Raw genomic sequence first — 57,252 nt, forward strand, 5'->3', positions numbered from 1 at the left:
AAACGATTTCAGCTGCCTGCAACACATCATTCTTGATGACCAAATCTTGGTCACGTCGTGATGGCACTTTGAGCAGTCCATCACCTATCGTGAACATCTGAATAATCAACTGGTTATTGGAAAGAGCATCAACCTGCTTGACCAAAATCGCTCGTTTTTCCATCACGATTGATGACCGTGCTCAGCCACTTCCGCAAACACCAAGAAGCTCCAAAAACCCGCCAGGACGTCCCAAGAAATCCGGCAGCAAGAGCTTTCCTTTTCTTACGAAGAACGCTGGGGATCGTAAATCGCCGCGCAGGATTAATGAAAACATCGGCTTGTCTCGCCAAGACGACGTTTCGCGCCCAGTCACCAACGGGCGCCGTGCAGATTGAGGCAAGGACCAGGGCGTCAGACGCGCCAGCAATGGCCGCGCGTTCTAACCGAAGACGGCGTCGCCGCAATGACGAAGACCATGACCGTCATTCTGGCCGGAGAACACTCTCGATCGACTAACCGAATGCTTGGCCACTCCCCGCAGCGTCGCTACGGTGATCAGGACGGTGTGGCGGGCCCGAATCGAGCCAGGCACCGCTCAAATCCACTTCTTCCGTTTGAACAGCACATACTGAACCAGCGCAAAGACGACAAGAATGATGCTGACGAAGGTGAAGCCCAATTGACTTTCGGTTCCGGGGATACCGCCGACATTGATTCCCAACAAGCCGGTGATCAGACCCAGCGGAAGGAAGATCGCAGCGACGATCGACAGCACGTACATGGTCTTGTTCATTTGCTCCGACAGATGACTGTTGAGTTCCTCCTGAGTAATCGCGGCGCGATCGCGTGCCGAGTCCAGGTCATCGACAAAACGCGCCGTGCGTTCGCCGATTTCCCGGATGCGCACCCGATCGAGTTCAGTCAGCCACGCCACTCGTTCGTTCTGCAAGCGCGCCAGCACGTCGCGTTGCGGTGAGATATAGCGCCGCATGCTGATCGTCTGTCGGCGCAAGTCGGCAAGCCTGGCGCGCAGTTCGTAGCTCTCTTCGGTCAGAACCATATCCTCGAGTTCGTCCACGCCATCGTCGATGTCACTGACGACGTCGCCCATGCGGTCGGTCAGTTTGCTGGCGGCCATGACCAGAAAATCACTGCTGGAAAGCGGCCCTTTGCCTGCGGCGATACTCCTGCTGATATCGTCCATGGCCATTACTCGACGATGCCGCATGCTGATGATGCGATATTCGTCGAACCACATGCGAATCGCCACCATGTCCTCCAGGTCGGCTCCGGGATTGAAATTGATGCCACGCAGGATCAGCAGCAGGGAGTCAGCGCACGCCAGGACCCTCGGTCGCGTTTCTTCGGCCATCAACGCGGCGCATGAGACGTCATCGATACCACTCTCTTCGACCAGCCATTTCCTGGCGCCTTCGTCTGCATAATCCAGATGAACCCACAAGATTCCTTGCTCTGGTTCCCAGATCTTGATTTGTTCCCAGCCGATGGCCTGTCCGCACCGACCCTTCAGAATGTAGGCAAAAACCAGGCCGTTCTCTGTGCTCATGATCGCAGCTCAATCCTTTCCGTGATCGCTTGCAGCGACGCGAAGGACACACTCGCTCGCCCGATTCCCGATGGTCGACGACCGGAAATGCTGTCCACGTTTCGGGTGGCCTGATGCCCTGCAGCGCTGCCAGCACGATCGTCCGGCGCGTCCGGGCCGATGATTTCCCGGCTTAGCGGCCCGGAATTCCTGGCCTCTGGCAACGTGCATCCTGATACGGCCCGCCTGCTTTCTCCCAGCCATCACCCGGGAGCGTTTGCGCGCAGAAGGCCTTGCCGTCCAGCTTGCTCCGCCACATGAACCACGGCGCCGGTGCGGCAAGAACCGTAACACAGAATACCGCCGCTGGCAGGGCGATGGCAAACCTGGACTTCATGGCCAATCCTTCCGATCAACAGTGAGTTGCCTGCCTCGCAGGCTGGGTAGATTGGAAAACCACAAGGAAGTTTCGCAAGGCGCGGCAGGACTACGTTCCCAATGACCCGCATTGCCAACGCCAGACTCGCTCCCGAGCGAAGCCCGCGAGCGAACAGGCGAACGCCTTCAGCCTACTTGGAACGTGCCCGAGGCCGTCTCGCCTGGAACGTCGAAACACACGGCGATACAGTCATCCCAAGAGAGGTGCAGCCAACGTTGCCCCTCAGTGCTCGTGCCGATGGTGAATGTCCGGGAAGTGCCGATGGCTGTGCGACATCGGCAAATGCCGATGCGGATGACTGTGCGACGCGTCTCCCTCGCCGCCCGCAGCATGTTCGTGCTGGTGGTGTGCGTCGTGGCGGTGGCGGTGCGCATGCTGCAACTCGTGATGAAGATGGTGATGACCATGCTGCTCGGTCAGATGCAGATAGACCCCCAGGCCCATCAATGCGGCGGCGGCCCAGAACGCGGGCGACGTCGACTCGCCGAGAAGAAGCAGCGCAACGGCGGCTCCGATGAACGGTGCGGTCGAGAAATAAGCGCCGGTGCGGGCCGCACCGAGGCCACGCAAGGCCAGGACGAACATCACCAGGCTGACGCCATAGCCGAGCAGGCCGAGGCTCATGGCTTGCAGCAGCGTCCACGCGCCAGGCAGGGTCATGCCCAGAACGAGCGCGAGAATAGTGTTTACGCCGCCAGCAACGAGTCCCTTGCTGCCGGCGATGAACAAGGCATCGGAGGCGGACACCCGGCGCGTCAGGTTATTGTCGATGGCCCAGCACAGACACGCTGCACCGATCGCCAGCGGACCGACCCAGGTCGCCTGGCTAGCCTCGCCCGCAGGCCAGGACAGCAGCACACCGCCAGCGACGATGGCCAGCATGCCAAGGACAATCCGCCGGTCGGCGTTCTCCTTGAAGACCACCCAGGCGAGCACGGCGGTGAGCACTGCTTCCAGGTTCAGCAGCAGCGATGCCGCCGCCGCGCTGCTGTGCTCAAGGCCGTAAAGCAGGGCTACCGGCCCCAGCACGCCGCCGAAGCACATCGCCCCGAGCAAGCACGGCCACTCGCAAGGCGCCAGACCCGAAGCCTGCCAGCCTCGATCCCGAATCACGCGGGCAACGCTTAGGCCGACGCCGCTGCCGAGATAGAGCAGACCGGCGAGCAGGATCGGCGGCACGTCGCCGACCAGGAGTTTGGCGACTGGCGTACTGGCTCCGAACAGGACGGCGGCCAGCAAGGCGTAGAGAACATTGGCATTCATCGGAACAGGCCGCTATGTCGGCAAGAGTCGAGGCGACGATGCTGCCGAGCACCACTCACCCGGCGTCGACCTCCAGCACGTAACCCATGCCACGGACGGTGCGGATCAGCTTCGGCTCGAAGTCATCGTCGATTTTGGCGCGCAGTCGGCGTACCGCGACGTCGATGACGTTGGTGTCGCTGTCGAAATTCATGTCCCAGACCTGCGAAGCGATCAGCGACCGGGCCAGGACCTCGCCACGGCGTCGCAGCAGCAGTTCCAGCAGCGCGAATTCCTTTGCCGTGAGGTCGATGCGCCGACCTCCGCGGCTGACCCGGCGGCGCAACAGGTCGAGTTCCAGGTCGGCGGCCACCATGCGCTCCGGCTCTTTGCTGCGGGTTCCCCGGCGCAGCAGGGTTCGCACCCGGGCCAGCAGCTCGGCGAAGGCAAAGGGCTTTACCAGATAGTCGTCGGCGCCGAGTTCGAGACCTTTCACGCGGTCTTCGACCCGATCGCGGGCGGTCAGGAACAGCACCGGCGTTTCGCATCCCGCACGGCGTATGCCTGCCAGCAGCTGCCAGCCATCCAGGGTCGGCAGCATGACGTCGAGGATGGCCAGGTCGTAGGTACCGGTTTGGCCCAGGTGCAGGCCGTCAGCGCCATCGCGTGCCAGATCGACGATGAAGCCTGCTTCGCTCAAACCCTGCTTGAGGTAGTCGCCGGTCTTGGGCTCATCTTCGACGAGCAGAATTTTCATGACCTCCTCCGTTGATCCCGATACTGCTTCCGATCGGACGATTGTGCGCCCGAGGAAATGTCACGCGACAAAGGTTACGGAAATGTAATCTCGCCGTCAGCGTGCCGTGCGGACACGGTTTGCAGAATGCACAGCTCCCTCCTGCATACTGAACGAGATCCTGCCATGAAACCCCTTCGCGTCCTGTTTGCCGTCGCCCTGTTTTCTGCCACCAGCGCCTTCGCCGAGAGCGCCCCGCGCGTCGAGGTCTTCAAGAGCGCCAGCTGCAGTTGCTGTGGCGGCTGGGTCGACCACCTCAAGGCGAATGGCTTCGAAGTAAGCACGCACAACATCGACAATGTGCCGGCCAACCGCAAGAAACTGGGCATGCCGGACAGCGTCGGCTCGTGTCACACCGCCAAGGTCGGCGGTTACCTCATCGAAGGCCACGTCCCGGCCGCCGACATCCAGCGCCTGCTCAAGGAGAAACCGAAAGCCCTGGGACTCGCGGTGCCCTCGATGCCAGCCGGTTCGCCGGGGATGGAAAGCGCCAGGCCAGTTCCTTACGACACCCTGCTGGTCGACCGCAATGGTTCGACGCGCGTCTTCGCCAGCCACTGAACCGCAGAGGTCGGCATGACGACCTTGCGCTGGCGACAGCGGCTGGCCGCTGGCTTCGCCGGCGTGCTGCTGAGCCTGCCCGGACTGGCGGCTCCTCCGGCCGCGCCGGAAGCAAGCCTGACGTTCTGGCTCGAACAGGCGTGGCTGCGGAATCCCCAGGCGAAAGCGCTGGACGCCCGCGAGGCAGAAGCACGCGCCGCCCGGGAACTCGCCTCGGGGCTGACGCCGGAGCCGGGGTCGATCAGTGTTGGCACACTTAACGACCAGCTCAACAGCAATCGCGGCAAACGCGAGGTCGCCGTCGAGCTGAACGCCTACCTGTGGCTGCCGGGACAGAAAGCCGCGCGCGCGGCCGAGGCCGAGAGCCGCTTCGATGAAGTGGAGGCCCGGCGCGCCGCCCTGCGCCTGGAAGTCGCCGGTGAGCTGCGCGAGGCGTGGTGGATGCTGGCCGCGGCACGCAACACCACCAGCCTGGCAGCGCGTCGCCTGAAGACCGCGCGCGCCTTGGCAGAGGAAGTTCAGCGCCGCTACCGGGCCGGCGACCTGTCACGCATCGACGGCAACCTCGCTCAAATGGAGGTGCAGGCCGCCGAAGCCGAGTGGATCGACGCCGACGGCGCGCTGCTGCAGGCCGAGCACGTCTTTCGCGCACTCACCGGTGCTCCCGCGCCGTCGTCAATCAGTGCCGAACGGCCGGTGACGCCGGACGGTGGTAGCGCAAGTCGGTTGCTGCCGACGACGCACCCGCAACTGACCGCCGCCGCAGCCGCCTCGCGCAGCGCCCGCGCCAAGGTAAAGGTCGCCGAGGAGTCGCGCCGCGCCGCGCCGGAACTGAGCTTGCTGGCACTTCGCGAACGCAGCGACTTCAGCGAGTCGTACTCGGACAGCGTCGGCATCCGACTGAAAATTCCCTTTTCCTCGGGTGCTCTGGTGCGCCGCGAAAGCTCGGCGGCGCAGGCCGACGCCGACCACAGCGACGCTGAAATGCAGCGCGTCGAAATGCGCGTCGAGCTCGACGTCGCGCGCTCCCGACAAGCCCTGCAGGCCGCCGAGCGCCAGTACGCGCTCGCCGAGCAGCGCCAAACACTGAGCGCCGACAGCCTGCGTCTGGCCGAAAAGAGCTTTTCCCTCGGCGAATCCGACCTGGCGACGCTGCTGCGCATCCGCGCCGCCGCTTACGACGCCGACGCTTTCCTCGACCGTCAGCGGATCGCCCGCGCGGCGGCCATTTCGCGCCTGAACCAGACCCTGGGAGTGCTGCCGTGAGACAGCTTCTGGCCACTGCACTGCTGGCGGTGGCATTTTCGGCCTTTGGCCACGGCGGCGAAGACCACGGTGCGCCGCCACCGGCGCTCAGCCAGAACGTCGCACCAAGGGCCAGCGCCGCCACCGACGAGTTCGAAATCGTCGCCACCCTCGAAGGCAGGCAACTGCTGGTCCATGTCGATCGCTTCACCAGCAACCAGCCGGTCGCGGATGCCAAGGTCGAGGTCGAGGGTGAGCTGGCCGGCGCACAGGGCCTGGCCAGCGAAACGTCGCCCGGCACCTACGTCATCGAGCTCGCCGCCGACCTTCCGGCGGCCAGGCATCCGCTGACCATCAGCATCGAGACCAGCGACAGCGCCGATCTGCTGTCCGTTGAACTCGACACCTCGCAGCCGGCAAGCGCTACGCCACACAGCCATGACCGAAGCGAGTGGACGGTATGGGCGCTGGCCGCCGTGCTGCTGCTTGCCGGCGCCGCCTTGCTCCTGCTCCGGCGCCGCCGGCAACGCAGATGATCCCGGAAAGGCACGACACCATGAACTTTGGCAGCATCTTTGCTGCAGTCACCCTGGCTTGCCTGGCCAGTACGGCGCTGGCGCATGGCGACGAGGATCACAGCCAGGACAGCAAAGCGGCCAACCCGGCGCCGCTCAGCGCGCCACGAGACGGCGCCACGGCGAGCATCCGTCACGCCGCGGCGCCTCAGCGCCTGCCCGACGGCAGCCTGTTCGTTCCGAAGCGGCTGCAGCGGCAGATCGGCCTGCGCACCCAGCCGGTGCGGATCGGGGCGCTCGCCGCGACGGTCGAACTGAACGGCCAGATCGTCGCCGACCCCGAGACCGGCGGCCGCGTGCAGGCGACCTTCGCCGGCAGCGTCGAACCCGGCCCCAAGGGGATGCCGGTCCCCGGCCGACAGGTCACCAGGGGCGAGGTGCTGGCTTACCTGCGGCCGGTCAGCAGCGCCATCGAGCGCGGCAACCAGAAAGCCCAGCAGGCCGAACTGGCCGGCCAACTGGCAATCGCCGATGCGCGCGTGCGGCGGCTGGAGGAGCTTGAAGGAGCGGTACCGCAAAAGGAAATCGAAGCGGCACGCATCGAGCGCGGCGCACTGCGCAAGCGCCTGGCCGCGACCAGCGCCAGCATCGACCGCGCCGAGCCCCTGCGCGCCCCGGCCGCGGGCGTGATCAGCGCCAGCCGCCTGATCGCCGGCCAGGTCGTCGACGCCAAGGAAGTCCTCTTCGAGATCATTGATCCGTCACGCCTGGCGGTCGAGGCGCTGGCCTACCAGGCGGGCATCGGCGCGACGCTGGTTTCGGCCAGCGCGCTGTCCGAGCAGGGAGCGCTTGAGCTGCGGTTCGTCGGCGGCGGCCGGCAACTGCGCGACCAGGCGTTGCCGCTGTTGTTTCGCATCGTCACGCCAAACTCGATGGTGGCGGTGGGTCAACCGGTCAAAGTGATCGTTCGCACGGCGCACGAAATCAGGGGCGCGGCGGTGCCGCGTTCGGCACTGACCCGGATCGGCAATGGCGAGACGGCGGTCTGGGTGCATACCGAAGCCGAGCGCTTCGTAGCCCGCCGCGTCCGCCCGCAATCGCTGGACGCAAACAACGTCGCGATCGTCGATGGCCTGCACGAGGGCGACCGCGTGGTCACCGAGGGCGCCGGCCTGCTGTCGCAGGTGCGCTGACATGTTCGATTTCATCATCCGCGCCAGCCTCAGGCAGCGGCTGATCGTCCTCGGCGTCTCGCTGCTGCTGATCATCTACGGCGCGATCACGCTGCGACAGATGCCGGTCGATGTTTTCCCCGACCTCAACAAGCCGACGGTGACGCTGATGACCGAAGCTGGCGGCATGGCGCCCGAGGAAGTCGAGCAGCTGGTCACCTTCCCGGTCGAATCCGGGATGAACGGCATGCCGGGGGTGACGCGCGTGCGCTCGGTCTCGGGAATCGGCCTGTCGATCATTTATGTCGAGTTCGAGTGGGGTTCGGACATCTACCGCAACCGGCAGCAGATCGCCGAGCGCCTGAATCTGGTACGCGATCAGTTGCCGCCGGGAATCGTCCCGCAGCTCGGGCCGATCTCGTCGATCATGGGCGAGATCCTGCTGATCGCGATCCCCGCCGACCCCGCCAGGGTCAGTCCGATGACCGTCCGCGAGTACGCCGACTGGGTGATGCGACCACGGCTGCTGACCATCCCGGGCGTCGCGCAGGTGATCCCGATCGGCGGTGAAGTGCGCCAGTACCGGGTCGAGCTGCGTCCGGCACAGCTGCAGGCGCTGGGCGTCGAGCGCGAGAAGCTGGAAGCCGCGCTGCGTGATTTTGGCGCCAATACCAGCGGCGGCTTCCTCGAAGTGCAGGGCCGCGAATACCTGATCCGCCAGATCGGCCGCAGCTCGCGCATCGAGGACTTGCAGAACCTGGTGGTGACGATCCGGAACGGCCAGCCGATCGTCCTCAAGCAGCTGGCCGACGTCAAACTGGCGCCGGCGATCAAACGCGGTGACGGCAGCTTCCAGGGCAAGCCGGCGGTGATCCTGTCGGTGCAGAAGCAGCCGGCCGCCGACAGCGTGGCGCTCACCCGCGAAGTCGAGAAGGCGATCGACGAACTCGCCAGGAGCCTGCCCGAGGGTATCGAGGCGCCGTCATTCCTGTTCAAGCAGGCCGATTTCATCGAGCATTCGGTGAACAACGTCGAGGAGGCCCTGCGCGATGGCGCGATCCTGGTCGCGGTGATCCTCTTCCTGTTCCTGCTCAACGTCCGCACGACGATCATTTCGCTGATGGCCATTCCGGTATCGCTATTGGCGACAGCACTGGTCTTCCGCTACTTCGGCCTGTCGATCAACACCATGACCCTCGGCGGCCTGGCGATTGCCATCGGCGAGCTGGTCGACGACGCGGTGGTCGGCGTCGAGAACGTCCTGCGCCGCCTCAAGCTCAACCGCGCGGCCAGTACGCCGCGCCCGGTGATCGAGGTGATCGCCGCAGCCACTCTGGAAGTCCGTTCGGCGATCGTCTACGCGACGGCGATCATCGTCCTGGTGTTCGTGCCGCTGTTCGTCCTGCCCGGCATCGAGGGACGCTTGTTCACGCCGCTCGGCGTCGCCTACATCGTCTCGATCCTGGCCAGCATGATCGTCTCGGTGACGCTGACGCCGGTGATGGCCTACTACCTGCTGCCGCGGATGAAGCAACTGCACGCCGGCGACAGTCCGCTGGTGATCTGGCTCAAGCGCGCCGACGCGCGTCTGCTGCACTGGTCCTTCGCGCGTGCCCACGGCCTGCTGGTCGGCGCGCTGCTGCTGGTCCTGGTCGTCGCGGCGAGCGTGCCGTTCTTTCCGCGTTCCTTCCTGCCGCCCTTCAACGAGGGCACGCTGACCGTCAATGTGCTGCTCAACCCGGGCACCTCGCTGAGCGAATCGAACCGCATCGGCACGCTCGCCGAGCAGCTGGTCGCCGACGTTCCCGAGGTGACCAAGGTTGGCCGGCGTACCGGGCGCGCCGAACTCGACGAACACGCCGAGGGCGTGCACTACACCGAGATGGACGTCGACCTCAAGGCTTCCGGTCGCAGCCGGGCCGAAATCATCGCCGACATCCGGCAACGTCTCGGCACGCTGCCGGCGGCGTCCAACGTCGGGCAGCCGATCTCGCACCGGCTCGATCACCTGCTCTCGGGGGTGCGCGCGCAGATCGCGCTGAAGATCTACGGCGACGACCTCGACACCCTGCGCGGCCTGGCCGCCGAGCTGCGCGGGCGGCTGGCGCAGATTGCCGGGGTGACCGACCTGCAGATCGAGAAACAGGTGCTGATCCCGCAAGTGAAAATCCGCCTCGACTACGAGCAGGCGGCGCGCTACAGCGTCGCGCCGGGCAATCTGCTGCGCGGCCTCGAACAAATGATCGAGGGCGAAAGGATCACCGAGATCGTCGAGGGCAACCGCCGCTTCGACCTGCTGGTACGCCTGCCGGAAAGCGCGCGCGGCGCGCAGGCGCTGGCCGATCTGCTGATCGAGACACCGACCGGCCATGTGCCGCTTTCGAAAGTCGCCGCCGTCGAGGAGGGCGATGGTCCGAACCAGGTCAGCCGCGAGAATTCACGGCGCCGGATCGTCCTCTCGGCGAATACCGACGGCCGCGACATGTCGCAGGTGATCGCCGACATCCGCAGCGAACTCGCCGCCAGACCGCTGCCCGACGGCTATTTCACCGCGCTCGAAGGCCAGTTCCAGGCGCAGGAGCAGGCCGCGCGGCTGATCAGCCTGCTCGCCACGATTTCGCTGACGATGATCTTTATGGTGCTCTACAGCCGCTACCGTTCGACCGCGCTGACCCTGATCATCATGGGCAACATCCCGCTGGCGCTGGTCGGCAGCGTCGTCGCGCTGTGGATTTCCGGGCAACCGCTGTCGGTCGCGGCACTGGTCGGCTTCATCACCCTGACCGGTATCGCTACCCGCAACGGCATCCTCAAGATCAGCCACTACATCAACCTGTGCGCCTTCGAGGGCGAGCAATTCGGCCAGCACATGATCGTTCGCGGCTCGCTGGAACGTCTGACGCCGGTGCTGATGACCGCGCTGGTCGCGGCTTTCGCGCTGCTGCCGCTGCTCCTCTCGACCGACGCGCCGGGCAAGGAAGTGCTGCACCCGGTGGCGGTGGTGATCTTCGGCGGGCTGATCAGCTCAACGCTGCTCGATAGCCTGCTGACGCCGCTGATGTTCTGGCTGTGGGGCCAGCCGGCGCTGGAGCGCCTGCTCGCCGCGCACGAAAGCGAAAGTTTCTGAACCTGTTTCGACCAACAAGGAGTGTCACATGCCGCAGATCAAGACTCTTATTCTCGCCCTCGCGAGCGCTGCTTTTCTACTGAACAGCCCGACCTTGCTCGCGCACAGCGACGAGGTGCTGGACACCCAGAAGGCGCCCAATGGCGGCCAACTCCGGATGGCCGGGCCTTATCACTTCGAACTGGTAGTGATCAGCGACAGCAAGGAAGTGCGGGAAAACCCGATCGTCGTGCATGTCACCGACCACGCCGGCGCCAGGGTCCCGACTGCCGGCGCCAGCGCTACGGCAACACTCCTGGCGGGCAAGGTCAAGGCCACCTCGACGCTGGCTCCCGACGGCGACAACCGCTTGAAGGGCTTCGCCAAATACGCGTCGACATCCGACATGAAGGTGGTGGTGACCGTCACCCTGGCGGGCAAAGCGGCCGAGCAGGCACGCTTTACGCCGCTGGCGGTGAGCCAGCAAGAGCGCAGATGACAGGAATGTCACCGCCGGGTCAGCTCGCCGTCGGTGTCGACGGTCGATGCTGGCCGGTGTAGTGCCCACGACACCCCTTCGACAAGGAAAGACCATGAAAACGTACTCCGGAAAACTGTTGATGCTTGCCCTGACCGCCTCGCTGGCCGTACCGGTCGCCCTGCTTGCTGCGGAACCGGGAGGCGCCAACGCCGCTGCCGCCAGCAAGACGCAAGCCGCGGCAATGGCTCCTGCAGGTCCAATGCACGACCAGATGCAAGCGCGGCTGCAGACCATGCAGGCACGCATGAAAGCCATGCAGCAGACTGAAGGCGAAGCACGCATGCCGATGATGGCGGCGCAAATGGAAGACATGCAGACGATGATGAAAGACATGGGCGCTGGCTGTCCGATGGCTGGCGGGCAGGGCAGGATGGGCCAGCCCGGAATGCCGATGATGCCCGGAATGCACGGCAGCCAGGCGAAGTAGAGCACGGCGGGACAGATGATTCCCTGGCTGAAGCGACTCCTTGCCGGCTTTCGCGCGTGGCGGGCCGCCAACGCCGAGGCGCACGCCAGGTCGACGCCGCGTTCGTACTGCTCGGCCCCGCCGCCGGGGGCCGTCGGCGATCACGAGTACGGAGAGAAGAGTACGTGAACAAGACTTTCAATCGATCTCTGGCGATCGCCGCAAACCATCGCCACATCCGCCTGCAGCCATGCCTGATCGCGCTGCTGGTGATCACGGCGGCGATCAGCTTGCCCGTGGCAGCGCAAGGCATGCAGGTGCCCAAGCCCAGCCCGGGGCTGATGCCCAACCCTGCGGCGGGCAAGGCCCTGTTCGAGAAGAGCTGCGCGTCCTGCCACGGCGCCAGGTTGCAAGGCAGCGACCAGGGGCCGCCGATGCTGAGCACGATCTACGAGCCCTCGCATCACGGCGACGCGGCTTTCCAGTTGGCGGTGAGGAACGGCTCGCGCGCGCACCACTGGCAGTTCGGCGACATGGCGCCGGTTTCTGGTCTGACCCCGGACGAAGTCGCACAAATCACCGCTTACGTCCGACTTGAGCCGCGCAAGGCAGGCATTCAATAGCGCCGGGCGGCGCCAAGTAGGCGTTCCGCTACCCTCGAGGCTGGTCCGGAAAGCGGAAACCGGCGCGTCTCATGGAACGGCAAATCGCTTCAATCGCTCGCGAACGAAGGGAATCTGAGCCCTGACGAACGAGTCGGTGAGATGATGACTGTCGCGAAAGACGACCACACCCTGGTCGCTGACCGCGCTGCAGATGCCGCCAGGACAGACCAGATCGTTCAAGTCCAGCAGGTGCACATTCGCAAACCGACCGGCCGCCAAGCCGAGAGAACCGGTAATCGACGCGATGTGCTGTAGCCGATGTCGGGCCAGGCAAGGGCCGCGGTCGATGCGACCGTCTGGCGAAAGATGTCGAGCGAGGCAACCAGGGCCATCAAATCCGAGACCCGGTGTTCCGGGAATGACGAAGACCGTTCTTGCCGCCTTGCTCACTCGATCGAAAATTCTCGAACTGCCTTCTACCCACTGGGTTTCGGTGAATCGATAATCCATGGTACTGCCCATGATGAGCACCTCGGGCAGGATTCGGTCAAGTTCATCGAGGACGGCATTACGCCAGTCGGTACATACCTGGTAGGTCTTGCCAAGCGGCTGATAGTAATAATCTTCGTCAACCATTGCGCACGATGATTTTGTCAACACGACAATTCGCCAGGCTGGCTCCGGGAAGATCTCCGGCAAAATCGAGAACCATTGCGTCCCGATGCTATCACCAAGGAGAACGACAGTCTTCGTGGCCGTCTTAGACCCGAGAACGCAGGGTTCGACGTGGGCGTTGGCATACCAGGCATCACACGACATGCCATAGATCACCGGCGAGTCGGTTCGCCATTTGTTGCTGATCTCGCTGGCAGCATCTGCCTGGGGCAGCTGGCGCAATCCCTGATCCAGGGCAATGACCACAGTGGCCATCACCAGCAGACCAGGCAACAGGATCCCGAGAGTCCCCGCATGACTCCAGCGGCCTTTCCAGAAGGGAAGCTCTATCCATCGGAAGCTCAGGATCGCTGCCACCAGCGACACGAGTATCAGGCCCAAGGTCGGAACCAGCTGACCCTGCAATCCGAGGGAAAAACCAAGAACGAAAACTGGCCAATGCCACAGGTACAAGGAATACGATCGATCACCCAGCCAGACCAGAATGGGCCGGGCGAGCAAGCCCTCGTGCCCCTTGGGCAGAGCATGACCGGCGACGATGACCAGCGCCGCACCAAACGACGGCAGCAACGCCCAGAATCCCGGATAGGCAAGGTCCGGGCTGAGCCCGGCGGCGCTGCCAAGGATCATCAACAAGCCGCTACCGAGCAAGAAATGCCGAGGAAACCTGCTCAAGCACCTGCTCGTCCAGCCGGATGAACCCGTCTGGAACGTGAGGCAGACCAGGGCGCCAAGCGAAAGCTGCCAGATTCGCGACGGCATCATGTAAAACGCTGCTTGCGGTCGGTTGTCCGTCCAGTAGAGCGAGAGCGCCAGACTGGCGACGCATGCCGTTCCGAGACCGAAAACCAAGAGTCGACGCCCGTTATCCTGACTGGTCGGCAGCAATTTGCCAATCCGGAACAGGATCAGCAGGAGCACTGGCCAGATGAGATAAAACTGCTCCTCAACGCCCAACGACCAGGTGTGCAGAAATAGATCGCGAGTCGCCAGTTCGTCGAAATAGTCGAGCGTTATGAAGGAAAAATAGAGATTGCTGGTCCATGTGGCTGCAAACGGCGCCGATGCCAATTGCGCGCGAGCCTCTACCCCGGACAACAGCCAGAACGCCACGCCGGAGGTGGCGACCAGCATGCATATCATCGCCGGCAGCAGTCGTTTCAGCCGTCGCGCGTAGAACGACGTAAGGACGATCCGACCGTCTTGGGCGAGTTCGCGGAATAGAAGCCCGGTAATCAAGTACCCGGAGAGCACAAAGAAGACGTCCACGCCGACAAAGCCACCTGGCGCGACCTTGAGGCCCGCGTGCGCGAGTATCACCAGCACGATGGCGACTGCCCGCAGTCCCTGCAAGTCGGGTCTGAAGTTTTCACTGTGTTCAGTCAGGGTGCGTGCCACAAACGTCCATTCTCGAAGAAAATGCAATGACGACTGCCGGGATTGCCTGGTTTTCCCGAATTCTTGCCGGCGCGCAACCGACGGGAAAGCACCTGCCACCAGGCCACGTATTTTACTCGGGACTGCTTGATTCGCTTCCCGAGCACCCGGCGAGCGGCCCACCTTCCACGACCGGCGGAGGGTCATGCCGTTAACACCCATGGCTTTGGCGACACTTTTCGACGTTTGCGGTGCAAGCTGGTGCCACCGGGAAAAACGGCTAAGATGAGGTGAGGCGCTGCCTGTCTGGCCGGACGAACGCCTGCGCCGCAAGGCACGTCCCTCTGCCATCAAGAGGAGCAAACCGAAATGATGACCCGGAAGAAAACACCCACATGGACTGACGTCAAGTTCACCCTCAAGGATTTCGATCGTGCCGACCTGCTCGGACTGGTGCAGGATATGTACGCCGCGAGCAAGGACAATCAGGTCTTCCTGAACACCCGCTTCGGGCTCGGTGGCGACGCCCTGAAGCCCTACAAAACGATCATCGATCGCTGGCTGTGGCCGGACGTGTTCAAGAACCAGAACTATTCGGTCGCCAACGCCAGGAAGCCCATCGCCGATTACCAGAAGGAGGTTGGCGATCCCGAGGGGCTGGCCGATCTGATGATCTTCTACTGCCGCCACGCGATGGGCTTCGCCACCGAAGTCGGCGTGGACGACGAGGGCTACTTCGATAGCCTGATACGAATCTTCGAGCAGGCGCTGAAGGTGGTCATGACCCTGCCCGAAAGCCAGCGAGAGCCCTATCTCAACGAGTTGCACGAGATCCGGGTTACCGGCCGAGCGATCGGCTGGGGTGTCGGCGAAGGCTTCAACGACGCTTGGCAGCTCGCGGGCCTGAAGTTCGACACGTAGAGAAGCATTCCCTGGCTCGCGACGGCCGATGGCCACCGGGTCAAGACCGTATCGTCATCCGGCTACAGGGCGAGGCGTCATTCTAGGCGGCGTGGCAGTGCGGCGTCGACTGGGGCCGGTCAGACCGCCACCGCGCTGCGACCGGGAAGCGTGCCAGGAAGGTCAGTCAGGCGGCAAACTTCCGCTTGAGCAGGCGAATCAGCCAGCCGATTCCCGGAAGCTTGGCGTAGAGTTCTTCGGCTGCGTCCCAGTAGTCTCGATGCCAGATGACCTGGCCGTCGACGTCGAACTTGAGATGTGAGGCCCCGCGAATGATCTGCACCGGGCCCTGCCGGTTCGAGTTTTTTTGCCGGAAACGCATCTCCCAGACCAGCAACGCGCCGTTCTCGCTGACGATCCGATCGAAGACCACGAAGCGCGGATCGTCAAGCTGGCTGAACAGATGGCTGAAGATACGCTGTACGCGGGCGACGCCACGTACCTCGTTGAACGGATCCTTGAAGAAGACGTCGTCGGCGTAGAACTCGCGGAACCGTCCGACGTCCGCCGGGCTGAGGCCTTCGTAGAGGTCGACCAGCGCGTCGACCCTGCCGGCATGGTTCATGGCGGTCACCATCATCGTCCGGCGAAACGGCGGATCAGCGGGAAGTAGACGCGGTACGGAAGATGCGCGAGCACTTTGAGCACCAGGGTGAACCGCTTCGGATAGTGGATCTCGAAAGCACCGCTGGCGAAGCCGGCGATCGTCTGCTGCGCCGCCTGTTCGGGCGTCAGCAGCGCCGGCATGGCGAAGTCGTTTTTTGCGGTGAGCGGCGTGGCGACGAAGCCGGGGTTGATCACCCGCACACCGATCCCTTTCGGCTCCAGGTCGAGATAAAGCGCCTCGGCGAAATTGATCAGCGCGGCCTTGGTCGGACCGTAGATCAACGACTTGGGCAGCCCTCGATAGCCGGCGACGCTGGCGACGAAACCAATCTGGCCGCTGCCCTGCCGCAGCAGTTGCGGTACGACGCAGGCGGCGAAGGACACCGCACCACCGAAGTTGACGGCGATCATCTGCCGCGCTCGCGCGGCGTCAAGCTGCCAGGCACGCATCGGCAGATAGTCGCCGGCGACATACAGCGCGACATCGATGCCGCCCCACGCGGCCAGCAAGCCCTCCCACGCGGCGTGCAGACTCGCTTCGTCGGCCGCATCACAGGGCAGAACCAGGGCGCGTTCGGCGTCCCCCGCCAGTTCAGCGAGGCGGGCCGCGTTGCGCGCCGAGAAAGCGACGCGGGCGCCGCGTGCCAGCAGCAGGGTACCGAGCGCCGCGCCAATCCCACTCGACGCGCCAAGCAGCCAGACGCGCTTGCCTGACCAGTCTTCAATTCGGTCGTTCATCGATTGACCACCTCAACGCTTGCTGAAACTCAGAGTCACTTCGCCGAGAGCGAAGCCGAACTTGCGCATCTGCGAGCGGTTGAGCATCACCTTGTCGTCGATCAGGAACATCCAGTCGTCGAAGTCGACGTTCCACACCCGGCCATCGACCGGCAAGGCCAGCACGTAGCGCCAACGCAGGGCGTTGCCCGCGGCCTCGCCCTGGGCAACGCCGACCACGTCATCGGCGAGGCCCACGTAGCGTGCTGCATCGACCCGGGTGATGGTCCATACCCGGCGCGAGGTCGTCCCGTCCGACCACCAGAAGTGCTCGTCGAGCGTGCCGACATCGACCCCGTCGCGCTTCTGCCAACTGGCGTCGATGACCACGTGAAAACGTTTGATCACCGCGCCCGACCGATCCTGGAACATTCCCCAGCCGTCGATCGTGCCATTGAAGTACGTCGCCAGATCGAGCACCGGCTGTTCGGCATGATAGCGCTCGACCGGTACGCTGGAACAGCCGCCCAGCCCGATTATTCCGCAAGCGAAACACGCCAGCCACAGATTTTTCATGAAACCACCTCCAGAACTTTGCGCCAACGCCAGGCCAGCACTGCCGCGGTCGTCTTGAAGAGCAATGGCAGCAAACAATAGATGGCGGCGAGGCCGCCGCTGGTCCCGACAACTCCCGGCTGGTAGCCGACCAGATCGAGCAGCGGCAGCGACAGGCCGGCAGCCAGCGCCAGGTTGAGTTTGGCGACCAGATTCCACCAGCCGAAGTAGGCGCCAGCCCGTGCCGATTTGCCAACCGCCCGAGCGACGCCGCCGCGGTGCTCCGCGAGGTCGGCGACAAGTGCCGCCGGCAAGGTCAGGTCGGCACCCAGCGCCGCACCCGAAAGCAGGCAAACGACGGCGAAAGGCCAGACGTCGCCGGCACCCAGGCCCCAGGCCCAGGCGAAAGAGACGACCGCGACCAGCATCGAAGCGATCCAGCCCGGTACGCGACCGACGCGCCGAGCGAGGATCACCCACAGCGGCAGGAATGCAACGCCGCTGACGAAGTACAGCGCCAGAAAGGCGCCACTCCAGGCTTCGGCCTGGAGAACGTCGGCGACGTAGAACAGCACCAGCGTCGCCGGCAGGGCCGCGGCAATACCATTGACGACAAAAACCGCCAGCAGTCGGCGAAAGGCGCGATCTTCGAGGACACCGCGCAGATCGCCGAAGAGACTGCCGCTGGCCGGCGTCCGTGCCGCCGACGGCGGCGAACCCGCCAGCGTCCACGCGGCCAGCGCAAAAAGCAGCAGCGGGAAAAGCTGTGCGACCCCGGACAGCCCGCTCGCCAGATCGGGCGAGAGCAGACCGGGAAGCGTCGCCGCCAGCACCACGCCGAGCAGGCCGAAGCCCTCGCGACTGGCCGTCAGCCGCGTTCGCTCGCCGGCATCACGGCCGAGTTCGGCGCCCCACGCCTGATAAGCGACGCTGACAAGCGAGAAGCCGAAGTAGGTCAGCAGCATCGACGCCAACAGCCACCATGGCGCACCGCTGGCTGGCGGCTGCAGCAGGGCGAGCATGCCCAGCGCCAGGCACGGCAGAGCCAGCAGGATCAGTCGCTGCCGGCTTGCTGCGCGGTCACTCCAGCCGCCAAGCAGGGGGTCGATAGCGGCATCGAGCAAGCGCGCCGCCAGCAGCAGCGCGCCCAGCAGGCTCAGGCGCATGTCGGCGGCTTCGGCGTAGAGCCGGGGCACGTGCACGTACACCGGCAGGGCGGCCATCGCCAGCGGCAGACCGAGCGCGCCGTACGCAAAGAGCTGCCGGCGCGGGATGGCGACCGCCTGCGCGATTCTGGAGGATGACACGCTCAGAGCCCCGGTGGCTTGAGGAGAGCGGCGCGCAGAGCCGGGCTGCGGCTGCGCGGATCGAGCCAGATGGCGAAGAACAGGCGGGCAAATTCGGCGTCGCTGATTTCGCCAGTGGGCACACCACGGTAGAAGAAGGCCGCCCCTCGCCCCGGGTAATGGACGCCGACAATGGTCTCACCCTCCCTCACATCCGGGAAGACCCGCTGCAACTCAGCCTGCCAGCGCTGCAACTGCGCCTCGCCGGCGCCGAGTCGGCGCAGTTCGTCTAGCGTGGTCTGGATCAGCCGGTCGCGCGGGATATCGCGGCGATACTCCAGTTGCAGCGCGGTTGGCACATCCGCTGCCGGATTGGCAGTCGGCGGCCCGGCGACCCACAGCGTGGCGCGATAAAGCGCGAAGCCCAGCCAGGTCATTTCACCGCTGCCCCACTGCCGCCAGGCAGTGCCGGTTTCGTGCAGCGCATCGGGCAGAGCGTGGACCAGCGTGCTGCCGGCGAGCAAGAACGCGGCGAACAGCTTCCTCATCGGGCGTGCGCCAGCTCGAACTGCACGACGTCAGTCGCGCCGCTGTTGAAGCCCGCCTGACAGTACGCCAGGTAGAAGCGCCAGAGACGACGGAAGCGTTCGTCAAAACCTTGTGCTTCGATGGCCGGCCAGTGCCGCTCGAAGTTTGCCGACCATTCGGCCAGGGTCCGCGAGTAGTCGCGTCCGAAGGCAAAGGCGTCGCGCACCACCAGCCCGGCGCGGGCCGCGCGCTCGCCAAACACCGCCCGGCTCGGCAACATGCCGCCGGGGAAGACATGCTGTTGAATGAAATCGGTGCCACGCCGGTAGCGCGCGAACAGCCTGTCAGCGATGGTGATGCTCTGCACCATCGCCCGGCCGCCTGGCGCCAGCAGGCACTGCAGGGTCGCAAAGTAGGTCGGCCACCAACGTTCGCCGACGGCTTCGAACATCTCGATCGAGACAATGTGATCGAACTGCTCACCGACCAGATCGCGGTAGTCGCGCAACTCGATCTTCACCTGCTGCGTGACGCCGGCAAGACGCATGCGCTGACGGGCATACTCGAACTGCGCCGGCGACAGCGTCAGGCCGACGACCTGCAGGCCAGCCTCGCGCGCCGCGGTTTCGGCAAAGGCGCCCCAGCCACAGCCGATTTCCAGCACGCGCTGGCCGGGGCTGGCGTCAAGCCGCTGGATGATTCGCCGGTACTTGGCGAGTTGCGCAGCGGCCATCGACCGTGGCGCGTCGCTGGAGTAGAGGGCGCTCGAGTAGCTCATCGTCGGGTCCAGCCACAGGCGGTAGAAGTCGTTGCCCAGATCGTAGTGCGCCATGATGTTTCGCCGCGAACCGGAGCGCGTGTTGGCGTTCAGCAAGTGCCGCAGGAGCGCACTCAGCAGTCCCCACCAGTGTCCATAGAGCGCTCGCGACATCGACTGCCGATTGTCGGCGAACAGGGTGAGCAGAGCCGTGAGGTCCGGACTGTGCCAGTGACCGTCGATCCACGCCTCGGCGAGACCGACGTCGCCGCGCTCGAGCACCCAATCGAAGACCGACCAACTGCCGATCTCGAGCAGCGTGCTGCTGTTGCCGTTGTCGTGCTGACCAAAGCGCAGCCGGTCGCCGTCGGGCAGCCGGACTTCGAGGCTACCGTGTTCGATCCCTTCGAGCAGCGCGAGCACCGCCCGCGCGCTGCGCGGCGCCTGCCTGACAGCAGCGGCCGTAGGGAAGGTGAGAATGTTTTGGATGCCGATCATCGGCTGGTCTCCTCAAGTGGCGGTTCTGGTTTGCGGAACAACGGGACGCGCTTGACCCACAGCCTCAGCGCCTGCCAGTGAATGCGCCAGACGACGCCAAGAGTCAGCAGCGGGAAGCGCAAGAAGGCCTTGATCAGGGGGCCGCTGGTCAGCGTTTCGGCCTGGCCGGAAATCGCGGTGTGCAACAGGTCCCCTCCCTCGTCGCCGTGATCGATTCGCGCGAGACGCCAGGTGGCGATGCCGTCTGATCCGCAACGCCAGTGGAAGCGGAAGCGGTAGTGGCCGGCGACATCCATGAACGGCGACACATGGAAAACCTTGCGCTGCTCGAGGGTCTCGCCGTCGCGGATCGGTCGACCGTCGGTATTCGCCAGCAGGTAGTTGTGACGCTCGCCGAAGGTGTTGTTGACTTCGGCCAGAACGGCAAGCAACTGCCCGTCGCGGTCGTGGCAGAACCACAGGCTGATCGGGTTGAAGACGAAACCGAGCAGGCGCGGAAAGCACTGCAGCCAAATCTCGCCATCGGCGCCGATCCCTTCTCGCTGCAGCAGCCCCTGGATCCAGGGCAGCGGATGCGATCCGTCGCGCGCGCCGTGGTCGGCAAAATGGAAACTGAAGAGATTCCAGCGATTGACAGCGAACAGCGCGCTGCTCGATTGTTCGACGCGCGCGAGCGGCAGCACGCAGAAGCAGACCGGGTAGACGAAGCGATTGGCCACCGGCCGCACCCGACGGTGCATGACCTGGCCGAAGAAGAGGCGAGCCGGCGCCGCGTTCATGCAGCGAGTTCCGCGGTTCGCGTTGCTGCCGGCCGTTCCCGGGCAGCCCCATCGACACCCTGCCAGGGCGCGTGGCAGCCCATCGCGTTAGCTACTTGCAGCGCCGACTTGAGGCCGTCCTCGTGGAAACCGTAGCCATTCCAGGCGCCGCAGAACCATACCCCACGCGCCCCGGAGATGGCCGGCAACTGCCGCTGCGCGGCGATCGCCGACGCGTCGAAGATGGGGTGTTGGTATTCGAATTCGCCGATCACCCGATCGACCAGTGGCTCGCGCTGGGGGTTCAGGGAGAGCATCAGTGGGGTCTTGAACGGTAGCGGCTGCAGGCGGTTGATCAGGTACGAGACGCTGACCGGACACCGCTCGCCCTCGCCGCCGCTCGACAGATAATTCCACGCTGACCACAGCGCCGGCGAACGCGGCAGCAGATCGGCGTCGGTATGCAGGACGGCCCGGTTGGGCGCATAGCGGATGGCGCCCAGCAATTGGCGCTCGGCCCGCGTCGCCGTGTCTCCCATGATCGCCAGCGCCTGGTCGCTGTGACAGGCGAGGACGATCTGGTCGTAGTGCTCAACCCCCTGATCGGTATGCAAGCGCAGATCGCCGGCGCGGTGACCGACTGCACGCACCGGCGTCGCCAGGCGGACATCGTCTAGGCAGGCCGCGAGCTTTCTGACATATTCCCGCCCGCCGCCGCTGACTGTTCGCCAGAGCGGACGGTCGAAGACCTGCAGCAAGCCGTGATTGCGGCAGAAGCGAACGAAACTGGCCAGCGGGTAGTCGAGCATTGCCGCTGCCGGGCACGACCAGATCGCCGCAGCCATCGGCAGCAGGTACCAGTCGGCAAAGGGGCGCGAGTAGCCGCCGATGGCCAGGAATTCACGCAGGCTCAAACGCTCTTCGCAGTCGCCGGGATTGCTCTCCAGCCAGGCGACACTCTCGCGGTTGAAGCGCACGATATCGGACAGCATCCGCCAGAAGTCCGGCCGCAGCAGATTCCTCTTCTGCCCGAAAACAGTCGCCAGGCTGCTGCCCGACCATTCCAGCCTCGGTTCGTCGAGACTGACCGAAAAGGACATTTCGCTCCCGACGCTGGCGACGCCCAGGTGGGCAAACATCGCCGTCAGATTCGGGTAGGTCTGGGTGTTGAACACCAGGAATCCGGTATCGACCGGGTAGCGCACGCCCTCCAGCGTCACATCGACCGTGTTGGTGTGACCGCCGAGAGTCGCAGCCGCCTCGTACAGCGTCACCCGGTGTTTCTGCGACAGCAGCCAGGCACTGGCCAAACCCGAAATCCCGGCGCCGACCACGGCGATACGTTGTCCGCCACGCATGTTTATCCCCCCGTCCTTTCGGCGTTTTCGCCGCTGATCTCGGCGTAAGCCGAATGGTTGTGAATCGACTCGAAGTTTTCGGACTTCACTGTCCAGGACGCGATGCGCTGGTCTTTCATCAGCCGTAGGGCGATATCGCGGACCAGGTCTTCGACGAACTTGGGGTTGTCGTAGGCGCGCTCGGTGACCCACTTCTCGTCAGGCCGCTTGAGCAGCCCGAAGACCTCGCACGAAGCCTCTTCCTCGGCCAGCCGAACCAGCTCCTCCGGGGTCATCCCGGAGCACAGCCGGGCGCTGATCGTGATGTGCGAGCGCTGGTTGTGCGCGCCGTAGGCGCTGATCTCCTTGGAGCACGGGCACAGGCTGGTTACCGGCGCGACCACCTCCAGCGTCAGCTCGGTCGGCCGTCCTTCGGGCTTTTCGGCGATCATCCGCACCTCGTAGTCGAGCAGACTTTCGACTGTCGATACCGGCGCCGCCTTGCTGATGAAATAGGGGAAGGCGAGTTCGATCTCGCCGCTCGTCGCCTCCAGCCGGAGCAGCATTTCGTCCAGCATGCGCAACAGTCGATTGACGTTCAGCGGTGCGCGCTTCTGCTCGACCAGCTCGACAAAGCGCGACATGTGCGTTCCCTTGACTTCCGGTGGCAAGCCCACGGACATCGACAGAGTGGCGACGGTGTTCTGGACCTTGCCGGCGGCGTCGAGCAGTGCCAGCGGGTAGCGCAGGCCCTTGACGCCAACCTTGTTAATCGCCAGTTGGCGCAGGTCGGCAGTGGCCTGGATGTCAGGAAGAAAGAAGTGTTCTGGTGCATTCATGGTGTGTCTCCAGGGAAGAGAGGCGACGGGTGGTCGGTGGCGGGATGGCGGTCACTGCTTGCCGAGAAACTGGTCAATCCTGGCGAGCAACATGGGGTCGTCCGGCTTGACGCGGCTGCCGAAGCTGAGCACCTGCCGGCCGCCGCGATCGATCAGGTACTTGTGGAAGTTCCATCGCGGCTGTTCACCGGCCGCCTTGGCGAGTTGCGCGTAGAAAGGGCTGGCATTGGCACCGACGACCGTGGCCTTGGCAAACATCGGGAACTGCACGCCGTAGGTCAGCCGGCAGAACTCGGCGATCTCCTGATTGTTGCCGGGTTCCTGATCGCCAAAGTCGTTCGAGGGGAAACCCACCACGACCAGCCCCTTGTCCCTGAGACGTGCGTACAGCTTTTCGAGGCCGTCGTATTGCGCCGTAAGGCCGCAGTAGCTGGCGGTATTCACCACCAGCAAGACCTTGCCCCGCCACTGGCACAGCGACTGGGTCGTCTGACCCTGCAGCGTGGTGAAGCTGTGTTGCAGCAGCGGCGGGCACTGCTCCGCCGCTGCTGCCAGCGGCGGCGCAAAGGCGCTGATGGCCAGGGCAACGGCGGGGAAAAGCGACAGCGGCATGGTGTTCTCCTGGAAAGTTGGGGGCCGACGAGTCGCCGGGGCAGCCAACGCGGCATCGACTGCAAGTGGCTTTTTGTCCATGACAACATCCGTCAATCCTGAGCTGGAGCGCGGCGCCGCAGCGATCGCTCCTGAATCGTGTCGAAAACCATTAAAGTCCGGTAGAGATAGGTGCCATGCAGCGCGACGGTGGCCCTCATCGCCCTTTCAGGCAAGGAATGGTGACTGGGTTACCTACTGCCTCGCCATAATTTGTCCTAGACAAAATGTCGTTTGACGCAACCTTAACGCCTGTCTTGGCGGCTGTCAATGCCTTGTTGTTATTTTGTTCAGGACAACTGGTACGCTGCGCGCCAGGTGGCAGTCGGCAGCGTCGGGAGATCCGGCTGTTGGCACCAATGCCGAAGGCGCTGAGCGAGGCGCGCGTAGTTACCCACCGCGAGGACGATAGGCGCACGCCAGAACGCTCACGGGCTGCGTCGGTCGGTCGTGGAGGAGGAAGGCGGGATGGCGACGCTGCCGTAGAACCCGCTCGGCGGCACCGGCAGCAGGTCGGCCGGACGGCCGGGGTAGCCGATGGGGCTGGACCAGACTGCAATCGGCCCGTCTGGCCGAGCACGCGCAATGAAACGGTCAGCCGGACAGGATAGGTGGTGCTTCGTCGGCCGACCGTTTGTCGCCGGCTCGGTTCAAGCGTCGGTCAAGACGCACCAGCCAGTCACGCATCGCGCGCTCTCCTGGCTCTTCCGTCGTGTGGAGCGTCGGGAAGCGACAGAAGGCATCGCGGATGATCTCCTTCAACTGCCAGATCGCTTCGCGCGCGAGCATTGCCAGCTCGGCAATGGCGGTTTGCTGGTCGCCAATATCAACGCTGACCGACGAAAGCTGATCAGGGTGAAGACCCACATCCGCCAGAGAACGCTCCAGCAACTCGACTCGACCGGCCACGAAGGCGCCAGCGGCGTAGTCCTCCAGCTCTGCGCGGGCCTGGCGCCATTCGCCGAATTCTTCGCGAAGACGTTTGAGGCGGTCCGCGTCCACCTGGCCGCGGTCCACATCGGCGTCGTCGACGACCTCTCGCTTCAACAACTCGAAGATGCCCTGCGACATCTCGCGGTCGAACTTGACGTGGTTCAGGCGCAGAATGACAGACAAGCGCTTCCCCGAGCCCCGGGCCTTCTTGTCAAGAACGGCAGCGACCACCTCGGCGAGCAGCATGATGCGTCCGATCATGCTCATCTCACGACCCTTGACTCCCCGCGGATAACCAGTGCCGTCGTGTCGTTCGTGGTGTTCAAGAATCGCTCTGGCTACGGCGGGCGGGTATTCAGGATGCTGCTGGACGATCATCGCGCCAGTGAGCGGGTGCGCATGGAGCTGCCGCCGCTCGGCGGAAGTGAACCTGTGGTCAGCCTGCAGGACCTCGGGATCGATGTGCAGCACGCCGATGTCATGCAACAGGGCGCCGCCGCCAAAGCGCGCAACTCGGCCGCCGCCAGATTCCGGCGCATGCCCAGGTGAAGCGCGATGAGTGAAGCTTGCAGGCTGTGCCCGAAGACGGCGGCCCGGCAATCGCGGGCAACCGTCACCCTGAATGCAATCGGCTTCGGAAGAGCGATGCTGCCGTTGGCGTCCAGCAGTGTTCCACGGTCGCCGGGCTTGGCCGCCAGCCGGCCGTAGAAAGGTCGCTCCGCGAGGAGACGTTCAGCCTGATCGCGCAACTCGTCCCGGGTGACCGTTCTCTCTGCAGAGAGGCTATGATCGATCGGCACTTGTAGCTTGTGATTGAGCAACCGCTGGTAAAGCCTGCCGTCGACCCGCACGCCGCGCTCGACCAGCTCGATGCCTTTGCGGGAATAGACCGCGTCGTGGGCAGCCACGGTTTGCAAGTCCCCGAGCTGAATTGCCGCCTTGAGGTAAGGCTCATCGCCAATCTTGACCATAACTTTTGTTATCGTTACAAGCGGTGCCGTCGATGCGGGCCGAGCATTCGCCTCGCCGCGTGAAACCCGGCTGCTTTCGTCGAATGACCGAATCGGGATGGATCATGATTCGCCGCAATTCTATCGAAACCGAAACGCGCACGGCGCGGCAAGTCACGTCGTCAGGTCCAGGCGCCAGCGAACGACGAGCGCCTGGAAACCTGTCGCGCAGTACCCCGTTCGAGAGGAATTGGGCGGTCAACCATGGTTTTCCGGTCTTGGCGCAGGAACTCCTGGTGAAAGCAGGAAGTCTGTCGCATGCTGTTAATTTGCCAATGGGTCGATTTGGCCCCCTACTGAAGGATTGAAGATGATATTCCGTACTCTCGTCGCTGTCAGCGTTGCTGGATCGTGGCTCTTTGCGCTACCCGCAGCGGCCAACGAATCGACCTTGGCCAAGATCAAGCAGACGTCCACGATCAAGCTTGGCTACCGCGAGAACTCGCCGCCGTTTTCGTTCGTTGCCGATGACAAGAAGGCGCACGGTTACAGCATTGATCTCTGCACGCTGGTGGCCAATGACATCGCCAGGCAATTGGGGATCGCGAAACTGGACGTGCAGTGGGTTCCGGTGAGCGCACAGAGCCGCTTCGAGGCTCTGAAAAGCGGTGCGATCGACATCGAGTGCGGCAACACCACCCAGACGATATCGCGCCGCGCCGACTTCGATTTCAGCCTGATGACCTTTGTCGATGGCGCCAGTTTGCTGTACCGCAGCGGCGAGAATCCGAAATCACTGGACGATATCAAGGGGCAGCGCATCGCAGTGGTGAGCGGAACGACAACTGAAAAGGCGATGGACAAGCTGGTGGCGGGCGAAAAGCTGGGAATTCAGCTGATCAAGGTCAAGGACCATAACGAAGCCCTGGCGGCGCTGCAGAACAAGACAGCAACGGCGTATGCCGCCGATCGCACGGTATTGATCACCACCGCCCTGCTTGGCGGGGAAGGCAAGGCCTATACGGTCGCGGAAAATCAGTTCACCTACGAACCCTATGGGCTGATGATGCGTCGCGACGCCGAGTTGCGACTAGCCGTCGATCGCACGCTGGCACAGCTATATCGCAGCGGCGAGATCGGCCCGGTCCTCCAGAACTGGTTCGGGCCGCTCGGCAAGCCCGGTGAAGTACTGACGGTGATGATTTTGCTGAACGGCCTGCCGGAGTGAACTGAAGCGGGCGCCAGCGAGCGCTCGCGCCGGCTCGGGGGTCCGGAGACGGATCTCCACCCAGCAATCCCGGCCTGACCGATGCCCGCGCAGGCAAGACCCGGCAACGGCAAGAGCCACAACCCGCTTCGGCCTTTCGGAAGGTAACCCGCCGGCTGGCGTCTTCCGGGCAGCCGCGCCATCAGGAGCACTCCATGTCGGCACCAGGCAGCGTCCTCTTCAAGCCCATCGGCATCGGACGACTGGGCCTGCCCGGGCGGCTTTTCAAGACCGCCACTGCGGAAACGCTAGGCACAGCAGACGGCCTTGCCACCGATGCGGTGGTCGACTTCTACGTGCCGATCGCCCGCGGCGGCACGCCGCTGATCATCACCGGCAACATCTACGTCAGCCGCGACGGCAAATCGGCACCGCTGCAACTGGGCGTCGACGACGACGACAAGATCGCCGGTCTGGCCAAAGTGGTCGATGCCGTGCACGCGCAGGGGGCGAAGTTCTTTGCCCAGCTCAATCATTGCGGGCGCCAGGTGATCCCGCGTTTTGCGCAGTCGCCCGAGGCGTTTTCCGCCTCCGACGTGAAGGACCTGCTGACCGGTACCAGACCGCTGCCGCTGACGCCGGCACAGATCCAGCGCCTGGTCGGGCAGTTCGCCGATGCCGCCGAGCGCTGCCAGCGCGCCGGCTTCGACGGAGTACAACTGCATTCGGCCAACGGTTACCTGCTGAGCCAGTTCCTGACGCCCTACACCAATCGGCGCAGCGACCAATACGGCGGCTCGTTGGAGAACCGCACGCGCTTCATCCGCGAGATCATTCAGGCCATCCGCACCCGCCTCGGCCCGGGTTTTCCGGTGATCGTCAAGATGAACGGCTCCGACTGGCTGCCGCTGCGCGACGGCCTGAAGACCGGCGAACTGGTCGAGGCGGCCGTGATGCTGCAGCACGCTGGCATCGACGCGGTCGAAATCTCCGTCGGACACTACGAGTCGGGGTTTCCGATGGTCCGCGGCACCTTCGATCTTTGCCTGCGCAACATGCTGGAGGGCAGCATGCGCTACCTGCCACCACTGCGCCGCAATCTGCTGCGGGTTTTCCGGCCGCTGGTGACGCTGGCCAGCAACCTGCTCTGGAAGGGACGCCAGGGCTATAATCTCGACTACACGCCGCAGTTCAAGCAGCGGCTGGCCATTCCCGTGATCTGCGTCGGCGGCTTTCGCACCCGCGAAGCGATGGAGGCCGCGATCAGTGCCGGCAAGTGCGACGCCGTCTCGGCCGGCCGAGCCTTCATTGCCGACCCCTACTTCTACCGCCACATTCGCGACCAGCAGCCCGGACCACGCTGCGTCGATTGCAACGCCTGTGTCGGCCATCTCGGCGCCCGGCCCGCCGAGTGCTACCACCCGCTAGTCAAAGCCGAAAAGGATGCGATGCTCGCTCGCGAGACGCATTCGGGCACCTAGAATGAGAACGGGAACCAGCGCCTGGCGCAACGCGCGCGCTTGCCAGCCGGACTGTCGACGGGGTTGCCAGACGAGGAGCGTGGTCCGCGAAGAAGCCATGAACTACATGTTGTCCTGGACAAGATTGTGTCACTTTGCTAAATTTCGGTAGTCAGCGCGCTGACAGGCCAATCTATCGACACTTTTGCCCAGGACAGCATGCCAAGCCAACCAGAAATGAACATCAGTGCTGTCGAGCGCGATACCGGTCTGGGCAAGGACACCTTGCGCGTCTGGGAGCGTCGTTACGGCTTCCCGCGACCGGATCGCGACGACCATGGCGAACGCGTCTACCCCGCCGAACAGGTCGAGCGGCTACGCCTGATGAAGCGCTTGATCGATCAGGGTCACCGCCCCGGTCGGCTGTTTGCCGCCAGCGAGCAGGAGTTTGCCGAGTTGTGCAGGGCATGCGTATCGCCCAGACGCAGCGACCTCGGGCAGCGCGAGGCACTGGTTCGTCAGACGATCGAGCTGGTCAAGGCGAACGAAGTCCGCGCTCTGCGCGCCTTGCTCAACCAGGCGATGATGCGGCTCGGCCTGCAACGCTTCGTGATCGAAGTGGTCGCGCCGCTCAATGACGCCGTCGGCGAAGCGTGGATGAGCGGCGAGTTGCAAGTCTTCGAGGAACATCTCTACACCGAACAGGTCAAGTCGCTGCTGCGCCAGGCTATCGGCAGCCTGCCGACAGCCGTCGCAGATCCCCGCATCGTGTTGACGACGCCGCCGGATGAACAACATGTGCTGGGTCTGTTGATGGTCGAGGCCCTGCTCGTACTCGATGGCGCCAGCTGCATTTCACTGGGCACCCAGACGCCGCTGGCAGACATCCGGATGGCCGCCCAGGCGCACGACGCGGACCTCGTTGCGATTTCCCTTTCGGCCGCCTTCCCGGGACGCCAGGTCGGCACGCTGGTCAGCCAGTTGCGGCAGATGCTGCCGGCAAGGGTCGAACTGTGGGTTGGCGGCAGCGGCGCGCAACGCGCGGCGCCCGCCGCCGGCGTCGTACTGGTGCCGACTCTGCCGGCGGCGCTCGAAGCCCTCGAAGCCTGGCGAAGTCGTCATTCCGGCAGCGCCTGAGGGGCCAGTGACCGTCGCTGCGCGTCGGGGCAGATTCGGCCAGCGGCGGCCGGAATAGGCCAAACACGCTGCGCTCACGGCTAACGGTCAGGCAGGTCGACCTACTCTGCCGCCTTCTGCTCGATCCGCTTGCTGTGGCGGCTCAGGCTGCCACTCAGTTGACCGACGATTTCCGAGGCGGCGTTGATGATCTGGCTTGACCCGAAGCCGGCACGGGTCATTTCCTTGTAGAACGATTTCGCCAGGATCCGGGCCACCTGGTCCGGGTTCTTGACGGCGCCCGCCAGCGCGCTGGCAATATCGCGTTCGGCGAACTGCATCAGCGCCAGCTGGGCGAAGCGCGACTTGAGCACGTTCTGCAGTTGCACCACCTGAATCGCCTTGCCGACAAACAGCGCGACCACCTCGAGCAGGTTCAGGTCATGCCGGTTGAAGCGGCGTCCATCCAGATGCCCGCTGATATTGATCACCCCGATGGTCCGGCCATCGACGCCGATCGGAGCGCAAAGCAGGCTTTTTGCCGGATCGTCGGCACGCCGCGCCGACAGCGCGAATTCAGACCGATCGATGTCCTCGATCAGCAATGCCTCGCCGGTGGCAACCACCCGTCCGGCTATGCCTTCGCCGGGATGGGCGGACTCCCTGTAGGCGGCTGCCGGCAGCGGTCCGCAGTTGCCACAGACGCGCATGCACACGCTTCCCATGTCGTCATCGGCGAGCAGCATCAGCGAGCAGCTTTCGGCGTTGAGCACCTTTGCCGAAATCGCCGCCAGCTGACGCATGTTGTCGTCGAAGCTGCCTTCTTCCAGACAGGTGGAGAGATCCTGCAGTTTGATCAGTGAATTTTCGTGGTCACCCATAACCGTCCCGAGAGAAGCCCGGAAATTCGATTATAGGCGTGAAAACAACGCCTGTTTCATGGTCTTCCGTTCGCCGGAACGGATTCAAGGGCTCACGGCCCGCCTCGTCAGCGAATGTGTTGATGGATCGCTGCCCCGAAGCCGATGAGCAGGCCCTCCCGGTTCCGGGAAGCTGCGCTAGCGCGCAGGCAGTCGTCTGATCACTGCCAGACCGGCTGGCTGAAGCGCCGCCGCAGGTCATCCGGGATCGGCACGATCTTCATCCGATTGTACTGGTCGGCAATACGCTGATAGGTGCCGTCGGCTTTCACCTCCTCCAGGGCCTTCGCCCACTTCTCGGCTTCGGCGTCGGGCAGGTCTTTCGAACCCGCGAGGTAGATCTCGCTCTTGCGGACGATCTCGCCGAAGTTCAGCGCCTCGAGGTTGGCACCGACCTCGTGCATCGCATAGATCACCATCAACCGCGGCGCCAGCCACGCGTCGATCCGGCGTTGCTGTATCAGGCGTGCGTTCAGCCACTCCTCGTGCTGCGGCCGAATGCGCGTGAAGCCACGCTCCTTGAGCAGCGCCTCGGCGCCGGAACCACTCAAGACTCCGATCGGCCGGTCCTTGACCTTGTCGAGGCTCGACACGTCGATACCGGCACCGCCGACGACGACCAGGTCGTCGGTGTAGATCCTGGCCAGCCAGCGATACTGATTCTCGCGCTCCGGGCTGCGGGTCAGGGCCAGGATGCCGATATTCGGCCGGGTCCGGGCAATCCGCTGCGCGGCTTCCCAGGGCATGAACTCGATGAGACCGGTGTGCCCGACGCGCTTGGCCATCTCGACCACCACTTCGTAGACAAAGCCCTGTCCGACACCAGGCGTGTCGGCGACGCTGACCGGCGGGATCTGGAAGGTGTAGGGCGGCAGCTCCGCAGCCAGCAGACGCAGTTCCCCGGCCCGCTGTTGCGCCTGCACCCCGGAGTACGGCGCCGACGCCAGCAGCGCGGCGAGGAAAACGATCAGGATGCGCACCGGCGTCCTCCTCAGAAAGTGCCGAACATGCCGTTGAGAACGATCACCACGATCATCGCCATCAGGGGGAAAGCGACCGCGACCATGAAGATGTCGAAGTACGACTGTTTGTGGTTCAGTCCGCAAATGGCCAGCAGGGTGATTACCGCGCCGTTGTGCGGCAAGGCGTCGAGGCCTCCCGAGGCCAGCGCCGCGACGCGATGCAGGATTTGTGGGCTGATGTTCGCCGCCTGCGCCAGATCGAGGTAGGTCTGCCCGACCGCCTGGAGGGCGATGCTCATTCCCCCCGAGGCCGACCCGGTAATACCGGCCAGCACGTTCACCACGATCGCCAGGCCGATCACCGGGTTGTCGGTCAGCGACATCAGCCAGTCACGGATGATCAGGAATGAGGCCAGGCTGGCGATCACCGCGCCATAAGCGACCTCGGAACCGACGTTGAGAATCGGCAGCATCGAGCCGAGCGCGCCGTCGGTCAAGGATTGGCGAACGTTGGCGAAGCGCTTCCAGGTCAGAGCGATCAGCACTGCACAGGAAATCAGCATCGCCAGAATGATCGCCCAGGTGCCAGCGACGGCAGAGACGGTCGTCTTGCCGTACTTGGGCAACGCCAGGTAGTCGGTATCCAGCGAGGGGATGACGTACTTGCTGAAGACGAAGTTCAGCGCCAGGACCAGGACTACCGGGACGATCGCCACCGCGAACGAAGGCATGTCACCCACCGGTGCCGGCGGTGGCGTGGCGGCCGTCGCGAATGGTCCATCGTCGCCGTAGCCTTCGCCGGCGATGCGCGCGCGCCGCGCCCGCATCATCAGCCACGCGCTGCCGCAGCCGAACATCAGCAGCCCGGCGATCAGCCCGAGGCCCGGCGCCGCGAAAGCGTCGGTGTGAAAGTACGGCATCGGGATGGCGTTCTGAATCGCCGGGGATCCGGGCAACGCCGACATCGTGAAGGTGAACGAACCGAGCGCGATGGCCGCCGGAATCAGGCGTTTCGGCAGGTTTCCCTCGCGAAACATCTGGATGGCGACCGGGAACACCGCGAAGGCGACGACAAAAAGCGACACGCCGCCGTAGGTGAGAACGCCGCAAGCGAGGATGATGGCGATGATCGCGCGCTCCTTGCCGGTCCATTCGACGATCTTGTGAGCGATGGTCCGCGCGCAACCCGAGTCGTCCATCAGCTTGCCGAAGACGGCGCCCAGCAGGAACAGCGGGAAGAACTTGATCAGGTAGTTGCCCAGCGCGGGCATGAAGACCTGCGTGTAAGTGGCGATGACCGGTGCGTCGAGCCCGCCGAACATCAGGCCGACGATCGCGCAGATCGGCGCGATGATGATCACGTTCCAGCCCCGATAGGCCAGCGCGATGAGCAGCACCAGCGATACCACAATCCCAAGAATCCCGAACACAGGCACCCCCCCTTGACGTGACGTGGGAAATCAGACGCATTCGTACTGCGCGGCGGAGTATCTCCCTCTTTCGCGCGAGCCGTCAATCGAATGTTCGCTCGTTGGTTTCGCGACCGGATTGCGGCGTCGAGCGCGGAGGCCGCGCGGCGTGCTGGTGTAGAATGGCGCCGCGCAAGCGAGAGCCGCCCGCAGGGGCACCGTTGTTCACCGCGCAAGTCTCATGATAGACCCGACGTGGTAGACCGGCCGCTTGCCGGCCAGCCGTTTTCCCTGACTGATGATCCCGACAACGACCCCTTCCCCCTCACCTGGCCCGGCTCCTTCAACCAACCCCTTCGCCGACTGCCTGGCGCTCGACCAGCGTCGCCTGCGCTCGCTGACGCGCGACCTCCGGCATTTCTTCGGCGCCAAGCGCGAGGCGCGGCTGGCCGAGCGCGACAGCTTGCTCGAACAGTCGCGGGCGGCCGTCGCTGCCCGCCGAGCGCGGTTGCCGAAACCGCTCTTTGCCGACGACCTGCCGGTCAACGGCCGACGCGGCGAAATTGCCGAACTGATCGTTAAGCATCAAGTGCTGATCGTCTGCGGCGAAACAGGCTCCGGGAAGACCACGCAGATCCCCAAGATCTGCCTCGAAATCGGCCGTGGCAGCGCCGGGCTGATCGGTCACACCCAGCCCCGCCGGATTGCCGCGCGGTCGACCGCCGCGCGCATCGCGCAGGAACTGCAGAGTGAGGTCGGCCGGCTGGTGGGTTACAAGATCCGCTTCAGCGATCGCACCTCGCCGGATGCCTTCGTCAAACTGATGACCGACGGCATCCTGCTGGCCGAGACGCAGGGTGACGCCTGGCTCGAGCGCTACGACACCTTGATCATCGACGAGGCGCACGAGCGCAGCCTGAACATCGATTTCCTGCTCGGCTACCTCAAGCAGTTGCTGCCCAGGCGTCGCGATCTGAAGCTGATCATCACCTCGGCGACGATCGACGCCGAGCGTTTTTCGCAGCACTTCGACGACGCGCCGGTGATCGAAGTCTCGGGTCGTCTGCATCCGGTCGAGCTGCGCTACCGGCCGCTGCAGAAGGTCGAGGACGAGCCAGCCGGCGACGATCAGCGCGATCTGTACCAGGCGATCGTTGATGCCTGCGACGAACTGCACTGCGCCGGGCCGGGCGATGTGCTGGTGTTTCTACCCGGCGAGCGCGAAATCCGCGAGGCGGCCGAGGCCCTGCGCAAGCACCACCTGCCGCACACCGAGATCCTTCCCTTGTTCGCGCGGCTATCGGTCGAGGAGCAGGGACGGATCTTCAAACCGCACGTCGGTCGCCGGATCGTACTGGCAACCAATGTCGCCGAGACCTCGCTGACCGTCCCGGGAATCCGCTACGTCGTCGATTCCGGGCTGGCGCGGATCAAGCGTTATTCGTACCGCAACAAGGTCGAACAGCTGCAGATCGAGAAGATCTCGCAGGCTTCGGCCAACCAGCGCGCGGGGCGCTGCGGCCGGGTCGCCGCCGGCGTCTGCATCCGTCTCTACGACGAGCAGGACTTCGGCTCCCGACCACCGTACTCGGAGCCCGAGATTCAGCGCTCTTCGCTGGCTGGCGTGATCCTGCGCATGAAGGGTCTGCGCCTCGGTGACGTCGAGGATTTCCCGTTCCTCGAAGCACCGCCGCAGAAGGCGATCAGCGACGGTTACCAGCTGCTGCTCGAACTCGGCGCGGTCACCGCCGAGCACGCGCTGACGCCGGTCGGCCAGGAACTGGCGAAAATACCGCTCGATCCGCGCCTGGGACGGATGATCGTCGCCGCTCGCGACGAAGGCTGCCTGCGCGAGGTACTGGTGATCGCCGCCGCACTGAGCGTGCAGGATCCGCGCGAGCGTCCGCAGGAAAGGCAGGGCAGCGCTGACGCCGCGCACCGCAAGTTTGCCGACGAGAAGTCTGAGTTCCTTGCATGGCTCAAGCTCTGGGACTGGTATCAGGCCGAACTCGACCACCGCAAGTCGCAGCGCAAGCTGGTCGAAGCCTGCCACGCCAACTTCCTGTCGGCGCTGCGGATGCGTGAGTGGCACGACATCCATGGGCAGCTGCACGCACTGGCGGCCGAGCACCAATGGCGCGAGAACCAGCTACCGGCAACATACGACGCGATTCACCGTGCGCTGCTCGCCGGCCTGCTCGGCAACATCGGCTGCAAGTCGGAGGAAGCGGCGCATTACCTCGGCGCGCGCGGCATCAAGCTGCTGATTCACCCGGCTTCGGCGCTGCAGAAGAAAGCCGGCAAGTGGATCGTCGCCGCCGAGATCAGCGAAACGACGCGGCTGTTCGCGCGCTGCGTCGCGCGTATCGAACCCGAGTGGCTGGAGCGCGTCGGCGCCCACCTGCTGAAGCGCAGCCACTTCGACCCGCACTGGGAGAAGAAGGCGATGCAGGCGATCGCTTTCGAGCGGATCACGCTGCACGGGATCGTCGTCGATCCGCGCCGGCGGGTAAACTTCGGGCCGCTGAATCCACCGGCGGCGCGCGAGATCTTCATCCGCCAGGCGCTGGTAGAAGGCGAGGTCAGCGAAGAGTTCGCCAGGCGCTGGGCGTTCTTTACCCACAATCAGCAGCTGATCCTCGAGATCGAGACGCTCGAACACAAGTCGCGCCGGCCCGACGTGCTGGTCGACGACGAGCTGATCTTCACCTTCTACGACCAGATCATCCCCGATGGCATCTACAGCGGCGCCACTTTCGACAAGTGGCGCAGCGAGGCAGAACGCGAACAACCGCGCCTGCTGCACCTGCTGCGCGAAGACCTGATGCGCCATGAGGCCGCCGGCATCACCAGCGAGGCGTTCCCGCACCAACTGCGGCTTGGCGGCGTCGACTACCCGCTGGCCTATCACTTCGAGCCCGGGAGCGCGCGCGACGGCGTGACCCTTACCGTGCCGCTGGCGCAGCTGAATCAGCTTCCCGCGGCGCGCTGCGAATGGCTGGTGCCGGGGCTGCTGAAGGAAAAGGTGGTGCAGCTGGTGAAGACCCTGCCGCAACGGATTCGTGCCAAGCTGGTGCCGGTTCCCGACTTTGCTGCCGAGTTCGTCGCGCAGGTGCCGCCAGTGGACAAGCCGCTGGTGAGCGCACTGATTGGATTCATCGTCCAGTCGCGCGGGCTCAACGCCCGTGGCTGGGAAATCACGCCCGACGCCTTTCGCCCCGACGCCGTGCCGGCGCACTTGAACTTCAATTTCCGCCTGATTGACGACAACGGCCGCCAGCTCGGCATCAGCCGCAAGCTGAGCGAGCTGCGCAGTGAGTGGGGGCGCGAGGCCAAGCAGGAATTCGCCGAGTTGCACGAAACTCCGGCCGAGTTGTCGGGATTAACCGACTGGAGTTTCGGCGAGTTGGCGGAGCTGATCGAAGTCAACGTCGGCAGCAGCCAGAGCGTTCTCGGCTACCCCGGACTGGCCGACGACGGCGACAGTGTCTCGGTGCGCGTCTTCGATTCGCCCGGTGAGGCGCTGCGATCGCATGCCGCGGGTCTGCTGCGACTGTTCATGCTGCAGTTCGGCGAGCAGCTGAAGCACCTCGAAAAGAATCTGCCTGGCCTGACCCAGATGGCAATGCAGTTCATGGCGCTCGGCACGCTCGACGAACTGCGGCGTCACTTGCTCGAACTTGCGGTCGCACGCGCCTGCCTGATCGAACCGTGGCCGACCGATGCGACCAGCTTCGAGGCGCGCTGCCTGCAGGCCAGGCCGCGAGTGGGGCTGCTGGCCCAGGAGATCGCCCGCCTGGTGGGGCAGATTCTCGCCGAGTGGCTGGCGCTGCACAAGAAGCTGCCGGCGTTCAAGGCATACGGCAGCACGGTGCACGACATCGAGGGACAATTGGCCCGGCTGATCGGCAAACGCTTCATTGCCGACACGCCCTTCGAGCGCCTGCAGCACTTTCCCCGCTATCTGAAGGCGATCGCGCTGCGCCTGGACAAGCTCAAAGCGGGCGGCGCCCAGGGCGCGGCCCGCGATGCGCGCTTGCTGGCCGAGTACCTGCCGCTGTGGACAAACTACCAGCGACGCGCCATCGTGTTGGCCAAACAGGGCGTCAGCGACCCGCAACTCGAACAGTTCCGCTGGTTGCTCGAGGAACTGCGGGTACACCTGTTCGCGCAGGAGCTGCGGACCCCGTCGCCGATCTCGAGCAAGCGTCTGCAGAAGATGTGGGAAGGCATGTGACCGACCGTAGCGATAGCGATCGTGGGCAAGGAGATGAACAGTGAGTGAGATCGTGTTGGCAATGGGGCGCAGCCTGCGTACGCTCGGCCGCGGGCGCGTCTGGCTGTTGTTTTTCGGGCCAGCGGTGGTCGCGGTTGTGGTCTGGATCGGGCTGACGGTATTCGCCCTCGAAAGCCTGATTGGTCTCCTGGTAGACCAGCCGCCGCTGACCTGGCTGGCCGGCTGGGGAGCGGTGTGGCTGGCCAAGCTGGGCGCGGTACTCGGCGGCTGGCTGTTGATTCTCGCCGCCGCTTTCGTCACCGCGATGCTGCTGGCGGCGATCTTCGTCATGCCACTGCTGCTCGATCACGTCGCCCGCGCCGATTACCCGGAACTGGCGCGAGTCGGCAAGGACAGCCTGACCGCGGGCGCCTGGAACAGCATTGCCGCAGTACTGCTGTACCTCATCGGCTGGCTGCTGACGCTGCCGCTGTGGTTGATTCCCGGGCTTGGCCTGCTGCTGCCGATCCTGTGGATGGCCTGGTTGACGCGTCGAACGTTTGCCTACGACGCGCTCACGGTGCACGCCACCGGGCAGGAGTGGCGCGAACTGCGCCGCCAGCAGGGCTGGCCGCTGCTGCTGCTCGGGGTCGTGCTGGCACTGCTGGCGCATGTCCCGGTGCTCGGTCTGCTGACCCCGACGCTGGCGGCACTGGCGTATACGCACTTCTGCCTCGAGGCGCTTAGGCGCTTGCGGCAGGGAGCGCTGGTGGCAGTAATCAACGAGCCGCCGGCGCTGAAGGAAAGACCATGACTTTCGGGGCGATCATCATCGGCGACGAGATCCTCTCGGGGAAGCGCAGCGACCGCCACTTTTCCAGGATCGCCGAGTTGCTCGGCGCACGCGGTCTGCGGCTAGCGTGGGTGGAGTACCTGGGCGACGATCGCGCGCGCCTGGCGGCGACCCTGAAGCGCAGCCTGGCCGCCGGCGACATTGTTTTCAGCTTCGGCGGCATCGGCAATACGCCGGACGATCAGACCCGGCAGGCGGCGGCCGAAGCGCTGGGCGTCGACCTGGTCCTGCATCCCGATGCGGAACGCGAACTCCGCAGCCGTTTCGGCGACCAGACCAACGACGTCCGTCTGCTGCTGGGGACATTCCCGCGCGGCGTGGACATCATCCCCAACCCGTTCAACCGCATTCCAGGATTCCGCGTACGCGATCATCACTTTGTTCCCGGCTTTCCGCAGATGGCGCACCCGATGGTCGAATGGGCGCTCGACACCTTCTACGGCGGGCTTTTTCACCGCCAGCCAAGCGTTGAGAAAGCGTTCCTGCTGACCGGTGCGAACAGTTACGAGAGCGCCCTGCTCGATCTGATGGAACGGATCGTCACCGAGTTTCCAACGCTACGCCTGTTCAGCCTGCCATCGATATCAGACGACGGGCAGCGGCGACACCTCGAACTCGGCGTCGAAGGCCAGCCGGCACTGGTCGACGCCGCCATGAGCAGCATCCGCCAGGAAGTCGAACGGCGCGGCATCAACTGGCAGTGGCGGCCTTAGGCGAGATCCAGGACATTGCAGCGGCCATAGCGGAACCGAGGCTGCCGGTCAACGAACGAACCCCGACCGCGGCCGGGGTACAGATTGGCGCCGGATCAGCCGGCAAACGCCTCTTACTTCTTCGGGGTCAGGGCCGCGGCCGCCTGCGCCGTGGCGGTTGAAGCCGCCTTGATATTGGTGTCGACGATGTCGGTCATCTGCTTGGCCATCTGCGAAATGTTTTCGAAGGCGGTGGTCGAAGCGTTCATCATCTGCTTCATCGCTCCGGAGAACACGTCGCCGGCAATCGGCGCAGCACTGCTCTTGTCGACCAGGCCCGAAGCCGTCTGGCTCATGGCGCTGTACTGCTGTTCCATTACCGAAGTGATTTCGCGCTGCATGTTGGCTGCCAGGTCGTACAGACCGCGTGAGTATTCCAGGAGCTTTTCAACGTTGGGCTGCGCCAGCGAACCGGCGACGCTGGTCAGTTGCTGCGGGTCCTTGATTTCCATCAACTGCTGCGCACCGCTGGCGCTGGAGTTGAACAGGTCGCGGCTGGCCGCCAGATTGAGGGCAGAGAGTTGTTCCATGCCGTGGAAAGCGGTGCGCACCAGCGTCATCATGACTTGTGCGTTGGCTTTCTGGCTCTGGGCGAGTTTGTCGAGATCGATGGTGTTCATGAATTCCTCCGTAAATGGCAATGATAAGACGCCTAAGGCGCGTGACGGAAAATCGAGGAAGCGTGAACACAGCGACACGCTCTTCCCGCCCCGTTATGGGTACTGCTGTTCAACGCCTACCGGATGGCAGCGGCCAAGCGCCCCAATAAAAGAAACCCCCGAATGCTGCCGGGGGCTCCTCGTACGCTTGCTGGTCAGACAGCCGCATCGAGCCCGATAGGCGCGGGCACGCTTACTTCTTGGTCGCAGCGGCGGTAGCGCCAACGGCCTTGACGGTGGCGTTGGTCGCTGCCGCCACGTTCGACTCGGCAATGTCGGCAACCTGTTTGGCGGCCTTGTTCATACTGTCGAAAGCCGAAGTAGCCGACGCGATGGCCGACTTGACGGCCGAAACAGCAACATCGGAACCAACCGGCGCGTTCTTGGCCGCCTTTTCGAGCAGCGCGAAGACCTGCTTCTGGAAGTCGGCGAACTGCGCCTCGAGCAGCTTGGAGACTTCTTCCTTCGACTGCGCCGAGATTTCATAGACGCTGCGGGTGTAGGCAACGGCCTTTTCGAGGTTCGGCTGGGCAAGCGAAGCCTGCACCGAGAACAGCTCCTGGGCGTTCTTCGCACCGAGCATCGCCTTGGCGTTGCTGACGCCGTCTTCCAGCATCGAACGGGCGGTATTCAGGTTGAGCGCTGCGATGCGCTCGGCGCTGGCCAGAGCCGTGTTGGCCAAGGTTAGCATGGCGTCGACGGAAGCCTTGTTGGCGGCGGCGAATTGTTCGGGCGTGGTAAACATGGTCAATCTCCTCAAATGAGTTAGGGGTACAACAAACATGTGCAATGTTGAACTCCTCGGTCCCGCGCCTCTTGGCACCCAGACCTTTTGTTGCACTGCACCATGGACATCATTATAGGCGCCGCTGAGGGCTTGTCAAGCGTTTTTTGGTGCAGCGCAACATACTTCGTACGACGATGTTTTTTATGACGTTCTCAGGACAATTTCATACCCGGCACGGGTGGCGGCAGCTGCACGCCCAGTTGCGCACCCGCTTCACTTGCCGCCGGTTTTCGCGCTCGGCGCCGCCTTGAGGGTCAGCGGCTCTGCTGGCTGTGCGGCCGGATTGTCGTTCTTGCCGCGCGGCTGGATGATCGCCCGCACGCGCGCCTGCGCCGCCCCGGTGGCGGTCTTGGTGCTGCCGGCGCCGGTGGTGACGAGGTACTTCTCGTTCAGCGCATCATAGGAAATATACGGGCCCCTGACTTCGTCGAGGCCGCTCTTGACCCAGGCACGATTGAAGAATTCGCTTTTTTCCGCACGAGCGTCGTACTCGATGCGTTCGGCCTCGCCCTCGATGAAGTCGTCCTGTCCCTCGCGCTTCTGCCGGAAGCGGGCCAGCCCGTCGGTACCGCCAGTGGCGGTACCCTTCTGAAAACCGTCAGCATCCTGGGTGACCACCAGGCGATTGGTGCGGATCTGGAGAGTGCCCTGGATGAGGACCACGTTCCCTTCGAGAATCTGGACCTTCTTGAGATCGTCGATGCTCAGCCGATCCGCTTCAAGTTGAACGGGTTTCTCGCGGTCCGCGCGCTCGGCCTGCGCCGGCATCGGCGGAACCATCAGCAGCAGGGTGCTGGCGCAGGCGCAGAAATAGGTGTTTTTCATGTCTTGGGCTTTTTCTTGGCCGAATGGCTTTCAATTTGACCGGTAACCCGGGATTCCAGAAGATAGGTCTGCAATCTGTTATCAACCATCATGCCGACGCCCTGAACCCACGAGTTCCCCTGCGTGATCACCACCGAACTCTTGGTGAACGCCTTTTCCTCATCGGTAAGGACTGTCAACTCGGGCGTCTCGACGAGCAGCGGCGGCTGTTTCCCGGTGCCTTCGCGCCGCACTTCGACCTGCTCCCTGAGTTCGACCCGTTCACCTTTGCTGTTCAGATGTCCGCGCACCGCGCTGATACTCACCGGCGGCTTGGTCGGGTTAAAGTAGACCAGCCTGGGCTTGATCAGGTCCACTGTATCGTCATCGGGATAGTGGCGGATTTCTTCGGCAAACAGCGTGTACTTCAGCGTTCCCGTCTGACCGATCTTGCGCACCGTGGCATCGCTGACGACGTAATCAGGATCGTGACGGTGCTTGCCGTCGCCGCGGACCTCGTCGAGTTCTGTCGCATAGCGCAGCCAGAACGTCAGCGCGGCCAGAATCAGCAGAATGCCGATCGGCAGTGCGGCACTGCTCCACTGCTTCATGCGCGACCTTCATTGCCAAGGCACAAGCAGCCTGGCCGGCGAGCGCAGGCAGTCGCGCCGTGGTGGCCGGCGGTTGCAGACATCAGATGACCTTGGCCCTGAAGAGATCGTGCATGTTCAACGCACCGAGCAGGACGCCGCTGTCGTCAACCACCGGAAGCTGGTTGATCTTGTGCTGCTCCATCATCTCGACCGCTTCGACGGCAAGCCGTTCGGGCGTGATCGCGCGTGGCCCTCGACTCATGATGTCGGCCGCCACGAGCAGCCGCAGGTCGAGTCCCTTGGCGAAAGCACGCCGCAAATCGCCGTCGGTGATGATCCCGGTCAGGCGGCGCTCGGGCGTCAACACACTGGTCATGCCGATCCCGCCGCGCGAGATTTCGAGGATCGCGTCGGGCACGCTGGTTTCCGGAACGACCACTGGAAGAGCAGGACCAGCCCGCATGACGTCGCTGACGTGGGTCAACAGGCGCCGCCCGATGGTTCCACCAGGGTGCGAGCGGGCAAAATCCGCAGCGCCGAAACCGCGCGAATCGAGCAGCGCCACCGCCAGTGCGTCGCCGAGCGCCAGGACCGCGGTGGTACTGGCGGTCGGCGCGAGGTTGAGCGGGCACGCTTCCAGCGCAACCGCGGCGTCGAGGTGCACGTCGGACTCGACCGCCAGCGATGAATGCGCCTTGCCGGTCATGCTGATCAACTTGGCTCCGAGCCGCTTGACGATCGGCACGATGGTCAGCAGTTCGGCACTCTCACCGGAATTCGAAATGGCGATCAGAACGTCGTCGCGGGTGATCATTCCGAGGTCGCCGTGGCTGGCCTCGGCGGGATGGACGAAATACGCCGGGGTTCCGGTACTGGACAGCGTCGAAGCGATCTTGCGTCCGACATGACCGGACTTGCCCATGCCGCTGACGATCACCCGTCCGTGGCAGTTGAGAATCAGCGCCAATGCCTGCACAAAGGCCCCGTCGATCCGTTCGGCCAGAGCCAGCACCGCGTCAGCCTCGATCCGTAGAACCTGCCGGGCAAGTTCCAGCGCCTTCGACGATGGACTGATTTGTTTCATTGGCAGGCAGCGATTATCATCCTGAGAGTATAACAGAAGGCCATGCCGCCCCGACCCCGCTCGACCGGTGTGGGAGTGGCGAAGCGATCAGACCAAAGACCGGAGGGACAAATGGATACGCTGCCAACCGTTGTCATGCTGCTCGGCGCTTCGGTCGTCTCGGTAATCGTCTTTCGCTCGGCCAACCTGCCACCGGTGCTCGGCTATCTGCTGGTCGGCGCAATCATCGGCCCGCACGCGTTCGACCTGGTCGGCGGCCTTGCCGGCGCTCAACACCTGGCCGAGTTCGGCGTCGTGTTCCTGATGTTCTCGATCGGGCTGGAGTTTTCGCTGCCCAAGTTGTACGCCATGAAGCGCATCGTCTTCGGTCTCGGCCTGCTGCAGGTTCTGCTGACCCTGGTCGCGGTCACCGCCATGGTCACCGCGCTGGGGTTGAGCTGGCAGGAAGGGGTCGCCCTCGGAGGCGCGCTGGCCATGTCATCAACGGCGGTGCTGACCAAGTTGCTGACCGAGCGCCTCGAACTCGACAAAGCGCATGGACGCGAGGTGATGGGCGTGCTGCTGTTCCAGGACATCGCGGTGGTACCGCTGCTGATCCTGATTCCGGCGTTCTCTGAAACGCCGGAGCAGATGGCGACCATGATGGGGCTGGCGATGCTCAAGGCCGTCCTGGTGCTGTCGCTGGTGCTGTTCTTTGGCCAGCGCCTGATGAGCCGCTGGTTCTTCATCGTCGCCAGGGGCAAGTCGGCCGAGCTGTTCATGCTCAACGTCCTGCTGATCACGCTGGGGCTCGCCTACCTCACCGAGCTGGCCGGCCTGTCGCTGGCGCTGGGTGCGTTCGTCGCCGGCATCCTGATCTCCGAAACGCAATACCGCCATCACGTCGAAGAGGACATCAAGCCTTTTCGCGATGTCCTGATGGGGCTGTTTTTTGTCACCATCGGAATGATGCTCGACGTCCCGCTGGTCGTCGCCAACGCGCCACTGGTGCTGGGCGTCCTGGTGGCGCTGCTGGTGCTGAAGTTTGCCCTGGTACTGGGCCTCTCGCGGCTGTTCGGCTCGACCTTTGGCGGCGCCTTGCGCACCGGTCTGTGGTTGTGCGCCGGCGGCGAGTTCGGTTTTGTTCTGCTCGCCGAAATGCGCCGCCTGGAACTGCTGCCGTCACCGGTCCTGCAAGCGGTGCTGGCGGCGCTGGTCCTGTCGATGCTGCTGGCACCGCTGATCGTCCAGTACAGCAACCAGATCGTCCTCCGCTTCGCCGCCAGCGAGTGGCTGATGCGCTCGATGCAGATGACCCAGTTGGCGGCGAAGACGATGAACACCGAAAAACACGTGGTGATCTGTGGCTACGGCCGAACCGGCCAGTATCTGGCTCGCTTCATGGAACAGGAAGACGTTACTTACCTCGCTCTCGATCTCGACCCCGAGCGGATCCGTGAAGCGACGGCAGCCGGAGAGAACGTCATCTATGGCGACGCTGCCCGGCACGAAACGCTGGTCGCCGCCGGCGTCGCTCGCGCCAGCGTGGCGATCATCTCTTTTGCCGACGCGCGCGCCAGCGAACGAGTGCTCGAACACATTCGCCAGATCAAGCCAGACCTGCCGGTGGTGGTTCGGACTCTCGACGAAAAGGATCTGGAGGCGCTGTTGCGGGCGGGAGCCGCCGAAATTGTCCCGGAAACGCTTGAAACGAGCATGGTGCTCGCCTCGCACGCCTTGCGCCATCTCGGCGTACCGCACGCGCAGGTCCTCGAGCATTTCCGCCAGACGCGGATCGACCACTATCGGTCGCTGCGTGGCTTTTTCCACGGCGACAGCGATCTGGAACAGGATACGCTCGACGTAGAAGAAGCACGCCTGCATTCGGTGCTGCTCGTCGACGGCGCCAAGGCCATTGGCCGGACGCTTGGCCAACTGGCCCTGCACGAACTCGGCGCCGAAGTGACCGCCGTTCGCCGACGCAATATCAGGGCGCTGGAGCCGTCGGCCGAAATCCGTTTCAGCGCCGGCGACGTGGTCGTCCTGCTCGGCACCCAGAGCGCCTTGACGGCTGCCGAGGAGCGGCTGCTGCAGGGCTGAAGGAAGGCCGGGGCGGCGGGGCAGAGCGTTCCGAGGGCCGCCGACGAAACCCGGACGCCTGAACGGCGGCCCGCCCTGTATCGGTTACCCAGATCTCAAGTTACCGGCCAGCAATCCGCTTCGCTGCAGCCCGGCCAGCTGCTGCTCAGTAGGCCACGCAAACCGTATACTGGTTACCGTCGACAATGGCCGCCGTCGCCACGGCCGCAGCGCCTCGGTTGGCGCCATCAGCGACGGCTCGCACCGAGCCGCCCTCGGTGATGCCGTCATCCATGGTGGTGTCGATCTGCCTGACGTAGCGGCCCAGGATACCCGCGGAGCAGACGAAGAACGAGCCCCGCATGCCGGCGATGTAGGGTGCCGCGGCGCCAGCGCCGGTCACGCCGCTCTCAAGGCCGATGAAACCGCCATCAGCATTACGCGGCCGGTAGTTGGCGTCGGCCAGCACGGTCGTCCCGGTGGCCAGGTTGGCCAGGCGGACGTGTTGCCAGAATACCGAGCTTTCGTCGGTGACGACGCCGGTGCCGGCGCCGCCGGCATCCCAGGTGCCGTCGATGCGACCGTTGTTCGGAGCACACAAGCCAGCGGCGGCGGGGGCGCAAACCGCCGCTGCGTTGACCCCGAAAGCCAGATCGAGTTGCGCCTGCGTCTGGTCACCGGGGAAGGATTTGAAGCGATCCTGGTAGGCATAGACCAGACTCGAGACGGTGCGAAAGTCACCGACCATGTTCTTCACCTTGGCGCTGTTGATCAGCTCCTGTCCCTTCAGCACCCCGCCAAGCAGCAGGCCGATGATGACGAGTACAATGGCAATCTCCACCAGGGTGAAGCCCGCCTGCCGTTGTGGTAGCTGGTTCATTTCGTTCTCCAGTCCGTGTCGAAAATGACACTGGGTACAAGCATGTTTCGTGCCAGCAAAAATAAGCCGATTTGGCCGCCCGGGCCGCCGAATCTGTCGAGTTTTCGACACTACTGTCCGGAGTCGGACTGATGAGCAACCGGCGCTGGCGGCTGCGGGCAGCCGCGGGAAGCGCGGCGTGAGCCTGCTCGAACGCCTCGCCAGCGCCTTGCGACAGCGTCAGCGCTGGCTGCTGATTGCCTTGCTCGGCCTGCTGCACGTGGCGCTGCTGGCCGATACCGACAAGCTCTTCAGCATGCTGTGCTGGCTGGTGCATGTTGGCCTGTTCATCCTCTGGCAGCCCTTCATTTACGCCGAAAGGCGACTCGATTTCAGCGGCCTGCTGGTGATCGCGCTGTTGTTGGGAGGTGGCATCGCCTTCTACGGCTGGTGGCTGCTGATCGTCTGGGTGATCATCCTGGCGGCGCTGGTCGGCGGCCGCGTGATGTTCACCGATCATCGGCCGACACGCGTCTTCTACCTGATCGCTTTTGCTTACCTGCTGGCGGCGCTGCTGTTCTGGCTGGTACCACGGATGGTCGCCAATGCAGCCCTGGTCGGCCCTTCGCTGGATCTGGAGTTCGCCTGGGGGATGCCACTCTTCCTCCTGGTGATGACCCTGCTGCCGCTCGCTCCCGACAGCGATCGGCCCGGCGGAGGCATGGTCGACCTGTTCTACAGCCTGTTCATCTTCCTGCTGATTGCCGTGCTGGTGCTGGGCAGCCTGGCGTTCATGCTGTTGCGCCAGTCGGGCTATCTCGAAGCGGTGCTCAATACCCTGATCTCGATCGCCGTGCTGCTCTTGCTGATTGGCTGGACGTGGAACACGCGCCCCGGTTTCACTGGCGTCGACGTCTTTTTCTCGCGCTACCTGCTGACCATTGGCCTGCCCTTCGAGAACTGGTTGCATCGCCTGACCACCCTGGCGGGCAGCGAAAGCGACCCCGAGAGATTCCTCTCGCAAGCGCTCGAGGAAATGCTGGACCTGCCGTGGGTAGACGGTGGCCGGTGGATTGCCGGGACACGAACAGGCGTTTTTGGCAAGGACTCGCGCTTTGCCCATGATTTTGCCGGACAACCGCTGCAACTGACCCTGCACACCCGCCACAAGCTTAGCCCGGCACTGATCTGGCACTTCCATCTACTGGCGCAACTGGCCAACGAACACTACATCGCCAAACTGCGCGCCCGCGAGCTGCAGCAGGTCAGCTACCTGCGAGCGATCCACGAGACCGGCGCACGCCTGACGCACGACGTGAAGAACCTGCTGCAATCGCTGAATAATCTGTGTTATCTGGCGCAGACCACCAGCGGCGATGATCACCAGCGGCTCGAATTGCTGCTGCAGCGTCAGTTGCCACAGATCACCCAACGCCTGCAACAGACGCTGGGCAAACTTCAGAAGCCGCACAGCGAGGCTGGCGGCGTGCTGCCGGCGGCGATGTGGTGGAAGATCCAGCAGCAACGATATGCCGGCCTGCCGGTGACCTTCGTCGCTACCGACCTCGACCCGGATGCGCTCCTGCCAACCGCCCTGTTCGACAGCGTCGCCGACAACCTGCTGCACAACGCCCTGCTCAAAGGTCAAGCCGAAGGCGGACTGCAGGTGCGCGTCACGATGGCGGCCGACGGATCGGTTCTGAGTGTCTGCGATACCGGCACGGCGGTCAGCGCGCACGTGCTGGCTGACCTGCTGCAGGCACCGGTAGCGTCGGAGAGCGGGCTGGGGATCGGCCTCTATCATGCCGCGCGCCAAGCGGAGGGCTGCGGCTACGAACTGCACCTGGCCGCCAATCAGCCAGGGCAGGTGTGTTTCGAGTTGCGCCGACGTTCGCCGGGTACGCCCGAAAACGCCTAGGCGCCTGGTGCCGCTCCGGCCTCGCGGCGCCCGATAAGCCGGTGGACGACCATGTTGCCCTTGCCCTTCAGGTGAATCGTCTGCCCTGGATGGAAATCGAAACGATCGCGCAGGCGCCGGTAGCTTAGTTCATCGACCTGAACCATCCCCGGAACGCCTTCGCTGGTAACCCGGCTGGCGACGTTCACGGTGTCGCCCCAAAGATCGTAAATGAACTTCTTCTTGCCGACGACGCCGGCCACCACCGGGCCGCTGCCGATCCCGATACGCAGTTCGAGGTGCATGGCATTGATGTTCGCGTCGTCGCGCAGCAGGCGGCACATCTCGATCGCCATGTCGGCCAGGGCGCCGGTATAGTCGCTGCGCGCGTCGTTCAGGCCGCCGGCGACCATGTAGGCATCGCCGATGGTCTTGATCTTCTCGAGGCCATACTGTTCGGCAAGTTCGTCGAAGCACGAGAAAATCTTGTTCAACATGGCGAACACCTGCTGCGGCGTCAGGCCTTCGGCAAGCCGGGTGAAATTCACGATGTCCGCAAACATCACCGAGACTTCGGCAAAGCCATCGGCGATCGGCTCCTTGCTGTTCTTCAAGCGTTCGGCGATCGGCGCCGGCAGGATGTTGAGCAGTAGCCGCTCGGAGCGCTCCTGTTCAATTTGCAGCAGCTGGTGCGCCTCCTGCAGGCGCTGCTGAACCCGGTGCTTCTCGCTGTCCGAGTAGCGCAGCAGCAGGTAGACGATCGCGGACACGGCGGTGAAATTGAGCGCGAAGAAGAACGCCGTGGTTTGCGTCGGCACCGCTTGCTGCCAGCTGCTCGGCGAGTCGGCCAGATAGTAGTCGAAGCCACCCGACAGCATGGTCAGGAAGACATAGGCGAAAAACCAGGCACCCGACTCGCGAGTGCCGATGAACAGTAGCGCTCCGATCGGTGCCAGCAGAGCCCACAGACTGATCCCGCTGGCGGTGATGAAGCCACCGATGCTCCACTGCGCAACGAACGGCGTGAACAAGAACAGCGACAACTGGATCAGCCGGAAGACATTGAAATTGAGCGTTTTCAGGTACACCAGAAGATTGCCGACCAGCAGCAACTGCAAGGCAAACGGAAGGTTGGACGAGAAACGTGGGCCAAGTTGCCAGTAGATCGAAAGCCAGACCATCGACGCCAGACTGATCAGCCCGGTGGCGAAGAACAGCAGCGACTTCTGCAGGCGCAGCTCTTCGGAGTCGGTCGGTGAGATGCCGGCGTTGCGCAGTCGTTCGAGGAGGGGCCGGCCGGCGGTCATCGGGTCGCTCATTGAAGGTAGAACGAAGGCATAGGCTATTGGACCCTAAAGCTTGAGGACGGTCAATGCGCGCGGGGCAAGGGCAAGGCGCCAGCGCAATCGGCGGGAGAAGGCGAACGGCGGGCCCTTGCCTGAGAACCCATTGAGGACCTCGGGCTGAACGAGCGCAGCGGAGGCTAGGGCAGCTTGCCGACGATGATCAAACGGTTGAAAAGGACAACCCGCGACATCCAGATCAGCTCGTCGTCGAAAGTTCCGGTCGGCGTCTTGCTGACAAAGTCGGTGTTGGCCATCGCCAGGCCGCCATTGGTCAACTGGTTGTCCTGCTCGTCGGCGTCAGCACCGATCGGCAACTGCGTCCCCTGCGGGGTGAACCCGCCGTTACCGTTCCTGCCGTGAGAAATTACGACCGCCGGCACCTGGACGCCGATCACGTTTCCTGCCGGTGCGGCGGCGGAGCGTACGTTCAGGGTACCGATGGAACACAGCACGAAAGCCGCGTTGACCGGATTGGGCCCGGCGTTGCACGGTGCCGGCCAGCCAGCGCCGGGAACCGTCGGTGGCACCCTGGTAGCGAACTGCTGGGTTACGCGGTAGGTATAGCGGCGCCCCCAGCCGTCGGTCTCGTTGACTCCCAGCGTCGCCCACGGCAAGACGCCGACCTCGGTGGGTAGACCATTGAGGTCGAGACAATTGCCACCCGCGCTAAGGTTGAGTTCGCGCCCGGCACCTGCTGCTGCGGTCGCCAGGGTCGCCGCAGCCGGGCACGGCAAGCGCCCGTTGACGGCAACGAAACCGAGCAGGGCCTCCCGTATCTCGGCCATTGCCGTCCTGGTGTCGCTGGTCTTGCGGATATCGATCTGTGCCGACAGCGGTATCAGCAGGCTGCCGACAACCAGCGCGACAATCACCAGCACCACGGCCAGTTCGGTCAGCGTGAATCCGTCCTCACCCGGCGCCTGGCCATGCGGCGTGTTCACAGAAGGCACCGGAGCAGATCCGCCGCTGGCGTGCGGAAGTCAAAAACCGAGCGGCCGCGGAAGACGCTGGCGACGGCGACCGGAACGTTGAACGAGCTGGCGTTCTGGTCTTCGAGATAGTTCGCCTTGTCGGCTTTTTCGGCCACCGTGCCGCGGGTCTGTCCAGCCGCCTTGCGGCCGGCGAAAATCAGCACGCGGTTGCAGTTCGCCGATGCCACGCCGTCGATGATGATCGGCGCCGGCGCTGGAAGCTGGGTAAGAAGAAGCATCTCCTTCCAGTTGCTGCAGAAGGCCGGGTCTGGCGCCGCGCCGCAGTCGAGACCGTCGACGCCCTTGCTCCCGGTGACGCCAACCTGGGCCACCAACGGCAGGGGTTCGAGGCCATTCTGGATGCGTACGACGTTCTCCGCGGCAATCACGTCGTTCTGGGCCTTGATCGCGTCGTTCTGCCCTTTGAAGTAATCGAGCATGGCGCCGATAGCATCCCTGAAGTCGGCGCGCCGGATCAGGGGAGTGAAGATGTCGTCAACGGTGACGATCAGGAAGCGATCGTTGTAGAAGTCGTTTTCGGCGCCGACGAAGATCTTGCTACTGCCATCGGCGGCGACCCGGTTGTTGATGCTGCCAGCGAAGTAGTTGACCTGCCCGGCGATGGCATTGCCGTTATTGAAAGCGTCAAGGTACTGGCGGGCATCGTAGTTGCCACCGCATTCGGCGTAAGCCGGATCGGCCAGAGCATGGCTCTGGCCCTCCAGCGCGCGGCCCGGGGCGACGATCAGCGCGGCCAGATTGGTCGCGACGACGTTGCCGTTGCTGTCCATGACGCTGATCTGGCCCTGCGTATCCCAATTCAGCACGTCGGTTTTGATGGCTTTCTGGAAGCGGCCTGAAACCACGTACCACAGGCACTCCCCCCGCTGATCGCGAAGGGGTGCCATGCCAAGGGTGCGCCATGGAAACTTCCCGATCACCGAGGAATCCTTCCCGTTGCCGGCAAAGTTCGGCGAAACGAATCCCTCGGCCAGCACCCCTACCGGACTGAAGCCGAGATCAGGCAAGCGCAGATAGCTCGCATCGTTAACCGGCAAGCGACTGATCGCATCCCCGATCACGGCCTCGCGGGCCTGGCCAAGTGCCGCCGCACCGTTGCGCGCGTTGGCCAGCAGCAGCTGGTTTGCATTGAGCTGGCCAGCGAACAGATAGAGACCCCACAGCGTCAGCAGCACCAGCATGGCCATCAATGCGACGCCGGCCTGCTGCCGTCTGCGGCCAGCAGCAGTGACTCGGCGGCGCCAGCGATCCGCGCTGCGCGGCGGCTGGCCCGAGCATGGGGGCAGCCGCCCGGCGAGCAAGGACGGCGGCGCGCGCATGCCTACTTCGACCCCGCTGGCCGCGAATGGACCCGCAGCTGACCACCGTCGAGCAGGTCGATCGCTTCGCCGGTGTTGCGGTTGACGGACTGTCCGACACGCGCTCTTGCCGGTGGAGAATCGCTGGACTCGACCAGCACCTTGCCGGGGTCGCCGTGACGCGGGCTGACCGTCAAGCCATTCCACTGCTCATTTTCGTTCTGCGGACTGCCGTTCACCCACGCCGTACGCTTGCCGCTGCTGCGAACGACGACGCCGTCGATGGTCAGCGTCGGGTCCGCCGGAAGCTGCTGCTTGTCGAGAATATTCAGTTCGCGCTGGCGGTCAAGCTGCTGACGGCGCTCCGGGGTAAAGAACAGCCGGCCGACAGCTTCGTCTGCGGCGACGGCTGTCGGGCAGTTCACCAGCAGCAGGAGCCAGCTGCCCAGCGCCAAGGCAAGCCGCATGTCAGCTGGTGGCGAGACCCGGGTCATTGGTTTCCTCTACCCCTTCCTGCTGTCGTCCTGCGGCCTATTTCTTGCGCACATCGCGCAGTGTCAGCCAGTCGATTTCGCAATCGGCGAGCAAGTGTGCCCGGCCGCCACTGCGGTCATCGCCAGTGGCCGGTAGCCGTTCGACCTGGCAGCTCCTGACTCGGACCAGTGCCTTGGCCTGACGGCGCAGGTCGTCGATCAGGCGCAACAGGTCTTCTTCATGCAGCAGTTTCAGCTGGATCTTCATGGCGCTGACGAAGAAGCTGAAGTCGTCTCCCGGCTTGTCGAGCATGCGCTGTGGCGAGATCTCGTACTGCAGATCGATTAGGCGGTGCTTGTCGCGAATCTCCTTGAGCAGTTCCACCCAGTCCAGACGCTGCTCGTCGCCAATGATGCCACGCTCCGCCAGCTTGTTGAAGACAATCGACTTCTGCTTGACCTCGGTCTCCTCCTGGCGGACCTGCTTCAGCTTTCCATCGGCCTCCTGAAGCTGTGCCCGGACGAGCAGCCTGGCCTTTTGCGCATCCGCTTTGGCCTGGTTTGCGAAATACACCGCAGCGAGCCCGACGGCGACCGCCAGCACCACCAGGAGAATGCCGGGCTGCAGCTTGCGCCAATCGGCGCGCCCGAGTTTCATGATTCGATGGCCCGGCGGATCTGCACCTTGAAAGCCCGCGGCAGTCGCTCGTCGGCAGGAGAATCGCCGCCCTTGAGCGACTTGCCCGACTGAATATCAAAGGGCTGCTGCTGCACCTCGACTTCCAGTTTCGGGTTCCTCTTCAGGGCGTCGATCAGGCGGTTGAAAACGGCCAGCACTTGCCGCGGGTTGCTGTCCGCGCCAAGCCGCAGGGTGCCGCGCACAACAGCCGTCTCGCTACCGACCGGCAGCGGCCTGCTGCCCGGAGCGCTCGTCGTCGCGGACTGCTGTGGCGACGGGTCCTCACTCACTTTCCACTCGATGCCGTCGATCTCGACCGCTGGCACGCTCTCGAGAGCGCGGCTGATTTCGCGGTACAGGGAGTCAGGCGTGGCGCTGCCCCGTTCCAGATCGAGATATCGGTCGACGACCCGACGCAATGCTTCGTTAGTGGTCGTGAGCGGCGGGAAGGTCTTGACGATGTCCGCGTAGCGCTGGCGAGCCAGCGACGTTTCCGCGCCTAGGAGATCGACTTCCTGACTGAACCTGCGGGCGTCGACCAGCAGTTTGCCGGCCAGCAGCAGACAGCCTGCCAGTACCACCGCTGCGCTTCCACGGAAGACCGCGCGCAGCAGCCAGAGATGGTAATCGTGGCGCAGTTCATCGTTGGCAAACTGGGCACGTGGTGGATCCGTGGCCAGCAGGTTCAGGAACAGCGGCTCGCAATGGGTATGCTCGGGAAGCGCCTTGAGACCGCACCGGCGCGCACTGTCCTCGATATCGAGGATGGTGAACGACAAGGTGTCGCGATCGACACAACTGTTCTCGATTGCTTTCCTGGCGCTGGCGTGGGCCAGCAGGTAGGCGACGATTGGCTGCTGGCGACCAAGCAGGCGCTGGCTGACCAGATACTGTTGCAGCTTGGCCGCCTCGCTGGAAAAGGTCTGCGCTATCCCGCCGATGCTGCTGTTGTGCAGGGGTGTCAGGCGGCTGAAATGCAGTTCGCCGTTTTCCAGGTAGCTCTGACGGACGCTCTGGTCCTGAATACTCAGCAGCAGGCAGGGACCCTGAGGGACGCCGAGCTTTCTCAGCAGCAAAGGCCCGAGCAAGGGCAAGGAGTAGATTCCGACCAGGGCCACCTCGGCACGGGCCATGGTCTCCAGCCAGGGGACAAAAAACTCGTGGTTGGTGAGCGCGGCGAGCATGATGCGTTCATCCTTGCGCCGTGATTTCTGGTGCCCGAGCGACAGGGAGGTGCTCAGCCTGGTACTGAAAAAAAGTTGCCCGATCTTGCGCGCGATGATTGCCTTGCGATCCTCGCCGCGCAGGAAGGGTATCGTCTCGATGTGGAAGCCTTCTTCCGAGACATTGACCAGGATCGAGAAAAGGCTCTTCGCGTGCTGCGCGAGATACCGGGCGAAGGGCAATTGCCCTGCTTCGCCGGCATCGAACGATCCCTCCCCGGTGAGCACGCCGGCTTGCCAATGGAAGGCCAGCAACTGATGGCCGCTAAGGTACAGAAGACGGCGGGCGTGCATCGCCCTAGGCCTTGATCTTGCTGATCACGTCGTACACCGGCCCGAGTACCGAGAGCATGATCCAGCCGAGCAGAGCGCCCATCACAACGGTGAGCATCGGTTCGATCAGCTGCTGCATTTTTTCCACTGATTCCTTGACGTCGCGGTTATAGAAGTAGCTGACATTGATCAATGCATCATCAAGCGCTCCGGTATTTTCGCCAACGCGCAGCATACGGATCACCAGCGGCGGGAAAAAGCCGGTACTGTGAAACGCCGCCGTGACATTCTGTCCCTCGCCGATCAGCTGTTCGACACGCTCCAGACCGCGACGGATGACCAGATTTCCGACCACATCCTGCGTTGTGCGGATCGATTCTAAGATCGGTATTCCCGAAGCGTAGAGCAGGGCGAAGGTGTTGGCAAAACGCGACAGAACGATCTTCCGCACGATACTGCCGAGAATCGGCAGTCGCAGCTTGATCCCGTCGAAGCGAAAGCGTGCCAGTGGATTGCTGTTCAGCAGCAGCTTTATACCGATGACGGCCAGCGCCGGCAGCAGCAGAAAGAGATACCAGTAGGCGACCATCAGGTCCGAGATGAAGAACAGGATCAGGGTCTGTGTCGGCAGTACTTGCCCCATGTTCTTGACGAACATCTTGAGCTGCGGAACCATGTAGATCATCAGGAAGAAGGTTGCCGCGAGGACGACCGTGCCGACGAATGCCGGGTAAGCGAGCATCTTCTTGGTTTGCGAAGCCAGTTCGTCTTCCCACTTCAGCGACTCATTGAGGCTCTGCAGGACTTCCGGCAGCCGGCCGGTTGCTTCACCGGCGCGAATCAGGCTGACGAAGACGGCGTTGAATACGCGGCGGTGACTGCCCATGGCCTGCGACAGCGTCTGGCCGCCCTCGATCGATTCAACCAGGCTGGCGACCACTTCGCGAAAACGGGGGTGCTCGAGACTGTCGCGCAGGTCGGTCAAGCCTTCGATGACCGGCACCCCGGCACGCACCAGTTGCTGCAGATGAAAGCAGAAATGGATCATCTCCCGGCGCGGAACACCACCGCCGGCGAACAGGCCGCTGCGGTTGCTCACCGGTTCGCCGCTGACCAGGTCGAGTTCCATGCGCCGCAGGCGCATCTCGAGGTCGACCAGGTTGAGCGCGTCTATCTTGCCGAGAGCCATTCGGCCATCGGGGTTGACCGCCTTGTAAGTGTAGAGCGGCACCGGCCCTACATCCGGTCGGTCAGGTCCACCACCCGGCCAACTTCCTCGAGCGCGGTGGAACCGTCGAGAACGCGCCGCAGCCCGTCGTCGGCCAGGGTGGCAAAGCCTTGCCGGCTGGCCAGAGTGCGCATTTCGCGAACGGTGCTGCGGCGGGCGATCAGCTCATCCATATCGCCGTTGATGCGCAGCAACTCCATGATCGCCAGGCGCCCTCGGTAGCCCTGAAATTCGCAGCGCTCGCAGCCGCCAGGGCGGTAGATGACCGGTCGCGGACCATCGATCAGGTTGCCCAGCAGGCGCGCCTCGTGTGCTTCGGCCTGATAGGGGATCTTGCAGTGCAGGCACAGACGCCGCACCAGGCGCTGCGCGATGATGCCGATGATGTTGCCGGCCATGATGTCCGGCAGCACGCCGATGTCGAGCAGGCGCGGGATGGCGCCGATCGCCGAATTGGTATGCAGTGTCGAATACACCTGGTGGCCGGTCATCGCCGCCCGCAGCGCCATCTCGGCGGTGTCCGCGTCACGCACTTCGCCGACCAGAATGATGTCCGGATCCTGGCGCATCATCGAGCGGATGCCGTTGGCGAAATCGAGTTTGACCGATTCGGCAGCCGAGGTCTGCCGAACCAGGGTCATCGGGTACTCGACCGGGTCTTCGAGCGTCATGATGTTCACGCTCTCGGAGTTGATGTGGTTGAGCACCGAGTAGAGCGTTGTCGTCTTGCCGCTGCCGGTCGGCCCGGTGACGAAAACGATACCTTCCGGGCGAGCAATCATCAGCTTGAGCTGGTCAAGCTGCTTTTCCGCGAGACCCAGGCCTTCCAGCGGCACGATTCCTTTCTGCCGGTCGAGAATGCGCAGAACGATGTTCTCGCCGTGAATCGTCGGTTGTGCCGAAACCCGAAAATCGATCTGCCGGCCACGCATGTTGAGCGAAATGCGGCCGTCCTGGGGGGCGCGGGTCTCGGCGATGTTCATCCCCGAAAGGACCTTGATCCGCACCGCCATTGCCGGCCAGTAGGTCTTATGCAGCGAGCGGATCTGCCGCAGCATGCCGTCGATGCGGTAGCGGATGCGTAGAAAGCTCGCTTCCGGCTCGAAGTGGATGTCGGACGAATCGCGCTTGACAGCATCGGTCAGCACCGAGTCGATCAGACGGACCACCGGCTGGCTGTACTCGTCGGCCGACGATTGCAGGCCGCGAAAGTCGATCTCGCCGGTTTCGATTTCGTGCAGGATGCCGTCGATCGACAGTTCATGGCCGTAGTACTGGTCGATGGCGCGATCGATCTCGGTCTCGCCGGCGAGCAGGGTGTCGATCTCGATCTCGTCGCCGGCGAGGTCGCGGATCCGGTCCAGCGCAACGATATCGTTGATGTCGGCGATGGCCACGGTCAAGCGCCGGTTTTCTGCGTCGTAGTCGAGCGGCAGCAGATGGTGGCGCTTGGCGAGATCGCGCGGGACGTATTTCAGCGATGCTGGGTCGATGATCGCCTTCGACAGGTCGACGCTCTGTTTTCCGAGGCTTTCCGACAGCGCGTCGCGCAGGGTCGCCTCGGAGACGAAACCCAGCAGGACCAGCAGCTTGCCGATCGGCCGATTGGCCTTCATCTGCTCGAGCAGGGCGATGCGCAGCTGATCTTCGCTGAGGATGCCCTTGCTGATCAGGATCTGACCAAGGGGCCGCGAGTGGGTATGGGCGACTGGCGCGTTCATCGTCGGATTGGCCGGCAAATCAGCTGCGGCGGTCGCTGCCCATCGCCGGAATCAGGGTTGCAGTTCAAGGATGCGTTTCGCTGCCGCATCGCGGTCGAAGGCACTGGGCCACGTGGCCGCGGCGCTCAAGGCCATCCGGTAGTACTGTGCGGCCAGCTTCTTCTGGCGAAGGTGGTCGAGGCTGACCGCGACGTTGTAGATATAGTCGGCGTTGCCCGGCTCCAGAGCGTAGGCCTGAAAATAGGCTTGCTGCGCGTCACTCCATCGTGCCTGCCGGACATACTGGTTGCCGAGCGCAAAATAGAGCGCGGGCGACTCGGGCTGGCTGGCCAGCAAGGTCTTCAGGCGGCTCTCCGACTGCCCCGCGTCGCTCGCTCCACGCAGGTTGATCAGTGCCGCCTGGGCGGTGACGTCGGTCGGGTCGGATTCGAGTACTTGCAGATAGAAAGCCTGCGCCCGCTCGCTTTGCCCCTGACGAGCAGCGATCGCTGCCACCCCGAGCAGCGCGTCGGCATTCCGCGGATCGCCGCGCAGCACCTGCTCGTAGCCACGCAGGGCGTCGTCCAGCCGGTCCGCCTGCCAGGCCTGGTAGGCCCGGTCGAGCGCCTGCACCTGTTGCTGCCGGCGGTTGCTGCGCTGAAAAACCTCCGGCTCGGCGGTGCGTGGGCGAGCGGCCTCGCTGCTCACGCGCGGGGCGCGCGACGACGACTCTGCCGTCCTGCCTGGCGGCGGCAAGGACGGTGGCTCGGCCGGCATCGCGGGGGGCGCGACGACTGCTTCTGCGGTCGGCGTGATCGCTG

The 57,252-nt window shown here is 64.1% G+C and carries 52 protein-coding genes (1 of these 52 only partly in view); 17 read left to right on the forward strand and 35 right to left on the reverse strand.

Going from position 1 to position 57,252, the window contains the following annotated elements; genetic code table 11:
• Positions 1–577: 577 nt before the first annotated feature.
• The 4 genes from Q1L50_RS11735 to Q1L50_RS11750 form a co-directional block, all read right to left on the reverse strand.
• A complete protein-coding gene (locus Q1L50_RS11735; RefSeq protein WP_300338916.1) occupies positions 578–1,549 on the reverse strand; it encodes a zinc transporter ZntB in 972 nt (323 codons plus the stop codon).
• A gap of 172 nt (positions 1,550–1,721) precedes the next feature.
• On the reverse strand, positions 1,722–1,925 hold the full coding sequence (locus tag Q1L50_RS11740) for a hypothetical protein (protein ID WP_300338918.1): 204 nt from the start codon (positions 1,923–1,925) through the stop codon (positions 1,722–1,724).
• Between the two features lie 264 nt (positions 1,926–2,189).
• Positions 2,190–3,230 (reverse strand): DMT family transporter, encoded by a 1,041-nt coding sequence (locus Q1L50_RS11745; RefSeq protein ID WP_300338921.1) that lies wholly within the window; start codon positions 3,228–3,230, stop codon positions 2,190–2,192.
• A gap of 55 nt (positions 3,231–3,285) precedes the next feature.
• Positions 3,286–3,966, reverse strand: a complete 681-nt coding sequence (locus Q1L50_RS11750; RefSeq protein ID WP_300338923.1) for a heavy metal response regulator transcription factor — start codon at positions 3,964–3,966, stop codon at positions 3,286–3,288.
• A 165-nt stretch (positions 3,967–4,131) separates the two neighbouring features.
• Here Q1L50_RS11750 and Q1L50_RS11755 point away from each other — a divergent pair, with 165 nt between their 5' ends.
• The 8 genes from Q1L50_RS11755 (at position 4,132) to Q1L50_RS11790 (ending at position 12,174) form a co-directional block, all read left to right on the forward strand.
• Positions 4,132–4,566, forward strand: coding sequence for a DUF411 domain-containing protein (locus Q1L50_RS11755; RefSeq protein WP_300338925.1), 435 nt, complete (start codon positions 4,132–4,134; stop codon positions 4,564–4,566).
• Between the two features lie 15 nt (positions 4,567–4,581).
• Positions 4,582–5,832, forward strand: coding sequence for a TolC family protein (locus Q1L50_RS11760; protein WP_300338928.1), 1,251 nt, complete (start codon positions 4,582–4,584; stop codon positions 5,830–5,832).
• Complete coding sequence (locus Q1L50_RS11765) at positions 5,829–6,347, forward strand: LPXTG cell wall anchor domain-containing protein (protein ID WP_300338931.1); 519 nt, start codon at positions 5,829–5,831, stop codon at positions 6,345–6,347. The genes Q1L50_RS11760 and Q1L50_RS11765 overlap by 4 nt, the downstream gene beginning before the upstream one ends.
• Positions 6,344–7,519 (forward strand): HlyD family efflux transporter periplasmic adaptor subunit, encoded by a 1,176-nt coding sequence (locus tag Q1L50_RS11770; RefSeq protein ID WP_300338934.1) that lies wholly within the window; start codon positions 6,344–6,346, stop codon positions 7,517–7,519. Before Q1L50_RS11765 ends, Q1L50_RS11770 begins: the two co-directional genes overlap by 4 nt.
• Position 7,520: 1 nt before the next feature.
• On the forward strand, positions 7,521–10,625 hold the full coding sequence (locus Q1L50_RS11775; protein ID WP_300338937.1) for an efflux RND transporter permease subunit: 3,105 nt from the start codon (positions 7,521–7,523) through the stop codon (positions 10,623–10,625).
• Between the two features lie 28 nt (positions 10,626–10,653).
• Complete coding sequence (locus Q1L50_RS11780; RefSeq protein ID WP_300338940.1) at positions 10,654–11,103, forward strand: hypothetical protein; 450 nt, start codon at positions 10,654–10,656, stop codon at positions 11,101–11,103.
• A gap of 94 nt (positions 11,104–11,197) precedes the next feature.
• Positions 11,198–11,572, forward strand: a complete 375-nt coding sequence (locus Q1L50_RS11785) for a hypothetical protein (RefSeq protein ID WP_300338943.1) — start codon at positions 11,198–11,200, stop codon at positions 11,570–11,572.
• 221 nt (positions 11,573–11,793) lie between these two features.
• On the forward strand, positions 11,794–12,174 hold the full coding sequence (locus tag Q1L50_RS11790) for a c-type cytochrome (RefSeq protein WP_300339103.1): 381 nt from the start codon (positions 11,794–11,796) through the stop codon (positions 12,172–12,174).
• Positions 12,175–12,243: 69 nt separating this feature from the next.
• Here the strand turns inward: Q1L50_RS11790 and Q1L50_RS11795 are convergent, their stop codons facing one another.
• A complete protein-coding gene (locus tag Q1L50_RS11795) occupies positions 12,244–14,430 on the reverse strand; it encodes an acyltransferase family protein (RefSeq protein WP_300338945.1) in 2,187 nt (728 codons plus the stop codon).
• A 147-nt stretch (positions 14,431–14,577) separates the two neighbouring features.
• On the opposite strand from Q1L50_RS11795, the gene Q1L50_RS11800 reads away from it, so the two are divergent.
• Positions 14,578–15,129 carry a hypothetical protein gene (locus Q1L50_RS11800; RefSeq protein WP_300338948.1) on the forward strand — a complete coding sequence of 184 codons (552 nt, stop codon included), beginning with the start codon at positions 14,578–14,580 and terminating at the stop codon, positions 15,127–15,129.
• A gap of 166 nt (positions 15,130–15,295) precedes the next feature.
• Here Q1L50_RS11800 and Q1L50_RS11805 read toward each other — a convergent pair whose 3' ends face one another.
• The 12 genes from Q1L50_RS11805 to Q1L50_RS11860 all read right to left on the reverse strand — a co-directional run bounded on the left by Q1L50_RS11805 (position 15,296) and on the right by Q1L50_RS11860 (position 25,604).
• Positions 15,296–15,733 carry a nuclear transport factor 2 family protein gene (locus tag Q1L50_RS11805; protein WP_300338951.1) on the reverse strand — a complete coding sequence of 146 codons (438 nt, stop codon included), beginning with the start codon at positions 15,731–15,733 and terminating at the stop codon, positions 15,296–15,298.
• An 11-nt stretch (positions 15,734–15,744) separates the two neighbouring features.
• Positions 15,745–16,512 carry an SDR family NAD(P)-dependent oxidoreductase gene (locus Q1L50_RS11810; RefSeq protein WP_300338953.1) on the reverse strand — a complete coding sequence of 256 codons (768 nt, stop codon included), beginning with the start codon at positions 16,510–16,512 and terminating at the stop codon, positions 15,745–15,747.
• A gap of 12 nt (positions 16,513–16,524) precedes the next feature.
• Entirely contained in the window at positions 16,525–17,067 is a 543-nt protein-coding gene (locus Q1L50_RS11815; RefSeq protein ID WP_300338956.1) for a DUF3833 domain-containing protein, read from the reverse strand.
• Positions 17,064–18,353, reverse strand: coding sequence for an MFS transporter (locus Q1L50_RS11820; RefSeq protein WP_300338959.1), 1,290 nt, complete (start codon positions 18,351–18,353; stop codon positions 17,064–17,066). Before Q1L50_RS11820 ends, Q1L50_RS11815 begins: the two co-directional genes overlap by 4 nt.
• 2 nt (positions 18,354–18,355) lie before the next feature.
• On the reverse strand, positions 18,356–18,880 hold the full coding sequence (locus Q1L50_RS11825) for a chalcone isomerase family protein (protein ID WP_300338962.1): 525 nt from the start codon (positions 18,878–18,880) through the stop codon (positions 18,356–18,358).
• Positions 18,877–20,115, reverse strand: coding sequence for a cyclopropane-fatty-acyl-phospholipid synthase family protein (locus Q1L50_RS11830; protein ID WP_300338965.1), 1,239 nt, complete (start codon positions 20,113–20,115; stop codon positions 18,877–18,879). The genes Q1L50_RS11825 and Q1L50_RS11830 overlap by 4 nt, the downstream gene beginning before the upstream one ends.
• A complete protein-coding gene (locus Q1L50_RS11835; protein WP_300338968.1) occupies positions 20,112–20,894 on the reverse strand; it encodes a DUF1365 domain-containing protein in 783 nt (260 codons plus the stop codon). The genes Q1L50_RS11830 and Q1L50_RS11835 overlap by 4 nt, the downstream gene beginning before the upstream one ends.
• A complete protein-coding gene (locus Q1L50_RS11840) occupies positions 20,891–22,231 on the reverse strand; it encodes an FAD-dependent oxidoreductase (protein WP_300338971.1) in 1,341 nt (446 codons plus the stop codon). The genes Q1L50_RS11835 and Q1L50_RS11840 overlap by 4 nt, the downstream gene beginning before the upstream one ends.
• Positions 22,232–22,233: 2 nt before the next feature.
• Positions 22,234–23,049, reverse strand: coding sequence for a GTP cyclohydrolase FolE2 (gene folE2, locus Q1L50_RS11845; protein WP_300338974.1), 816 nt, complete (start codon positions 23,047–23,049; stop codon positions 22,234–22,236).
• Positions 23,050–23,100: 51 nt separating this feature from the next.
• Positions 23,101–23,661: a glutathione peroxidase gene (locus Q1L50_RS11850; RefSeq protein ID WP_300338976.1), complete on the reverse strand. Its 561-nt coding sequence runs from the start codon at positions 23,659–23,661 to the stop codon at positions 23,101–23,103.
• Positions 23,662–24,294: 633 nt separating this feature from the next.
• Positions 24,295–25,104, reverse strand: a complete 810-nt coding sequence (locus Q1L50_RS11855) for an HD domain-containing phosphohydrolase (protein ID WP_324602683.1) — start codon at positions 25,102–25,104, stop codon at positions 24,295–24,297.
• A complete protein-coding gene (locus Q1L50_RS11860) occupies positions 25,008–25,604 on the reverse strand; it encodes a hypothetical protein (RefSeq protein ID WP_300338981.1) in 597 nt (198 codons plus the stop codon). Before Q1L50_RS11860 ends, Q1L50_RS11855 begins: the two co-directional genes overlap by 97 nt.
• Positions 25,605–25,953: 349 nt before the next feature.
• On the opposite strand from Q1L50_RS11860, the gene Q1L50_RS11865 reads away from it, so the two are divergent.
• The 3 genes from Q1L50_RS11865 (at position 25,954) to Q1L50_RS11875 (ending at position 29,387) form a co-directional block, all read left to right on the forward strand.
• Positions 25,954–26,811, forward strand: coding sequence for an amino acid ABC transporter substrate-binding protein (locus tag Q1L50_RS11865; protein ID WP_300338984.1), 858 nt, complete (start codon positions 25,954–25,956; stop codon positions 26,809–26,811).
• 194 nt (positions 26,812–27,005) lie between these two features.
• Positions 27,006–28,271 carry an NADH:flavin oxidoreductase gene (locus Q1L50_RS11870; protein WP_300338985.1) on the forward strand — a complete coding sequence of 422 codons (1,266 nt, stop codon included), beginning with the start codon at positions 27,006–27,008 and terminating at the stop codon, positions 28,269–28,271.
• Positions 28,272–28,487: 216 nt separating this feature from the next.
• Positions 28,488–29,387 carry a MerR family transcriptional regulator gene (locus tag Q1L50_RS11875; RefSeq protein WP_300338987.1) on the forward strand — a complete coding sequence of 300 codons (900 nt, stop codon included), beginning with the start codon at positions 28,488–28,490 and terminating at the stop codon, positions 29,385–29,387.
• A 101-nt stretch (positions 29,388–29,488) separates the two neighbouring features.
• Here Q1L50_RS11875 and Q1L50_RS11880 read toward each other — a convergent pair whose 3' ends face one another.
• From Q1L50_RS11880 to Q1L50_RS11890, 3 genes are all read right to left on the reverse strand, one after another.
• Entirely contained in the window at positions 29,489–30,247 is a 759-nt protein-coding gene (locus Q1L50_RS11880) for a GAF domain-containing protein (RefSeq protein WP_300338990.1), read from the reverse strand.
• A 200-nt stretch (positions 30,248–30,447) separates the two neighbouring features.
• Positions 30,448–31,266 (reverse strand): transporter substrate-binding domain-containing protein, encoded by an 819-nt coding sequence (locus Q1L50_RS11885; RefSeq protein WP_300338991.1) that lies wholly within the window; start codon positions 31,264–31,266, stop codon positions 30,448–30,450.
• Positions 31,267–31,277: 11 nt separating this feature from the next.
• Positions 31,278–32,678, reverse strand: coding sequence for a GntP family permease (locus Q1L50_RS11890; RefSeq protein ID WP_300338994.1), 1,401 nt, complete (start codon positions 32,676–32,678; stop codon positions 31,278–31,280).
• A gap of 277 nt (positions 32,679–32,955) precedes the next feature.
• Here Q1L50_RS11890 and hrpA point away from each other — a divergent pair, with 277 nt between their 5' ends.
• Genes hrpA through Q1L50_RS11905 form a run of 3 tightly spaced genes read left to right on the forward strand, consistent with a single transcriptional unit; the run spans position 32,956 to position 38,439 of the window.
• Positions 32,956–36,894 (forward strand): ATP-dependent RNA helicase HrpA, encoded by a 3,939-nt coding sequence (gene hrpA, locus Q1L50_RS11895; RefSeq protein ID WP_300338996.1) that lies wholly within the window; start codon positions 32,956–32,958, stop codon positions 36,892–36,894.
• 40 nt (positions 36,895–36,934) lie between these two features.
• Positions 36,935–37,687 (forward strand): EI24 domain-containing protein, encoded by a 753-nt coding sequence (locus tag Q1L50_RS11900; protein ID WP_300338999.1) that lies wholly within the window; start codon positions 36,935–36,937, stop codon positions 37,685–37,687.
• Positions 37,684–38,439, forward strand: coding sequence for a molybdopterin-binding protein (locus tag Q1L50_RS11905; protein ID WP_300339002.1), 756 nt, complete (start codon positions 37,684–37,686; stop codon positions 38,437–38,439). Before Q1L50_RS11900 ends, Q1L50_RS11905 begins: the two co-directional genes overlap by 4 nt.
• A gap of 113 nt (positions 38,440–38,552) precedes the next feature.
• Here the strand turns inward: Q1L50_RS11905 and Q1L50_RS11910 are convergent, their stop codons facing one another.
• The 5 genes from Q1L50_RS11910 to Q1L50_RS11930 all read right to left on the reverse strand — a co-directional run bounded on the left by Q1L50_RS11910 (position 38,553) and on the right by Q1L50_RS11930 (position 42,405).
• Positions 38,553–39,098, reverse strand: coding sequence for a phasin family protein (locus Q1L50_RS11910; RefSeq protein ID WP_300339005.1), 546 nt, complete (start codon positions 39,096–39,098; stop codon positions 38,553–38,555).
• A gap of 232 nt (positions 39,099–39,330) precedes the next feature.
• Positions 39,331–39,882, reverse strand: coding sequence for a phasin family protein (locus Q1L50_RS11915; protein WP_300339007.1), 552 nt, complete (start codon positions 39,880–39,882; stop codon positions 39,331–39,333).
• A gap of 255 nt (positions 39,883–40,137) precedes the next feature.
• Positions 40,138–40,749 (reverse strand): lipopolysaccharide transport periplasmic protein LptA, encoded by a 612-nt coding sequence (lptA, locus tag Q1L50_RS11920; protein ID WP_300339010.1) that lies wholly within the window; start codon positions 40,747–40,749, stop codon positions 40,138–40,140.
• Positions 40,746–41,339, reverse strand: a complete 594-nt coding sequence (gene lptC / locus Q1L50_RS11925) for an LPS export ABC transporter periplasmic protein LptC (RefSeq protein WP_300339013.1) — start codon at positions 41,337–41,339, stop codon at positions 40,746–40,748. The genes lptA and lptC overlap by 4 nt, the downstream gene beginning before the upstream one ends.
• Before the next feature lie 82 nt (positions 41,340–41,421).
• A complete protein-coding gene (locus Q1L50_RS11930; protein WP_300339016.1) occupies positions 41,422–42,405 on the reverse strand; it encodes a KpsF/GutQ family sugar-phosphate isomerase in 984 nt (327 codons plus the stop codon).
• Between the two features lie 111 nt (positions 42,406–42,516).
• On the opposite strand from Q1L50_RS11930, the gene Q1L50_RS11935 reads away from it, so the two are divergent.
• The gene (locus tag Q1L50_RS11935; protein WP_300339019.1) at positions 42,517–44,484 is read left to right on the forward strand and encodes a monovalent cation:proton antiporter family protein; all 1,968 of its coding nucleotides are present in this window, start codon (positions 42,517–42,519) and stop codon (positions 44,482–44,484) included.
• A gap of 145 nt (positions 44,485–44,629) precedes the next feature.
• Here the strand turns inward: Q1L50_RS11935 and Q1L50_RS11940 are convergent, their stop codons facing one another.
• Complete coding sequence (locus Q1L50_RS11940; protein WP_300339022.1) at positions 44,630–45,343, reverse strand: prepilin-type N-terminal cleavage/methylation domain-containing protein; 714 nt, start codon at positions 45,341–45,343, stop codon at positions 44,630–44,632.
• A 178-nt stretch (positions 45,344–45,521) separates the two neighbouring features.
• Here Q1L50_RS11940 and Q1L50_RS11945 point away from each other — a divergent pair, with 178 nt between their 5' ends.
• Positions 45,522–47,240, forward strand: a complete 1,719-nt coding sequence (locus tag Q1L50_RS11945) for a sensor histidine kinase (protein ID WP_300339025.1) — start codon at positions 45,522–45,524, stop codon at positions 47,238–47,240.
• Here Q1L50_RS11945 and Q1L50_RS11950 read toward each other — a convergent pair.
• The 9 genes from Q1L50_RS11950 to Q1L50_RS11990 form a co-directional block, all read right to left on the reverse strand.
• Entirely contained in the window at positions 47,237–48,526 is a 1,290-nt protein-coding gene (locus Q1L50_RS11950; protein WP_300339027.1) for an adenylate/guanylate cyclase domain-containing protein, read from the reverse strand. The two genes, Q1L50_RS11945 and Q1L50_RS11950, sit on opposite strands and share 4 nt — an antisense overlap.
• A 176-nt stretch (positions 48,527–48,702) precedes the next feature.
• Complete coding sequence (locus tag Q1L50_RS11955) at positions 48,703–49,515, reverse strand: prepilin-type N-terminal cleavage/methylation domain-containing protein (protein WP_300339030.1); 813 nt, start codon at positions 49,513–49,515, stop codon at positions 48,703–48,705.
• Positions 49,503–50,744, reverse strand: coding sequence for a hypothetical protein (locus Q1L50_RS11960; protein WP_300339032.1), 1,242 nt, complete (start codon positions 50,742–50,744; stop codon positions 49,503–49,505). Before Q1L50_RS11960 ends, Q1L50_RS11955 begins: the two co-directional genes overlap by 13 nt.
• Before the next feature lie 134 nt (positions 50,745–50,878).
• Positions 50,879–51,349 carry a hypothetical protein gene (locus Q1L50_RS11965; protein ID WP_300339034.1) on the reverse strand — a complete coding sequence of 157 codons (471 nt, stop codon included), beginning with the start codon at positions 51,347–51,349 and terminating at the stop codon, positions 50,879–50,881.
• Positions 51,350–51,386: 37 nt separating this feature from the next.
• The gene (locus Q1L50_RS11970; RefSeq protein ID WP_300339036.1) at positions 51,387–51,986 is read right to left on the reverse strand and encodes a hypothetical protein; all 600 of its coding nucleotides are present in this window, start codon (positions 51,984–51,986) and stop codon (positions 51,387–51,389) included.
• On the reverse strand, positions 51,983–53,524 hold the full coding sequence (locus Q1L50_RS11975) for a hypothetical protein (RefSeq protein ID WP_300339038.1): 1,542 nt from the start codon (positions 53,522–53,524) through the stop codon (positions 51,983–51,985). The genes Q1L50_RS11970 and Q1L50_RS11975 overlap by 4 nt, the downstream gene beginning before the upstream one ends.
• 4 nt (positions 53,525–53,528) lie before the next feature.
• Positions 53,529–54,734: a type II secretion system F family protein gene (locus Q1L50_RS11980; protein WP_300339041.1), complete on the reverse strand. Its 1,206-nt coding sequence runs from the start codon at positions 54,732–54,734 to the stop codon at positions 53,529–53,531.
• A 5-nt stretch (positions 54,735–54,739) separates the two neighbouring features.
• Entirely contained in the window at positions 54,740–56,452 is a 1,713-nt protein-coding gene (locus Q1L50_RS11985) for a type II/IV secretion system protein (RefSeq protein WP_300339044.1), read from the reverse strand.
• A 51-nt stretch (positions 56,453–56,503) separates the two neighbouring features.
• A protein-coding gene (locus tag Q1L50_RS11990; protein WP_300339047.1) for a tetratricopeptide repeat protein crosses the window boundary here: on the reverse strand, positions 56,504–57,252 show its 3' portion. Its footprint extends 493 nt past the window's final position; the window shows 749 of its 1,242 coding nt (coding positions 494–1,242); the start codon falls outside the window, past its right edge; its stop codon occupies positions 56,504–56,506.

The organism is Accumulibacter sp. (assembly GCF_029255145.1).
GTDB lineage: Bacteria > Pseudomonadota > Gammaproteobacteria > Burkholderiales > Rhodocyclaceae > Accumulibacter.

Coding starts and splice junctions, on each gene's coding strand:
- Q1L50_RS11735 (WP_300338916.1), bottom strand. CDS start 1,549: ATGAGCACAGAGAACGGCCTGGTTTTTGCCTACATTCTGAAGGGTCGG.
- Q1L50_RS11740 (WP_300338918.1), bottom strand. CDS start 1,925: ATGAAGTCCAGGTTTGCCATCGCCCTGCCAGCGGCGGTATTCTGTGTT.
- Q1L50_RS11745 (WP_300338921.1), bottom strand. CDS start 3,230: ATGAATGCCAATGTTCTCTACGCCTTGCTGGCCGCCGTCCTGTTCGGA.
- Q1L50_RS11750 (WP_300338923.1), bottom strand. CDS start 3,966: ATGAAAATTCTGCTCGTCGAAGATGAGCCCAAGACCGGCGACTACCTC.
- Q1L50_RS11755 (WP_300338925.1), top strand. CDS start 4,132: ATGAAACCCCTTCGCGTCCTGTTTGCCGTCGCCCTGTTTTCTGCCACC.
- Q1L50_RS11760 (WP_300338928.1), top strand. CDS start 4,582: ATGACGACCTTGCGCTGGCGACAGCGGCTGGCCGCTGGCTTCGCCGGC.
- Q1L50_RS11770 (WP_300338934.1), top strand. CDS start 6,344: ATGATCCCGGAAAGGCACGACACCATGAACTTTGGCAGCATCTTTGCT.
- Q1L50_RS11775 (WP_300338937.1), top strand. CDS start 7,521: ATGTTCGATTTCATCATCCGCGCCAGCCTCAGGCAGCGGCTGATCGTC.
- Q1L50_RS11780 (WP_300338940.1), top strand. CDS start 10,654: ATGCCGCAGATCAAGACTCTTATTCTCGCCCTCGCGAGCGCTGCTTTT.
- Q1L50_RS11785 (WP_300338943.1), top strand. CDS start 11,198: ATGAAAACGTACTCCGGAAAACTGTTGATGCTTGCCCTGACCGCCTCG.
- Q1L50_RS11795 (WP_300338945.1), bottom strand. CDS start 14,430: ATGGGTGTTAACGGCATGACCCTCCGCCGGTCGTGGAAGGTGGGCCGC.
- Q1L50_RS11800 (WP_300338948.1), top strand. CDS start 14,578: ATGATGACCCGGAAGAAAACACCCACATGGACTGACGTCAAGTTCACC.
- Q1L50_RS11805 (WP_300338951.1), bottom strand. CDS start 15,733: ATGAACCATGCCGGCAGGGTCGACGCGCTGGTCGACCTCTACGAAGGC.
- Q1L50_RS11810 (WP_300338953.1), bottom strand. CDS start 16,512: ATGAACGACCGAATTGAAGACTGGTCAGGCAAGCGCGTCTGGCTGCTT.
- Q1L50_RS11815 (WP_300338956.1), bottom strand. CDS start 17,067: ATGAAAAATCTGTGGCTGGCGTGTTTCGCTTGCGGAATAATCGGGCTG.
- Q1L50_RS11825 (WP_300338962.1), bottom strand. CDS start 18,880: ATGAGGAAGCTGTTCGCCGCGTTCTTGCTCGCCGGCAGCACGCTGGTC.
- Q1L50_RS11830 (WP_300338965.1), bottom strand. CDS start 20,115: ATGATCGGCATCCAAAACATTCTCACCTTCCCTACGGCCGCTGCTGTC.
- Q1L50_RS11835 (WP_300338968.1), bottom strand. CDS start 20,894: ATGAACGCGGCGCCGGCTCGCCTCTTCTTCGGCCAGGTCATGCACCGT.
- Q1L50_RS11840 (WP_300338971.1), bottom strand. CDS start 22,231: ATGCGTGGCGGACAACGTATCGCCGTGGTCGGCGCCGGGATTTCGGGT.
- folE2 (WP_300338974.1), bottom strand. CDS start 23,049: ATGAATGCACCAGAACACTTCTTTCTTCCTGACATCCAGGCCACTGCC.
- Q1L50_RS11850 (WP_300338976.1), bottom strand. CDS start 23,661: ATGCCGCTGTCGCTTTTCCCCGCCGTTGCCCTGGCCATCAGCGCCTTT.
- Q1L50_RS11860 (WP_300338981.1), bottom strand. CDS start 25,604: ATGGTCAAGATTGGCGATGAGCCTTACCTCAAGGCGGCAATTCAGCTC.
- Q1L50_RS11865 (WP_300338984.1), top strand. CDS start 25,954: ATGATATTCCGTACTCTCGTCGCTGTCAGCGTTGCTGGATCGTGGCTC.
- Q1L50_RS11870 (WP_300338985.1), top strand. CDS start 27,006: ATGTCGGCACCAGGCAGCGTCCTCTTCAAGCCCATCGGCATCGGACGA.
- Q1L50_RS11875 (WP_300338987.1), top strand. CDS start 28,488: ATGAACATCAGTGCTGTCGAGCGCGATACCGGTCTGGGCAAGGACACC.
- Q1L50_RS11880 (WP_300338990.1), bottom strand. CDS start 30,247: ATGGGTGACCACGAAAATTCACTGATCAAACTGCAGGATCTCTCCACC.
- hrpA (WP_300338996.1), top strand. CDS start 32,956: ATGATCCCGACAACGACCCCTTCCCCCTCACCTGGCCCGGCTCCTTCA.
- Q1L50_RS11905 (WP_300339002.1), top strand. CDS start 37,684: ATGACTTTCGGGGCGATCATCATCGGCGACGAGATCCTCTCGGGGAAG.
- Q1L50_RS11910 (WP_300339005.1), bottom strand. CDS start 39,098: ATGAACACCATCGATCTCGACAAACTCGCCCAGAGCCAGAAAGCCAAC.
- Q1L50_RS11915 (WP_300339007.1), bottom strand. CDS start 39,882: ATGTTTACCACGCCCGAACAATTCGCCGCCGCCAACAAGGCTTCCGTC.
- lptA (WP_300339010.1), bottom strand. CDS start 40,749: ATGAAAAACACCTATTTCTGCGCCTGCGCCAGCACCCTGCTGCTGATG.
- lptC (WP_300339013.1), bottom strand. CDS start 41,339: ATGAAGCAGTGGAGCAGTGCCGCACTGCCGATCGGCATTCTGCTGATT.
- Q1L50_RS11930 (WP_300339016.1), bottom strand. CDS start 42,405: ATGAAACAAATCAGTCCATCGTCGAAGGCGCTGGAACTTGCCCGGCAG.
- Q1L50_RS11935 (WP_300339019.1), top strand. CDS start 42,517: ATGGATACGCTGCCAACCGTTGTCATGCTGCTCGGCGCTTCGGTCGTC.
- Q1L50_RS11940 (WP_300339022.1), bottom strand. CDS start 45,343: ATGAACCAGCTACCACAACGGCAGGCGGGCTTCACCCTGGTGGAGATT.
- Q1L50_RS11950 (WP_300339027.1), bottom strand. CDS start 48,526: ATGACCGCCGGCCGGCCCCTCCTCGAACGACTGCGCAACGCCGGCATC.
- Q1L50_RS11960 (WP_300339032.1), bottom strand. CDS start 50,744: ATGGCCATGCTGGTGCTGCTGACGCTGTGGGGTCTCTATCTGTTCGCT.
- Q1L50_RS11965 (WP_300339034.1), bottom strand. CDS start 51,349: ATGACCCGGGTCTCGCCACCAGCTGACATGCGGCTTGCCTTGGCGCTG.
- Q1L50_RS11970 (WP_300339036.1), bottom strand. CDS start 51,986: ATGAAACTCGGGCGCGCCGATTGGCGCAAGCTGCAGCCCGGCATTCTC.
- Q1L50_RS11975 (WP_300339038.1), bottom strand. CDS start 53,524: ATGCACGCCCGCCGTCTTCTGTACCTTAGCGGCCATCAGTTGCTGGCC.
- Q1L50_RS11985 (WP_300339044.1), bottom strand. CDS start 56,452: ATGAACGCGCCAGTCGCCCATACCCACTCGCGGCCCCTTGGTCAGATC.